General features: G+C 51.8%; 40 protein-coding genes. 32 read left to right on the forward strand and 8 right to left on the reverse strand.

The window, feature by feature from the left end:
- The first annotated feature begins 128 nt into the window (after window positions 1-128).
- From BLX24_RS22435 to rodA, 8 genes are all read left to right on the forward strand, one after another.
- A complete protein-coding gene (locus tag BLX24_RS22435; RefSeq protein ID WP_071505451.1) occupies window positions 129-3,230 on the forward strand; it encodes a SusC/RagA family TonB-linked outer membrane protein in 3,102 nt (1,033 codons plus the stop codon).
- Between the two features lie 8 nt (window positions 3,231-3,238).
- Window positions 3,239-4,837, forward strand: a complete 1,599-nt coding sequence (locus BLX24_RS22440; RefSeq protein WP_071505452.1) for a SusD/RagB family nutrient-binding outer membrane lipoprotein — start codon at window positions 3,239-3,241, stop codon at window positions 4,835-4,837.
- A gap of 91 nt (window positions 4,838-4,928) precedes the next feature.
- Window positions 4,929-8,258 (forward strand): VCBS repeat-containing protein, encoded by a 3,330-nt coding sequence (locus BLX24_RS22445; RefSeq protein ID WP_071505453.1) that lies wholly within the window; start codon window positions 4,929-4,931, stop codon window positions 8,256-8,258.
- Window positions 8,255-9,583 (forward strand): vanadium-dependent haloperoxidase, encoded by a 1,329-nt coding sequence (locus tag BLX24_RS22450; protein WP_071505454.1) that lies wholly within the window; start codon window positions 8,255-8,257, stop codon window positions 9,581-9,583. The genes BLX24_RS22445 and BLX24_RS22450 overlap by 4 nt, the downstream gene beginning before the upstream one ends.
- A gap of 196 nt (window positions 9,584-9,779) precedes the next feature.
- Window positions 9,780-10,994: an ROK family protein gene (locus tag BLX24_RS22455; RefSeq protein WP_229201874.1), complete on the forward strand. Its 1,215-nt coding sequence runs from the start codon at window positions 9,780-9,782 to the stop codon at window positions 10,992-10,994.
- Between the two features lie 151 nt (window positions 10,995-11,145).
- Entirely contained in the window at window positions 11,146-12,168 is a 1,023-nt protein-coding gene (locus BLX24_RS22460; protein WP_083422120.1) for an SMP-30/gluconolactonase/LRE family protein, read from the forward strand.
- A gap of 134 nt (window positions 12,169-12,302) precedes the next feature.
- Window positions 12,303-14,279 carry a peptidoglycan D,D-transpeptidase FtsI family protein gene (locus BLX24_RS22465; RefSeq protein ID WP_071505456.1) on the forward strand — a complete coding sequence of 659 codons (1,977 nt, stop codon included), beginning with the start codon at window positions 12,303-12,305 and terminating at the stop codon, window positions 14,277-14,279.
- A gap of 52 nt (window positions 14,280-14,331) precedes the next feature.
- Window positions 14,332-15,612 carry a rod shape-determining protein RodA gene (gene rodA / locus BLX24_RS22470; RefSeq protein WP_071505494.1) on the forward strand — a complete coding sequence of 427 codons (1,281 nt, stop codon included), beginning with the start codon at window positions 14,332-14,334 and terminating at the stop codon, window positions 15,610-15,612.
- 103 nt (window positions 15,613-15,715) lie between these two features.
- On the opposite strand, the gene BLX24_RS22475 is transcribed toward rodA, so the two are convergent.
- Both BLX24_RS22475 and BLX24_RS22480 read right to left on the reverse strand, forming a co-directional pair.
- A complete protein-coding gene (locus BLX24_RS22475; RefSeq protein ID WP_071505457.1) occupies window positions 15,716-16,093 on the reverse strand; it encodes a DUF423 domain-containing protein in 378 nt (125 codons plus the stop codon).
- A gap of 112 nt (window positions 16,094-16,205) precedes the next feature.
- The gene (locus tag BLX24_RS22480) at window positions 16,206-16,880 is read right to left on the reverse strand and encodes a YggS family pyridoxal phosphate-dependent enzyme (RefSeq protein WP_071505458.1); all 675 of its coding nucleotides are present in this window, start codon (window positions 16,878-16,880) and stop codon (window positions 16,206-16,208) included.
- Between the two features lie 104 nt (window positions 16,881-16,984).
- On the opposite strand from BLX24_RS22480, the gene BLX24_RS22485 reads away from it, so the two are divergent.
- The 8 genes from BLX24_RS22485 (at window position 16,985) to BLX24_RS22520 (ending at window position 23,493) form a co-directional block, all read left to right on the forward strand.
- Window positions 16,985-17,929, forward strand: coding sequence for a DUF8428 domain-containing protein (locus tag BLX24_RS22485; RefSeq protein ID WP_071505459.1), 945 nt, complete (start codon window positions 16,985-16,987; stop codon window positions 17,927-17,929).
- 153 nt (window positions 17,930-18,082) lie between these two features.
- Window positions 18,083-18,457, forward strand: coding sequence for a 30S ribosomal protein S6 (rpsF, locus tag BLX24_RS22490; protein WP_071505460.1), 375 nt, complete (start codon window positions 18,083-18,085; stop codon window positions 18,455-18,457).
- A gap of 2 nt (window positions 18,458-18,459) precedes the next feature.
- On the forward strand, window positions 18,460-18,711 hold the full coding sequence (gene rpsR / locus BLX24_RS22495) for a 30S ribosomal protein S18 (RefSeq protein WP_071505461.1): 252 nt from the start codon (window positions 18,460-18,462) through the stop codon (window positions 18,709-18,711).
- A 60-nt stretch (window positions 18,712-18,771) separates the two neighbouring features.
- Window positions 18,772-19,212: a 50S ribosomal protein L9 gene (gene rplI / locus BLX24_RS22500; protein ID WP_071505462.1), complete on the forward strand. Its 441-nt coding sequence runs from the start codon at window positions 18,772-18,774 to the stop codon at window positions 19,210-19,212.
- A gap of 78 nt (window positions 19,213-19,290) precedes the next feature.
- On the forward strand, window positions 19,291-20,286 hold the full coding sequence (locus BLX24_RS22505; protein WP_071505463.1) for a GSCFA domain-containing protein: 996 nt from the start codon (window positions 19,291-19,293) through the stop codon (window positions 20,284-20,286).
- A complete protein-coding gene (locus BLX24_RS22510) occupies window positions 20,273-21,382 on the forward strand; it encodes an Mrp/NBP35 family ATP-binding protein (RefSeq protein ID WP_071505464.1) in 1,110 nt (369 codons plus the stop codon). The genes BLX24_RS22505 and BLX24_RS22510 overlap by 14 nt, the downstream gene beginning before the upstream one ends.
- 80 nt (window positions 21,383-21,462) lie before the next feature.
- Entirely contained in the window at window positions 21,463-21,726 is a 264-nt protein-coding gene (locus BLX24_RS22515) for a NifU family protein (protein WP_071505465.1), read from the forward strand.
- 135 nt (window positions 21,727-21,861) lie between these two features.
- Window positions 21,862-23,493, forward strand: a complete 1,632-nt coding sequence (locus tag BLX24_RS22520) for a D-alanine--D-alanine ligase family protein (protein ID WP_071505466.1) — start codon at window positions 21,862-21,864, stop codon at window positions 23,491-23,493.
- Between the two features lie 78 nt (window positions 23,494-23,571).
- On the opposite strand, the gene BLX24_RS22525 is transcribed toward BLX24_RS22520, so the two are convergent.
- Genes BLX24_RS22525 through BLX24_RS22540 form a run of 4 tightly spaced genes read right to left on the reverse strand, consistent with a single transcriptional unit; the run spans window position 23,572 to window position 25,939 of the window.
- Entirely contained in the window at window positions 23,572-23,778 is a 207-nt protein-coding gene (locus BLX24_RS22525; protein ID WP_071505467.1) for a helix-turn-helix domain-containing protein, read from the reverse strand.
- Between the two features lie 4 nt (window positions 23,779-23,782).
- Window positions 23,783-24,517, reverse strand: a complete 735-nt coding sequence (locus BLX24_RS22530; RefSeq protein ID WP_071505468.1) for a DUF2975 domain-containing protein — start codon at window positions 24,515-24,517, stop codon at window positions 23,783-23,785.
- 46 nt (window positions 24,518-24,563) lie between these two features.
- Window positions 24,564-25,211, reverse strand: a complete 648-nt coding sequence (locus BLX24_RS22535; protein ID WP_071505469.1) for a DUF2975 domain-containing protein — start codon at window positions 25,209-25,211, stop codon at window positions 24,564-24,566.
- A gap of 11 nt (window positions 25,212-25,222) precedes the next feature.
- Complete coding sequence (locus tag BLX24_RS22540; RefSeq protein ID WP_143092758.1) at window positions 25,223-25,939, reverse strand: DUF2975 domain-containing protein; 717 nt, start codon at window positions 25,937-25,939, stop codon at window positions 25,223-25,225.
- 207 nt (window positions 25,940-26,146) lie between these two features.
- Here BLX24_RS22540 and BLX24_RS22545 point away from each other — a divergent pair, with 207 nt between their 5' ends.
- From BLX24_RS22545 to BLX24_RS22570, 6 genes are all read left to right on the forward strand, one after another.
- Window positions 26,147-27,904 carry a phospho-sugar mutase gene (locus BLX24_RS22545; protein WP_071505471.1) on the forward strand — a complete coding sequence of 586 codons (1,758 nt, stop codon included), beginning with the start codon at window positions 26,147-26,149 and terminating at the stop codon, window positions 27,902-27,904.
- A 212-nt stretch (window positions 27,905-28,116) separates the two neighbouring features.
- The gene (locus tag BLX24_RS22550) at window positions 28,117-31,332 is read left to right on the forward strand and encodes a SusC/RagA family TonB-linked outer membrane protein (protein WP_229201875.1); all 3,216 of its coding nucleotides are present in this window, start codon (window positions 28,117-28,119) and stop codon (window positions 31,330-31,332) included.
- Between the two features lie 14 nt (window positions 31,333-31,346).
- The gene (locus BLX24_RS22555; RefSeq protein ID WP_071505473.1) at window positions 31,347-33,074 is read left to right on the forward strand and encodes a RagB/SusD family nutrient uptake outer membrane protein; all 1,728 of its coding nucleotides are present in this window, start codon (window positions 31,347-31,349) and stop codon (window positions 33,072-33,074) included.
- Between the two features lie 115 nt (window positions 33,075-33,189).
- Window positions 33,190-33,612, forward strand: a complete 423-nt coding sequence (locus BLX24_RS22560) for a hypothetical protein (protein WP_071505474.1) — start codon at window positions 33,190-33,192, stop codon at window positions 33,610-33,612.
- An 88-nt stretch (window positions 33,613-33,700) separates the two neighbouring features.
- Window positions 33,701-36,733, forward strand: a complete 3,033-nt coding sequence (locus tag BLX24_RS22565; RefSeq protein WP_071505475.1) for a sensor histidine kinase — start codon at window positions 33,701-33,703, stop codon at window positions 36,731-36,733.
- Between the two features lie 3 nt (window positions 36,734-36,736).
- Window positions 36,737-37,393: a response regulator gene (locus tag BLX24_RS22570; RefSeq protein WP_071505476.1), complete on the forward strand. Its 657-nt coding sequence runs from the start codon at window positions 36,737-36,739 to the stop codon at window positions 37,391-37,393.
- Between the two features lie 118 nt (window positions 37,394-37,511).
- Here BLX24_RS22570 and BLX24_RS22575 read toward each other — a convergent pair whose 3' ends face one another.
- The gene (locus tag BLX24_RS22575) at window positions 37,512-37,931 is read right to left on the reverse strand and encodes a hypothetical protein (protein WP_071505477.1); all 420 of its coding nucleotides are present in this window, start codon (window positions 37,929-37,931) and stop codon (window positions 37,512-37,514) included.
- A 148-nt stretch (window positions 37,932-38,079) separates the two neighbouring features.
- On the opposite strand from BLX24_RS22575, the gene BLX24_RS22580 reads away from it, so the two are divergent.
- The gene (locus BLX24_RS22580) at window positions 38,080-40,560 is read left to right on the forward strand and encodes a TonB-dependent receptor domain-containing protein (RefSeq protein ID WP_177225895.1); all 2,481 of its coding nucleotides are present in this window, start codon (window positions 38,080-38,082) and stop codon (window positions 40,558-40,560) included.
- A gap of 76 nt (window positions 40,561-40,636) precedes the next feature.
- Here BLX24_RS22580 and BLX24_RS22585 read toward each other — a convergent pair whose 3' ends face one another.
- Window positions 40,637-41,671: an oxidoreductase gene (locus BLX24_RS22585; RefSeq protein ID WP_071505478.1), complete on the reverse strand. Its 1,035-nt coding sequence runs from the start codon at window positions 41,669-41,671 to the stop codon at window positions 40,637-40,639.
- Between the two features lie 176 nt (window positions 41,672-41,847).
- Between BLX24_RS22585 and tsaE the strand changes: the two genes are divergently transcribed.
- From tsaE to BLX24_RS22630, 9 genes are all read left to right on the forward strand, one after another.
- Window positions 41,848-42,270, forward strand: a complete 423-nt coding sequence (gene tsaE / locus BLX24_RS22590; protein WP_071505479.1) for a tRNA (adenosine(37)-N6)-threonylcarbamoyltransferase complex ATPase subunit type 1 TsaE — start codon at window positions 41,848-41,850, stop codon at window positions 42,268-42,270.
- A 46-nt stretch (window positions 42,271-42,316) separates the two neighbouring features.
- Window positions 42,317-43,525 carry an alanine dehydrogenase gene (locus BLX24_RS22595; protein WP_071505480.1) on the forward strand — a complete coding sequence of 403 codons (1,209 nt, stop codon included), beginning with the start codon at window positions 42,317-42,319 and terminating at the stop codon, window positions 43,523-43,525.
- A 4-nt stretch (window positions 43,526-43,529) separates the two neighbouring features.
- On the forward strand, window positions 43,530-43,934 hold the full coding sequence (locus BLX24_RS22600) for a hypothetical protein (RefSeq protein ID WP_071505481.1): 405 nt from the start codon (window positions 43,530-43,532) through the stop codon (window positions 43,932-43,934).
- A 138-nt stretch (window positions 43,935-44,072) separates the two neighbouring features.
- Window positions 44,073-47,357 carry a S41 family peptidase gene (locus tag BLX24_RS22605; RefSeq protein WP_071505482.1) on the forward strand — a complete coding sequence of 1,095 codons (3,285 nt, stop codon included), beginning with the start codon at window positions 44,073-44,075 and terminating at the stop codon, window positions 47,355-47,357.
- 280 nt (window positions 47,358-47,637) lie between these two features.
- Window positions 47,638-49,638: a DNA topoisomerase (ATP-hydrolyzing) subunit B gene (gene gyrB / locus BLX24_RS22610; RefSeq protein ID WP_071505483.1), complete on the forward strand. Its 2,001-nt coding sequence runs from the start codon at window positions 47,638-47,640 to the stop codon at window positions 49,636-49,638.
- A gap of 438 nt (window positions 49,639-50,076) precedes the next feature.
- Window positions 50,077-52,404, forward strand: a complete 2,328-nt coding sequence (gene ppk1 / locus BLX24_RS22615; protein ID WP_071505484.1) for a polyphosphate kinase 1 — start codon at window positions 50,077-50,079, stop codon at window positions 52,402-52,404.
- 209 nt (window positions 52,405-52,613) lie between these two features.
- Window positions 52,614-53,846 carry a NupC/NupG family nucleoside CNT transporter gene (locus BLX24_RS22620; RefSeq protein WP_071505485.1) on the forward strand — a complete coding sequence of 411 codons (1,233 nt, stop codon included), beginning with the start codon at window positions 52,614-52,616 and terminating at the stop codon, window positions 53,844-53,846.
- A gap of 173 nt (window positions 53,847-54,019) precedes the next feature.
- Window positions 54,020-55,699 carry a long-chain fatty acid--CoA ligase gene (locus BLX24_RS22625; protein WP_071505486.1) on the forward strand — a complete coding sequence of 560 codons (1,680 nt, stop codon included), beginning with the start codon at window positions 54,020-54,022 and terminating at the stop codon, window positions 55,697-55,699.
- A 37-nt stretch (window positions 55,700-55,736) separates the two neighbouring features.
- Complete coding sequence (locus tag BLX24_RS22630) at window positions 55,737-56,228, forward strand: metallophosphoesterase family protein (RefSeq protein ID WP_071505487.1); 492 nt, start codon at window positions 55,737-55,739, stop codon at window positions 56,226-56,228.
- Window positions 56,229-56,309 lie beyond the last annotated feature (81 nt).

Here is a 56,309-nt window from a genome sequence, read left to right on the forward strand (position 1 = left end):
AAGTAACAGGTCTTGATCAAAGCAGGTAAATACGTACAGATGCCGGTTAAGAAAAAGTTACTGATTAAGGGAATGCAGTCTGCTCAACGTACCTATAGAAGAAAGTTTATCTAATCTCAAAACAATTCATGAAAACAACTTTACGAAAAGCCTTTTCTAAAGGTATGCTCCTGCTGGGAGCCTGGATTTTCGTCGCCATGTCGTTTTCTTTTGGGGCTGACAAGGACATCACGGGTGTTGTGTCTGACGAGAAAGGAAATAAGTTAGCAGGTGCTTCTGTGTCTGTCAAGGGTACATCGAAAGGTACAACGACAGGAGCCAACGGTGAGTACCGGTTATCGGTTGCGGATGGCAATGCGGTGCTGGTCTTTTCATACATCGGTTATGAAACACAGGAGGTAGCCGTCGGAAACAAGGCCGTGGTGAACATCACGCTGAATCCGGGCAGTGCCATACTGAATGAGGTTGTTGTAACGGCTCTTGGTGTTTCGAAAGATGCCCGTAAAGTAGGTTACGCCGTTACCACGGTTGATGGGAATATGCTGACCAAGGCCCGCGAAACAAACATCGGTAACTCACTGGTTGGCCGGGTAGCCGGTCTGTCGGTCAAAGGTACCAATGGTGGTCCCGGGGGGACATCAAAACTGTTACTGCGTGGTATGCCAAGTATGAACTCAGCCGGTTCGCCGCTGATCGTTATCAACGGGGTACCAATGGACAATACACAGCGTGGCAGCGCCGGTGAGTGGGGCGGTGCCGATGGTGGTGACGGTCTGGGTAACATCAACCCGGATGACGTTGAGAAAATCACGGTCCTGAAAGGCCAGTCAGCTTCGGCACTGTACGGGGCGCGTGCCTCAAACGGCGTTATCCTGATCACCACCAAAGCCGGTAAAAAAGGCGATTTTGCGGTTGATTATAACATGAACTTCTCGGCCGACAAAGCTATTGACTTCACGGATTTCCAGTATGTGTATGGTCAGGGTACATATGGTCAGAAACCAACGACGCAGGCCGCTGCTCAGCAGACTGCCCGTATGAGCTGGGGGGCTAAACTGGACGGCTCTATGCTGACGCAGTTCGACGGTAACCAGTATGCGTATTCGGCGCAGCGTGACAATGTTAAGAACTTCTACAGAACCGGTACAAACTTTACAAATACGGTATCGGTGACGAAAGGCGGCGACAACGGCTCATTCCGTCTGTCAATGTCTAACCTGGATAACAAGGCTATTATCGAGAACAGCGGCCTGACCCGTAAGACCATTAACCTGACGGTCGATCAGAATATCACATCGAAGCTGAGCATCAACGTGCTGGCTAACTACATCGATGAGCGTGTGAAAAACAAGCCAATCCTGAGCGACGGTCCGATGAATGCCAACAACGGTATGTTCCTGGCAACAAACATCGACGAGCGTATTCTGGCACCAGGTTACAATACAACAACCGGCCGTGAGGTTGTTTTCAGCGATGACGAATACGTGACTAACCCGTATTTCGTGGTTAATCAGTTTGTAAACAATGTCGACCGGAAGCGTCTGATCTCAATGGCATCGGCAAAATATCAGTTTGCGGACTGGATTTATGCACAGGGCCGTGTGGGTTACGACAACTCAAACGACCGCATCTTCAAAGTAACGCCGTGGGGTACAGGCTATTCAAACCAGGGCCGTGGTGGTCTGGACGAATTGTCGAACGCACAGCGCACCGAACTGAACATTGACGGTCTGATCGGCATTAACCGCAATATCACCAGCGACATTTCTGTAGACGCCCTTATCGGTGGCAACATCCGTAAGAACTACTACGAGAAAATGGGCGTGAGTGGTAGTCCGTTCGTACTGCCTTACCTGTACAGCTACAACAACGTGGTGAACTTCGGCCGTTCGTATGAAGTGGCTAACACAGAAGTACATTCTGCCTACTACAACGTTGACCTGAGCTACAAAGGCATTCTGAACCTGAGCACAACCGGCCGTTACGATGCGTATTCAACGCTGCCAAGCTCGGCCCGTTCGATCTTTACGCCATCGGTAACCGGTTCCTTGATCTTTACGGATCTGTTCAGCGTACCAAACCTGAGCTTCGGTAAATTCCGTGCGTCGTATGCAACCACCAGCGGTGAACCAACTACACCATATGGTACAAATATCTATTACGGTGTTGGTAACTCAATCAACGGTATTGCGACGGGTAACTTCAGCTCAAGCCTGCCAAACCTGTTCCTGAAGCCGTTCACAAAGAGCGAGCTGGAACTGGGTCTGGAAATGAAATTTTACAACAACCGGTTAGGCTTCGACCTGGCGTACTTCACCCAGAAGACACACAACGAGATCATGCCGGCCAACTACAGCTGGGCAACGGGTTATACAAGCGGTATCGTCGGTACAGGGTCAACGCAGAACCAAGGCATCGAGCTGATGCTGAACGGTACGCCGGTGAAATCGTCAAAACTGCAGTGGAACGTTTCACTGAACCTGACATCCGTACACAACAAGATTCTGCAGACAGACCAGAATAACAATACCATCGGTCTGGGTTCAAACCGGGCAACACTGGGTAATGCCATTACGGCGTTCGTAGTAGGCCAGGCGGGTCCGCAGATCCGTGCGTACGATTACAAGTACTCGTCGAACGGCCAGATCATTGTTGATGCGTCAGGTCTGCCGGTTCGTGGTGACCTGATCAACATGGGTACCGTACTGCCAACGCTGTTCGGCGGTCTGAACAACGACCTGACCTACGGTGCGTTCAACCTGTCGTTCCTGCTCGACTATAACTATGGTAACAAAATCCTGTCAGCGACAGAAAACTACGCGTATCGCCGTGGCTTACACCAGGCAACGCTGGAAGGCCGCGACACCGGTATCAAAACAGGTGTTGTAGAAGGTGGGGCTGCCAACACGGTAACTGCCCGTGCTCAGGATTACTATACTGCCCTTGCCAACAACGTAACCAAACTGAGCGTTGTTGACGGCGACTTTATCAAATTACGTCAGGTCACTCTTGGCTTCAATGTCCCTGCCCGTCTGTTAGCTGGTGTGCCGCTGATCCGCAGTGTAAACGTTTCACTGGTTGGCCGTAACCTGGCTTACCTGATGAAAAAGACGACCAACATCGACCCAGAGGCAACATTTGGTGCTAACCTCCGCTATGCCGGTATCGAAGGAACAAGTTTGCCTTCGTCACGTAACTATGGCATTAACGTAAACATCAAATTCAAATAAGCATTTCCATGAAAAAGAGACTGATCGCATTAACACTTCTTGTTGGGTCGCTGCAGGTTGCTTGTACTGATAAATTTGATCAAATCAACACCGATCCAACCCGGGCATCGTCGGCGACGTTTGACCCGAACCTTCTGTTGCCAAGCATTCAGTATAACCACGTGAGCTCAATTACGGGCTATAACGGGTCGATCCTGTTTCAGAGCATGTGGGTACAACTGTTTGCTTCGACTACATCGGGTGCAGCCAACTACTACTCAAACGGCGACAAATACGTTCAATCAAGCAATACAACTGACTACCAGCAACGTACGTGGAGTGGCAGCTATAACGCAGCCAGCTACGCCTACGAAATGGAGAAACTGGCAACGGATAAACCGGCGCTGGCCAATCTGAAAAACATTGCGGTAATCATGCAGGTGCTGTCGCTGGCAACCATCACGGATGTGTATGGCGACATCCCGTATACACAGGCATTGCAGGGCAAAGCCGGTGTGACACTGCCGGCCTACGATACGCAGGAAAGCATCTATAAATCATTGCTGACGCGTCTGGAAACGGCTACTGCAGCCCTGAACACCGCTGCGGCCGGTCCGACAAACGATGCGTACGTATACAAAGGCGATGTGGCGAAATGGAAGAAATTCGGCTACTCGCTGATGCTGAAACTGGCGATGCGTCTGGTAAAATCCGATGCCGCTACGGCCAAGACATATGCTGAAAAAGCGGCGGCGGCGGGGGTATTCACCAGCCTGTCAGACGATGCTTACTTGCTGGCGGATAACGCAAACGGCTATTCAAACGGAAACGGTTCAGCCCTGATTACACCGGCTGACGTATACCAGGTACGCTGGAGCAAAACGTTTATCGACTTCCTGAAGTCGACAAACGACCCGCGTCTGTCGAAAGTAGCCGAAGTACCGGCTGCCGGCCTGGCGGCTAACCAACTCATGACAGGTGGTGTCTCAGATGCTTCCGTACAGGTTGGTTTGCCAAACGGATACGATCTGAATGGCGGTGCTACCGACATCTCAAAATCACCAGGCTATCCGGGTGCTACCGGGACCGGTGCCGATGTTACGCCAATCGGCAAATACTCGCGTCCGGCGTTTATCTACCGCTCGCAGTCGATGCCGTTCTTTGTGCTGACGTATGCTGAAACAGAATTGTTGCTGGCAGAAGCCGCTACCCGTGGCTTCAGCGTAAGCGGCACGGCAGCAACCCACTACAAAAACGCCGTTTCGGCCGGTATCCAGATGCTGTCACGCTTTGGCGCTGCGGCTACGATTGATGCCGCTACGGCGGATGCCTATGCTACCGCTAACCCGCTGGGTACGGCTAACCCGCTGAAACAAATCAACGAGCAGTACTGGGCTACAGAAGGTACGGTACTGAATTTCGTGGAAGCATGGAACAACTGGAAGCGTTCGGGCTTCCCTGTGCTGACGCCGGTTAACTACACAGGTAACTTCTCAAACGGTGCTATTCCGCGCCGTCAGCCATATCCAACCAGCGAAGCAACGCTGAATACAGACAGCTATAAATCAGCGGTTGGCAAACTGACGGGTGGCGACACCTGGGCATCCCGCATCTGGTGGGATAAATAAGCCTCTTCATCTGAAAAGGACAAGGACCTCCCCGTGAGGGCCTTGTCCTTTTTTTGTATCTTTATCGACTTATCAAGTCAATTCAGGAAGCATGTCTCCGCGTTGCTACTCTACGAACCTGCGTCGGTTGCTGACGCGGACTGTTTTTTTGCTGGTTTTCTCCCCGACATTTGCCCAGCCGCTTTTCAAACGTCTCCCTCCTGAACAAACCCGCGTTCGCTTTGTCAATACCATCGACGAGACGGAAAGCCTGAACGTGCTGGCCTACGAATACTTTTTCAACGGCGGTGGTGTGGCCGCCGGCGACCTGAACAACGATGGCCTTACTGACCTGTTTTTTACCGCCAACATGAAACCCAATCAGCTGTTCCTGAATACCGGAAAGCTGACTTTTAAAGACATTACGAAAGAAGCGGCCCCGCAACTCGGCGGCCGGCCCGGCGGCTGGAAAACGGGCGTTAGCCTGGCCGATGTCAACGGCGATGGCTGGCTGGATATTTACGTGTGTTACTCCGGCAAAACCGATGAAGCCAGACGCCGTAATCAGTTGTTTATCAATCAGGGCGGGGCGCCCGGCAGTACGCCCCGCTTTGTGGAGAAGGCACAGGCATATGGCCTTGATGATCCGGGCTATAGCACACAGGCAGTCTTCTTCGACTATGACCGGGACGGCGACCTGGACATGTTCCTGCTCAATCACAACGTTAAAAAATACGATAACCTTGAGCTGGCTAAACTACATCTTGAAACAGACCCGCTGGCCGGCAACAAACTGTTCCGGAACGATAATAACCGCTTTACCGATGTCTCGAAACAGGCCGGTATTCACCAGTACCCGCTGACGTTTGGCCTGGGCGTTGCGGTGGCCGATGTCAACGGCGACGGCTGGACAGACCTCTACGTCACCAACGACTACAACGAGCCCGATTACCTCTACATCAACCAGCGTAACGGTACGTTCCGCGACGAAACCGCGCAGTGGTTCCGCCACCTGCCCCAGTTTTCGATGGGGGTCGACATTGCCGATTACAACAACGACGGCTTACCGGATATCATGTCGCTCGATATGTTGCCGGAAGATAACCGGCGGCAGAAGCTGCTGCAACTCCAGGAAAATTATGAATCGTTTGAGCTGATGCAGCAACAGGGCCTTCAGCGGCAGTACATGCGTAACATGCTCCAGCTGAATAACGGCAACGGTACGTTCAGTGAGATTGCGCAGGCCGCCGGGGTGTCGAACACCGACTGGAGCTGGGCGCCGTTGCTGGCCGATTTCGACAACGACGGTTATAAAGACCTGTTTATCACCAACGGCTACCTCCGCGATTATACCAACAAGGACTTTCTGCGCTATTGGGGCGATTACAAAATCAAACAGGCCATTAACCGCGAGCCGGTTCAGCTGATGGACCTGGTCAAAGCCATGCCATCGACCAAGGTGCCGAACTACATCTTCCGGAATAACCACGATCTGACGTTTAAAAACAAACAGAAGGAGTGGGGCATTGATATTCCGTCGATTTCGGGCGGGGCAGCCTACGCCGACCTGGATAATGACGGAGACCTTGAACTGATTGTGAATAACATCAACGAGCCCGCCTACATTTACCGGAACATGGCCCGTGAGCAAACGGCTAACGGGTATATCCAGATCCGGCTTAAGGCAACGAATCCCAAAAACCGGGGCATCGGGGCACGGGTAACCGTGTATGCGGGCGGGCAGCAGCAATATCAGGAACTGAGTCCGGTACGGGGGTATCTGTCCACTCAGACGCCGGTGCTGCACTTCGGCCTGGGTACTGCCACACAGGTTGATTCGATCCGGATCGTCTGGCCTGACCAGACTACACAAGTAGTGCGCGCAGTCGGCGTAAACCGGCTGCTGGATGTTGACCAGGCAGCCGATGCCGGCCAATGGACAACACCGTCAGCCGGTACGGTAAAACCCGTTTTTAGTCGGGCGAGACCCATCCTGAACTACATGCACGAAGGCTATGCCGAAAATGATTTCAAGCGGCAGCCGCTGATGTTGTGGATGTATTCGCACACAGGACCGGTACTGGCCAAAGGGGATGTGAACAAAGACGGCCTGCCAGACCTGTTTATCAGCGGCGACCAGAAGAAGCCGGGCATGGTACTGGTCCAGCAGCCCAATGGCACCTTTCTGCCGATTCCGGATCTGGCCATTGGCGACGAGTCTGTCTCAACGGTGGCGGCGGCGGTTTTCTTTGATGCTAACGGCGACGGTTTCGATGATCTGTATGTGGCAAAAGGCGGCTATTCGCTGTTTGAAGCAGGCTCAGCCTCCTTGCAGGATGAACTGTTCCTGAACGATGGCAAGGGGCGTTTGGTGCCGGTGCCGGGTGCGCTGCCGAACCTCACGGGCAGTAGTAAATCCTGTGTCCGGCCGTCGGATTATGACAACGACGGCGATATGGACCTGTTTGTCGGCGGGCGGGTAATTCCCGGACGGTATCCGGAAACACCGCAGTCATATCTGCTGCGGAACAATGGCAAAGGCCAGTTTCAGCTTGTCGACGGGCCATATGCCAACATCGGGATGGTGACCGATGCACGGTGGGCCGACATGAACGGCGATGGCCGGCATGACCTGATCGTTTGCGGAGAGTTCATGGCCGTACGGGTGTTGCTGAACACAACCACCGGCTTCGCCGATCAGACCACGCAGTATTTTACATCCGACGATAAAGGGTTCTGGCAGTCAATTGCCATTGCCGATGTGAATAAAGACAATAAGCCCGACATCATTGCCGGCAACCTCGGCATCAATTCGCAGCTGCGGTTTTCGCAGAACGAACCGGCCGAACTGGTTTATGCCGACTTCGATAACAACGGGTCGATTGATCCCTTCTTTTGTTTCTACGTGCAGGGCACCATGTACCCGTTTGTGAGCCGTGACGAGCTGAACGATCAGATTTACGCCATGCGCAAGCGGTTCGGCTTTTACAAGGATTACGCCGATGCGACCATCGACCGCATTCTGACTGCCGAAGAACTGGGCCGGGCAAAAAAACTAAGCGTTTCGGAACCGCAGACGGTTTGCTACCTGAGTAATGCCGGAGCCACGTTCGAAAAGCGGGTGCTGCCGGTACAGGCCCAGTTTTCGCCGGTTACGAACCTGCTGGTTCAGGATATGGATCAGGATGGTAATCCGGATATACTGCTGCTTGGCAACAAATCAGACAACCGCCTGAAAATCGGCAGTATGGATGCCAGTTACGGGTGCCTGCTTCGGGGCAACGGCAACGGTGAATTTACATATACGGCGCAGACAGCCTCCGGTCTGACGGTTGTCGGGGATGTTAAATCGGTGCTGGAACTGGAGGTAAACCGGCAGAAAATGCTGGTGATCGGCGCTGCTTACCTGCCGTTACAGATCTATAAATTAACTCAGCCATGAGGCGTTACCTGATTATTTGTTTGCTGTCCTGGAGTGGGGTAGCCTTCAGTGCTCCCAAACCGGCGATGCAGAAACACCTGCAGCCAACGGTTTTTGCACTGACGATGGTGATGATTCACGATGTTGTCAATCCACCTGCCGCCAGCCGTTTTTACAGCTATTGTTTGTTGGGGAGCCATGCGATTGTAGCGAAAAAAGACCCTGCCGTTGTGGCCCCTGAGCGCTTGATCCGGCAACTGCCCGATCTGGTGGCCCAGGTACCGGCCTCGTGTAATCATCAGATGGCCGCCCTGTACTGTATGCTCGAAACGGGCCGTATGATGCTGCCTTCGGGGAGTATGCTGGAGGCTGATATACAGAAACTGACGGCTAACCTGCGTAAGGAAGGGTATAGCCTTGCCGAAACCGAAGCCGCAAGGCAGGCCGGGCAGCAGGTTGCCAAAGCCGTAGCCGCCTACGCCGCCGACGACAATTATCAGAAGCTGAGTTCCCGCCTGCGCTACCGGCCGACTAAAAAAGACGGCTACTGGTACCCGACTCCCCCCGGCTACATTGAGGCCATCGAGCCGCACTGGCGCATTATCCGCCCGATGCTCATTGATAGTTGCAGTCAGTTTAAACCCGAACCACCGGTGCCGTTTGATGCGGAAACTACCAGTCCGTTTGGTAAACTGGTACAGGAGGTCTATCAGACAGGTCGCAACCTGACCCCCGAACAACGGTTAATTGCCTCGTACTGGGACTGTAATCCGTTTGCGATCAATACGGCAGGGCATATGTCCATCGGGTTTAAAAAAATCAGCCCGGGCGGTCACTGGATCAACATTACCAGTCAGGTAGCAGCGCAGGCAAAAGTACCGTTTGAACAGGCGGTGTACATGCATTCGCTGGTGGCGATGACGCTGCGGGATAGTTTCATCAGCTGCTGGGACGAAAAGTTCCGGAGCAACCGGATCCGGCCCGAAACGGTCATTAACCGCCTGATCGACGTACGCTGGCAACCGTTATTACAGACGCCGCCTTTCCCCGAATATACAAGCGGCCACAGCGTGATTTCGAGCGCTGTCGCCGAAGTGCTGACCTACTGTTTAGGGGATTCATTCCGGTTTACGGACACAACCGAAGAAATTTTTGAGTTACCTGCCCGCTCGTTTACCTCATTCCGGCAGGCAGCAGAGGAAGCGTCGGTTTCACGCCTGTATGGTGGCATTCACTTTCGGGATGCGATCGAAAACGGGCAGAAACAGGGCCGTGCAATAGGCCGGTATATCATTTATAGAGTAAAGAACGCCGGCGGCGGCCCTTTATTAAGTACACGGAAATGAATTCGCTGTATATGAGCACGGTATGATAAGTGTCATAGAGGGATTTATTCTGATGCAGAGATAAAATAGTATTAAATTAGGCTGATGGATCACCAAAATAGTTGGTACTTTTGTTGAGACTGACTATCCTGAACAAATTAAAGGCGGGTTCGCCAAAGCAGAGGATGCCTGAACAAGCCCTGCTTACGAGGTTAACATGATGCAAGACAACGCGGTTTTTTCGGTCATTGATGCGAAAAAGAATAAGCTAAAACGAAATATCATCAACGAGCTATACCGGTCGGGTCCACGGACTTTATCGCAACTGGCTACGATTTTACACACCAGTATTCCTTCCGTAACGGCTCTGGTTGAGGAGCTTAACATCGGACAGTGGACACATGGGGTAGGAACCGGTGCCGCTCAGTTTGGCCGCAAACCGTCGTTATTTGCGCTTGATCCTTCCCGTTATGTTACGGTTGTGGCCGACATTAACCGCCACGACGTTAAGCTGATTATTTTTAACCTGGCCAATCAGGTGATCTATCGCCTTGATGTCGATCTGCATCTCGATGACTCCGAGACGTTTCTGTCTATTCTGCGGGAGCCGCTTGAGCAGATCGTCCGCGAAGCAGAAGTCCGGAACCTGCATGTAATCGGCGTGGGCGTGGCACTCCCTGGTTTAATTGATCCGGCGCGTGGCCTCAACTATACCTATCCGCACCTCAACCGGCCCAACCACTCGCTGACCGATTTGTTGCAGGAGCTGTTCAACGCACCCACTTATCTCCTGAATGATACGAAAGCCACGATTCTCGGCGAACACCGGTTTGGGCTGGCTAAAGGCAAAAACCACGTCCTGTCGATCAACATTGACTGGGGAATCGGGCTGGCGGCTATCCTGAACGGGGAGCTGCTTCAGGGGGCTTCGGGCTTTGCCGGTGAGCTCGGACATATTCAGATTCAGGAGAGCGGTCAGCTATGCTATTGCGGAAAAGTTGGCTGCCTGGATACCATGGCCTCTGCCTATGCCCTGATTCAACGGGTAAAAGCCGGTTTGCTGGAAGGACGCGTCTCCAAACTCGCCGAAGAAGACTTTGAGAAAATTGATGTCGAAATGGTGATTGATCAGGCCAATGCCGGTGATGCTTTTGCGATTGATATGCTCACCGAGATCGGTAGTGAGCTGGGGCGCGGGCTATCGATAGCCGTCCACCTGTTCAACCCCGAACGCATTATCATCAACGGCGTGCTCGCCAAAGCCGATAAACTCATCCGCCGGCCAATTGAACAGGCCATTGACAAATACTGCCTGGCCGACTACCGTAACAATCTGTCTATTGAAATTTCTCAACTGGGCGAAATGGCTAAACTGGCCGGTGCTCATGCGTTTGTGATGCAGAGCCTGCTCGATCAGGAACAGATTCCCTAACCGGCCTTCGTGCGTTTTTTCCGGAAGGGTTTAATAGTGAAATCCACGTCAACCCCGGCAATGTAGTTGGTAAAGGCGGCAGGAATAATCATAAATTCTGATGTCGGCAAACCGGATTCTTTGTAAGTTGGCCTAAAATTTCCTGAACCTCATGATAACCCGTTTTCTGCCCCTGTTTACTGCGCTGAGCCTGGCGTTGCCTGGCGCCTCTGTGTATGCCCAAACGGCTCATTTCCCGACGATTGGTAAAGTAACCCGCTATGACGCACGGCTCGATAAGCTGATTGGTAAGGATGCGTCGGTTGAGGTGCTGGCGTCCGGTTTTGTGTGGTCAGAAGGACCGGTTTGGGTGAAAGACGGCAGTTTTCTGCTCTTTTCAGATGTGCCTCGGAATACCATTTACAAATGGACTGAAAAGGAGGGCCTGACGCCCTTTATGAAGCCGTCGGGTTATACCGGTGTAGCGCCTTACGGTGATGAGCCTGGCTCAAACGGCCTGACGATTGATGCCAAAGGCAGGCTCATCTCCTGTGAACACGGTGACCGGCGCGTGGCGGCTTTACCGCTGACCGGACAGGGCGGTAAGCGGACACTGGCCGATAACTTTCAGGGGAAGCGGTTCAACAGCCCGAACGATGTGGTGGCTCATTCGAACGGCAGCTATTACTTTACCGATCCGCCATACGGCATGCCGCTGAAAGAAAACGACCCGACCCGCGAAACCCCGCTTTTCGGCGTCTACCGCATTGCGCCGTCGGGTGAGGTCTCCTTACTGGTCAATGACCTGACGCGGCCTAACGGCATTGCCCTGTCGCCTGATGAAAAAACGCTGTATGTGGCTCAGTCGGACGTGAACCGGCCGGTAATTATGGCCTATCCGGTTAAGGCAGATGGCAGTATCGGGGCCGGTAACGTGTTCTATGACATGAAGGCGCTGGAGAAGTATGGCCTGAAAGGAGCGCCCGACGGCCTGAAGACGGATAAAGAGGGTAATATCTGGACATCGGGGCCACGGGGCGTATTTATTATTGCTCCGGACGGGACCTTGCTGGGCCACATTGATATCGGCGAAAATACGGCCAACTGCGGCTGGGGCGACGATGGATCAACGCTTTATATCACGGCCGATATGTATTTGTGCCGTATCCGGACCACGGCACGAGGTGTATTTTAAGGAAAAAATACGCTGATTCCGATGTCGGCACTTCCATTAAAAAGATTTATAATTTTTCTAAAGACAGATAACAAAGGGCTACATCCGAATTACTAACTTTGTAAGGGTTGAATATGTGTTGACCGGACTTGTCCATGTTTGAGAATAGAAGATATATCGTCATTGGCGCTTTCTGCCTGGTCGGATTGATATATATAGCGCGCCTGTTTTACATACAGGTGTTAGATGACAGTTACTCGCTGGGGTCGTCGAAAAACTCGGTAAAACGGGTGATCGAGATTCCGTACCGGGGCCAGATTTATGATCGGAACGGGAAGCTTATTGTATACAATACACCCGTTTATGATCTCTACGTGACTCCCAAGCAGATGAAGGTGCCGGATACGCTGGCCTTCTGCCGGATGATGAACATTACACGGCAGGAGTTCGACAGTCTGATTAATCTGGCGGTTACCTATTCGCCGTTTAAGCCTTCCCTGTTTTTACGCCAGCTTTCCAAAGAAGATTTTGCCCGTATTCAGGATGCCCTGGTAGACTACCGTGGCTTTGAGCCGCGCATGAGTTCGATGCGTACCTATCCTGCCCATACGCTGGCGAATGCACTCGGATATGTGAGTGAAATCAGCAAAAAGCAACTCGAAGAACAGGCAACATTCTACTACCGGCAGGGTGATTATGTTGGCCATAACGGCCTGGAAGAGCAGTATGAAGAGGTGCTTCGTGGTAAACGCGGGGTCCGGTTTGTGATGCAGAACGTGCGGGGGGTCGTAAAGGGCTCTTACAAGAACGGTGAATTCGATACCATTGCGGTAGCCGGACAGAACCTGTATACCGGCATTGACCTGGATGTGCAGCAGTATGCTGATAGCCTGATGGCCAATAAAGTGGGCAGCGTAATCGCCATAGAGCCGGCAACGGGCGAGATTCTCGTCTCCGTATCGGCCCCGACCTATGACCCGAACCTGTTGTCGAGCCGTTTCTTCTCAAAGAACTATGTTAAGCTGCTGAAAAACCCCTACAAGCCGCTCATTAACCGGCCGATTATGGCCAGTTACCGGCCAGGTTCAACCTTTAAGCTGATTCAGGCGCTTATTGGTCAGCAACAGGGATCACTGTTTCCCAATACGGCTTACTCGCATGCCGGTTCGCCAATGCGCTGCCACTGTCACGGGGTAAGAAGTTTGAGTGGGGCTGTACAGTATTCGTGTAACCCGTATTTTTATTACGTTTTCCGGAAGATGATTTACTTCAACGGGAATTCGAATACGTTTAAAGCGTCGGCCATCGGCTTGCAGCAGTGGTATGATGCCGTGAAGCTATTTGGTATCGGGCAAAAATTAGGTATCGATTTGCCTACTGAGTTAAAAGGCAATCTGCCCAGTGTCGATTATTATGATAAAATATACAATGGTCAATACCGCTGGAAGTTCTCAAACATTTACTCCCTCAGCATTGGCGAAGGCGAGTTGCTGATCAGTCCGATTAAGCTGGCCAATGTAGCGGCTATCATTGCCAACAGGGGGTATTACATCCCGCCACACTACGCGAAAGGGATTGGGAAAGTAGGCTCAGGCATAGATGCAACGTATTACGAAAAGCGTCAGGTAAATATTGACCCGAAATATTTCGGACCCGTAATTGAAGGTATGCGGGGCGCAGTCGTACACGGAACCGTAACACCCCTGGCCAATATTGCCGACGTGGAGCTTTGCGGAAAAACCGGTACATCGCAGAACGCGAAAATGGGCCACAAATATGACCACTCCATTTTCATTGGCTTTGCGCCGGTTAACAACCCTAAAATTGCCATTGCCGTTTTCGTAGAGAACGCCGGTTGGGGGGGTAAGGCGGCCGCTTCGGTGGCGGCGCTGGTAGTTGAACGGTACCTGAAACGCAAGACGGAAGCCCTCAAACTGGATGAGTCGGTGAAGGCTCAGAACTACATGCTGAATGTAGGGGTGATTGGCGGTAAGCCCGGCCTGAAGAAAAAAGTAGATAGCCTGCGCAAAGATACAACGCGTAAATCAGCGGTGAAAAAGCCGCTGATGACCAACGCAGCACCTGCAAAACCGGTAAGCCGGACAGCAACCGCTGGTGTAAACGGAAATTAATAAAATACGGCAGACAGGTTTGGCCTGTCTGCCACCTACCTGGTATATTCTCATGGCTCGTAATGATCCTTTTGCCCGTAATATAGACTGGCTGACGCTGGCATTATACATCGCCTGCGTATTAATGGGCTGGTTCAACGTATATGCTGCCGTATATAGCCCGGAAATGAAAACCAGCATATTTGACATGTCAACAGATGCCGGTAAGCAGCTGATGTGGATCGGCACCAGCGTGATCCTAATTATTTGCGTTCTGGTTATTGACCACCGGTTTTATGATCAGTTTGCCTACATATTCTACGGCTTCATGATCTTCATGCTGCTATTGGTTATGGTGGCTGGCTCAAACATCAACGGCTCTCATTCGTGGTTCAAAATAGGCTCCTTTTCCTTACAGCCTGCCGAATTTGCCAAGCTGGCTACCAGTCTGGCACTGGCCCGCTATCTCGATGTTCCCGGGGTGAATCTCACCAAGCAGAAAGATCAGCTGTATGTAGCGGGGATCATTGGCTTACCGGCAGTCTTAATCCTGCTGTCGAATGAAACCGGCTCGACGCTGGTGTTTGCGGCCTTTATTATTATGCTGTATCGGGAAGGCTTGCCGGCCATTTACCCGATTGCCGGCATTACCCTGACGACCTTATTTGTATTAGCACTGATTTTCCCGTTATTCTATATCTTCATCGGTATTCTGGTATTAGCGGTTGTGGCCATATTCTTACTGCCACGGTATAACCGGAACGTACGGAGTATTGCCGGAATCGGGCTGATCGGACTGGCTATGGTGGGTATCGTGGCCGGGGTCGATTTTTTCGTAAATGACGTTTTGCAGACCCACCAGCAAAATCGCATTAAAGTACTTGTTAACCCGAATATTGATCCGTTGGGTGTAGGCTGGAACGTAACGCAGGCCAAAATCGCCATTGGCTCCGGTCGTTTTGAGGGTAAAGGTTTTCTGGAAGGAACCCAGACAAAATTCGACTTTGTACCGGCACAGAGTACAGACTTTATTTTCTGTACCATTGGCGAAGAACACGGCTTTATGGGGAGTGCAATTGTTGTACTCCTGTTTGTCGGCCTGTTGAGCCGGTTGATCATTTTAGCGGAGAAACAGCGTAGCCGGTTTGCCCGGATATATGGCTATTGCGTGGCCGGAATTTTCTTCTTTCACTTTATGGTCAATATCGGGATGACCATCGGACTGATGCCGGTAATCGGGATTCCGTTACCGTTTTTCAGCTATGGTGGTTCATCGCTCTGGTCATTTACCCTGCTGCTCTTCATCTTCCTCAAACTCGACTCCCGCCGGACCAGCATGCTGTCGAGGAATTAAAGAGCGAAAGAGATAAAGAGCGGCCGCCGCGCGGTGAAAGAGCGGGATAATGGGTAAACGGCTATTTCGCACCGTGCTGTTCACTCTTTATCTCTTTCACTCTTTATAAAAACGCCCACAGCATCAGTGCCCAGCCGATGATCATAAACACACCGCCAATGGGCGTGATGGCACCCAGCCACGTGATGCCGGTAAAACACAGGATATACAGTGATCCGGAAAAAATCAGGACACCGGCCAGAAATGAATAGCCCGACCAGCCAAGCAGCCGGACAATGGTAGCGTTGCCGCCAAATTGCTGCATCAGGATCCCGATCCCGATCAGCGCCAGCGCATGATAAAACTGGTATTTAACGGCGGTTTCGAAGGTCGCCGTGCGGTTAGTGGCTTCGAGCATACCCCGCAGCGCGTGCGCTCCGAAAGCGCCAATCGCTACACCCAGTAAACCCAATGCGGCCCCCGCCTGAATAAATAGCTTCATAAACAATGAATAATGTATAATTAGAAATGTACGATGTGTAATGGGAAATGAATAATGTACGATGAACCGTTCCGGCAGGCATAAGCCCATTGTTCATAGTAACCATTATCCGTTAAGTATAGCTTCTGTTGCCGAAAATGGCGCTGCCAACCCGTACGAGCGTGCTGCCTTCTTCGGCGGCAATCAGGTAATCGCCGCTCATGCCCATAGAAAGCTCAGCGAACGCCACGTTATCGCTCCGGAACTGACCAAGCTGATCAAATAACTGTTTCAGGCCACGGAACTCTTTCCGGATCTGAATTTCGTCGTCTGTGTTGGTTGCCATACCCATCAGGCCGACAAGCCGGATGTTCGTTAGTGGCTGCACATCGGCCGAATGCAGAAGATCCCGGGCCTCTTCGGCCGAGAGACCAAACTTGGTTTCTTCTTCTGCAATATGAATCTGGAGCAGACAGTCGATCACACGGTTATGTTTAGCCGCCTGCTTATTGATTTCCTGAAGCAGCTTCAGGCTATCAACCGAGTGAATAAGCGACACAAAGGGTGCAATGTACTTGACCTTGTTTGACTGAAGATGGCCGATCAGGTGCCATTGAATATCCTGAGGCAGCTGCGGGTACTTATCGGTCATCTCCTGTACTTTGTTTTCACCGAAAATGCGGCTCCCCGCATCATAGGCTTCCTGCAGCATAGCGACCGGTTTTGTCTTAGTTACTGCTACTAACCGAACGGTTTGCGGAAACCGTTCCAGCGCTGCCTCTATCTGGTGTATATTATCTGCAATCATCCGGATTCTTGACCATTTTCTAAAAATTACACAAAGATAGGTTTGAGAAGTGATTCCAAATTGGTAGTTTTTCACCCTGATTACACAAACTAACCCATTTTTCTATGGAATCACGGCAACCCCGACGCGACAACAGCCGTAATTATCTGATTGCTGCGTTGCTTATTTTAGCCGCCCTAAATGTGCTGGTACTGTATTTTTACTATCAGGAACGCGAAACCAATAAGACTAAAGATGCGACCATTAACGCCAAAACAGAGGAGTTACTGGCCACACGTGCTAAATTAGATTCGATCTCCACCCAGTTAGATGCTAAAATCAGTGAAATTCAGCGGTTAGGCGGTAACATCGACTCCCTGCTGCAAATTAAGGCTGAACTGGAGAAGGATAAACGTAGCCTGCGTAATGTCAATAATTTTGATACACGTAAGTACGATCAGAAAATCAAGTCGTACGAGGCGCTGCTGGTGCAGAAAGATCAGGAAATAGCCCGCCTGAAAGAAGAAAACGGCATCCTGACTCAGCAAAATCAGACGCTTACCGAAGAAAATACCGGTCTGAAAAACGAAAAACAGGTGTTAAGCGATTCGATTACGACCTATTCGGTTAAGAATAAAGAGCTTGAGGAAAAGGTAACGGTGGCTTCCGCGCTCAGGGCAGAGAACATTGTGGTCAATGCCCTCAACTCACGGGGTAAGGAACGCGACGGCGGCAGCTACAAGGCCAAACGGATCGATAAGGTGAAAGTGTCTTTTCAGCTTGCACCAAACGGTTTGGCTAAGCACAACGACAAGGAAATTTACATGCGTATTCTTGACCCGGCCGGGGCGGTCATTGCTGATATGGCCACGGGATCAGGCGAGTTTATGTACGGAGGCAAAGGCATGATTTATACATCGGCACAAACTGTTCAGTTTGACAATACCCGTCAGACCGTAAACTTTATTTATGGCCGGGGCGGACAGCAACGCTTCAACGAAGGCCGGCATGTAATTGAAATTTACAGCGAAGGCTTCAAAATCGGCGAAGGCGAGTTCACCGTCAAGTAGAGACGCAATATGTTGCGTCTCATTAGGCGTAAGCCGGTACCGTATTATCGGGTATAGCATTTATGAAATTCTGACAGAGATAGAGACGCAACATCTTGCGTCTCTACTTTTTTTGTGCTAATTTTGCACCCTCATTTTAAGCGATTTAAGGAAATGTTTAAAAAGAATTACGAAACGGTGTTCATCCTGACTCCCGTTTTATCTGAATCACAGATAAAGGACACCGTTGATAAGTTCCGCAAAGTGCTGACCGATAACGGGGCGGAGCTGGTTCACGAAGAGAACATGGGCCTGCGGAAACTGGCCTATCCAATCCAGCACAAAAATTCCGGTTATTACCAACTGTTTGAGTTCAAAGCTCCTGGTACGATCGTTGAAAGCCTGAACACAGAATATCTGCGCGATGAGCGTATTCTGCGTCACCTGGTTATTGCACTTGACAAGCACGCTGTTGATTACAACGAGCGTAAGCGGAATGGCTTAGTGGGTAAGAAGAAATCAGTTGAAACCACAGAGGAGGGCAAATAATCATGAGCTTGCAGAACGAATCAGTTGCAAAAAACGAAAACCGGAAAAAATACTGCCGTTTTAAAAAATCCGGTATCAAGTATATCGACTACAAAGACGCTAACTTCCTGCTGAAGTTGCTGAACGAGCAAGGTAAAATCCTGCCTCGGCGTATTACAGGCACAAGCCTGAAATACCAGCGGAAAGTGGCTCAGGCCGTAAAACGTGCCCGCCATATTGCTATCCTGCCTTATGTTGGGGACTCTTTAAAATAAGTGATAGTGTGGCAGACACACTGCTGCTCTGACCACATACCACTAACAGTTTAAGACACAATGGAAATCATTCTCAAAACTGATATCGCCGGCCTGGGTTATAAAAACGACGTTGTAGACGTAAAACCAGGTTACGGCCGTAACTATCTCATCCCGCAAGGGTATGCGATCATGGCGACTCCTTCTAACAAGAAGATGATCGCTGAAAACATCCGTCAGGCTGCGCACAAAGCCGAGAAAATCAAGAACGATGCCCTGGCAATCGCTCAGAACATCGGTGACCTGATCCTGACAATCCCTGCCAAAGCAGGTGAAAGCGGTAAAATCTTCGGTCGTGTAACCAACACACAGATCGCTGATGCCCTTCGTGAAAAAGGCTTCGACATCGACCGTAAGAAAATCGCTATCGAAGACGTGAAAAATATCGGTACGTACGAAGCGACGATCGATCTTCACAAAGAAGTTAAGCACAAAGTAAAGGTTGATGTTATAAGCGAATAAGCTGAAACGCAGCTCGTTACCGAGTGAAAGTTTGTAGCAGAAACGGACCTATTCGGTCCGTTTTTTTGTTTTATACGTATGCAATTCCATACTGAACTGACACCCGAAAAACTGCCCGAATCACTCCGGCTCACCGACCGGATTGTGACCATGGGCTCCTGTTTCGCCGATGTAATGGGCCGGCAGCTGGCTGATCATAAACTGACGGTGCTGGCTAACCCCTTCGGGACTGTATTTAATGCCGTCTCGATCGGTAAACTCCTGACAATGGCTATTGACGGCGGTATGCCCGACGAAGCGTTGTATGCGGAACGGGACGGCAGCTGGTTTCATTATGACTTTCACTCGTCATGTTGGGGAAGTAGCCGGGAGGAGTTGCGCACCAAACTGACCGGCCTGCTGGACACGACCCGGCAGGCACTGCTCCGGGCCGACTGGCTAATGATTACCCTCGGGACTGCCATGGTTTACCGGCATACCGGGACGGAGACGGTCGTTGCCAACTGTCATAAAATGCCGGCATCCCTGTTCGAAAAGTACCTCTACGCACAGGATCATCTCCGCGACGAACTACAGCAGGTAGTCCGGAAATTGCGCCGAACGAATCCGAACCTCCGGGTGTTGTTAACCGTAAGTCCGGTCCGGCACACGCGGGATACCTTGCCGGTTAATCAGGTAAGTAAGTCGATGCTCCGGCTGATTTGTCATGAGCTGACTGTTTGGGAAAAAGCCGTGTATTACTTCCCGGCGTATGAAATTATGGTCGATGATCTCCGCGATTACCGGTTCTACGAGGCTGATCTGATTCATCCGAACGGGCAGGCACAGGAATACATCTTTGAAAAATTTGTTCAGAGCGCGTTTGATACCGAACTTCGCACTTTCGTAACGGAGTGGGATAGTATCCGCAAATCGTTGGCACACCGGCCACTACATGGGCCAACGAAAGCACATCAGGCGTTTCTTCAGCAATTACTGACAAAACTCGAACGCTTACAGGATCGCATTGATGTAACGGATGAACTGGCCCTGGTACGCAGTGGTCTAACTGATTATAAGCATGTCTACGTATAAATTAACCAAAGAGTCGGTATTGGCGGCTCTGAGTCATGTAGAGGAGCCGGATCTGAAAAAAGATCTGGTGTCGCTCGGCATGATTAAAGATATTGAACTGGGGATCGATCAGGTCTTCTTCACGGTAGTGCTGACAACGCCTGCCTGCCCGCTTAAGGAACTGATCCGTAAACGGTGTGAAGATGCCATTCACACACATATCGGTCCTGCCATTCAGGTGAAGGTAAATCTGACGGCCGATGTAACGTCGACACGCTATAATGCACCGGTTTTGCCGGGCGTGAAAAACATCATTGCCATTGCATCGGGTAAAGGCGGGGTCGGCAAATCAACGGTAACGGCAAACCTCGCGGTGGCCCTGCATAAGTCAGGGGCGAAGGTAGGGATTATCGATGCCGATATTTCAGGCCCTTCGATGCCGGTGATGTTCGGGGCGGAAGATATTCAGCCCGGCGTGAGTCAGGTTGATGGCAAGAATATGCTGCATCCGGTACAGCAGTTCGGCGTCAAGATTATGTCAATCGGTTTTCTGACCCCGCCCGACAGCGCAATTGTATGGCGCGGGCCGATGGCGAGTCAGGCATTACGCCAGTTTTTTGCTGATACCAACTGGGGCGAACTGGATTACCTGCTGATTGACCTGCCGCCGGGTACAAGTGATATTCACCTGACGCTGGTACAGACTGTGCCGGTAACGGGTGCTGTGATTGTAACGACGCCGCAGAAAGTAGCCCTGGCGGATGCTGTAAAAGGGCTGGCCATGTTCCGGCAACCGCAAATTAATGTGCCGGTGCTGGGTGTGATCGAAAATATGGCCTGGTTTACACCGGCCGAACTCCCTGACCACAAATACCCGATTTTCGGCAAAGGCGGAGGCCAGGCCCTGGCCGATAAGTTTTCGGTGCCGCTGCTGGCGCAGGTGCCGCTGGTGCAGAGCGTACGTGAAGCCGGTGACGAAGGAAAACCGGCGGTAATCGGTAACGACAATCCGGCAACCGAAGCGTTTAAGGCTGCGGCCGAAGCCCTGGCACAGCAGGTGGCAATTCGTAATGCCACCCAGGATCAGACCAAACGGGTAGAAATCGTTCGCGGGTAGTAGCCGGCGGCGTATATTCGTTGCTTAACTTGCGCTTTCTGACGAATTAATAGTAAATTTACCGACAAATAAGACAATTCATGCAAACGGCGGTAGGACACGATTTAAAAGATAGAGTAGAACGTGCATTAGACAGTATCCGGCCTTACCTGAAGGCAGATGGCGGTAATGTACGGGTTGTGGATATTTCGGAAACCAACGTTGTGCGGCTGGAGCTGGAAGGCTCTTGCGGAAGCTGTCCGATGTCGGCCATGACCTTTAAGGGCGGTCTCGAAGAAGCCGTGCTGAAAGCTGTACCTGAAATCACGAAAGTAGAAGCCATCAATATTACGCCGGTTGCGTAGGGCTATGCGATTAATATTTTACCGGAACGTATGTTTCCGGAAGGCCGTCTGTCTTAAAACAGGCGGCTTTTTCGTTTCTTTGCATGACGACACGTCACTAATACGCTCAATCACCCAATCACTCAGCAACTAATTGTGAGAGTAGGAATTTTCTTCGGAGGGCCGTCGCGTGAGCGCGAGGTATCATTTATGGGAGGCCGTACGGCTTACCACTATTTAGACAAATCGTTGTTCGAACCCGTTCTGATTTTTGTGAGCGGTTGGGGCCGGTTCTATCACGTTTCGCCTGAGTTTCTGGAACATGGTGCTATCCGTGACGCCCTGCCGAAAGACGGTGGTTTCTCGGTTTATGATGAATCACTGGAAGAAGACGAATTTGACGAAGGGGAGTCAATCGAACCGGACTGGTTTGAAGACTACTTTGATATTGCGTTTCTGGCCATGCATGGTCCTGACTGCGAGGATGGTGCTATCCAGGGGCTGTTCGAATGGTTCAAGATACCGTATACCGGTCCCGGCCTGATCGGCTCGGCCATCGGGATCAATAAAATCCTGCAAAATCACCTGATTGCACTGGTAAACGGACAGGAGAAAAAGACCGCCGTAGTAAACCGGACGGATTGGGAGCAGGCCGATAAAGCCGCTTATTTCGATTCGCTGGTAGAGCACCTGGGCTTGCCGGTGGTGGTAAAGGCCCCGCACCAGGGCTCGTCGATCGGGGTAGCCATTGTGCGGGAAAAGAATCTGGATAAGTTTATCAAATCGGTGGATCAATGCTTTTTCAAACAAGTCGTTGAACCGGCCGACTGGACGGCGTTGAGCGGAGATGAAAAGGCGGCCTTTGCGCAGCAGGTGGCACAACTGGACCAGGGTATCGGCTATCCGGTGGTCCTGGAAAAAACGGGCGAATACCTGATGGGGCCTGTGCAGCTCATTGCCTGCCTGGATCAGCTGACGGCGGAGTCGGCGGACAGCATCGTGCTGAGCTCGCTGAACGCCGAAGATGAGGTTCTGTTCGAGGAGTTTATCAGCGGCCAGGAGTTTTCATGCGGGGTGATTCAGGACGATACCGGAACCGCCATTGCCTTGCCGCCAACGGAAGTATACAACGTCGAAAGCTTCGATTTTGCGTCGAAATACCTGTCGAACGTGACAAAAAAGCGGATTCCGGTCGATACTACGCTCGAAAACAACCGCAAAATCCAGCAGGCAGTCAGCACGGTGTTCTCAAAACTGGGTATTAACGTGTATTCACGCATCGACGGCTTTCTGACGGCCGACGGGCGCGTGCTGCTGCACGATCCGAATACCATTCCGGGTATGTCGCCGGCCTCGCTGATTTTCAAACAGATGGCTGAGGTGGGCATGAACCTGACCAACTCGTTGACGTACCTGATCCGGCAGTCGTTGCGGGAGCGCATCCGGACCGGTAAAGACACGTTCCGCCTGAAAACGATGCTGGCCGAACTGGACAGACAACTAGCTGCCCGCAAAGCCAGTCCGTTACCGGTACAGGAGGTGAGCTTCGGGGGCAGTGACGAAGCCTATGCCGACGCTAAAGCCACTTATAACCGGTTGGCCGCCGAAGGGCAGGTGCGGCCGGAGCTGGTATACGAAGCCGCCGATGGCAGCAAAACAACGCTGGCTGTCTGGGCGCTGTTTAAAGACACGGTCGCCGATCTGGAGCAGGCACTGGCGCAGCCGCGGCATCCGTTGCTGACAGAAACCGCCGACCGGCTCCGGCATATTACGGAGCAATACGTTTAATTCTTGTAGTACAGCATTCTATTTGCGCAGAAGCGACAAGGCCATGCCTTGTCGCTTCTGTTTTGGCGTTCAAATAACTTATTCCCGCTGGTATTCCAGCAGGTCGCCGGGCTGGCAGTCGAGGGCTTCGCAGAGGGCTTCGAGGGTTTCGAAGCGGATGGCCCGTGCCTTGCCGGTTTTCAGAATGGATAAGTTTGCCATCGTAATGCCGACTTTCTCCGACAGCTCGGTCAGGGACATTTTCCGACGGGCCATCATCACATCTACGTTCACAACAATCGGCATATTCCTAAATCGTTAAGTCTTTTTCCTGTTGCAGCTGCGTTCCGAACCGGAAGGCCTGCGCAAAGACGAGCAAAGTTAACCCTGCCCACAGCCACATCCAGTTATCCGGCCACAAAAAAGGTTGTTGCCAGTCCTCGTGGAAGCCTTTAGCCGCCAGATAACGCCAGGCGGCCGCATGACTCAGATTCATAATGAGATTGTACGCAAAAAAATAACCCGTGATGATCCAGCCCACCGTTTGACATCGTTTCCAGATCGGGTGGCTAAAGTAGATTTCATAGGTAAGTGCCCGGAACATGTTTCGCAGCAGATAGTTTGCCCAAAGCAGACTGCCGATATAGAGCAACAATCGCAGGTATCCAAGGATGATAAGGGCAGCCGGAATGGTTCGGAAATCCTGCCAGGAGCCAATCGTAAACGTTAACAGATAGGGCGCAACGTTATTCTCTGCCAGCTTAATGTCTACGGGCGGGTTGACGGATAGGGTATCTTTCCGCGGATGATCCGGTAATGTATGAGGGCGGGAAAGGTGCCCTGCAACCGGGAACGTAAGGGCCGTACGGAGCCCCCCGCTCCTGGTTGTTTTATGTCCGGCATTGCCGCCGGTTCGGGCTTCATACCAATGCGCCACGCCGACTATCAGCGGAAGACAGAGTGCCAGGCAGTAGATGGTAATTTGTCCGAAAAAGAGGGTGTCAAATATGCGGTAAATCCAGCGGATCAGTGGTGTTGATTTCATAGGGGGGGGCTTTTTAAAACTTCCGGGAAGTTGAAGGAGGGAGTCATCAAATCGTTAGTTCATTTTCCTGTTTCAGCTCCACACCCTGCCGGAATACTTCGGCAAGGGCAATAATCAGCAGGCCTGTCAGCCAGTTGCCGACTACATTATAACTAGCAGGGCTACTGTAACCGATGTTGTTTTGTCGTAGCAAGCCAACAATAAATGGCTTTATGAACCACCAGGGCAACTTACTAATGACCTCGCTTAAAATCAGGCACACGCCAATCCAGCGGATACGCCGAACATTGGCGTGTTGAAAAACTGAGTCAGTTCCTATCGTATCTATCACCTTTTTTAAACACCAGAGTAGGTAAAGAAAGATAAGGCCCTGAAAGGCATAAGGAATATAAATAGCTGCATAGACCCAGCTGTCTTTTCTAAATGCATTAGCATCGTCATACGCAAACGAAAGAGATAAACTTGCTGGATTTATATGAATAAGCCGCCCTCCTTCACGAAGTGTAGTGCGGTCATTTGGGTTGGCAACTGCCAATGCCGGGTTAATCGAAAAAAAGTGGTACTTCCCAATCAGGCAATCTTTAGCTTCCTGAATCAGAACAGCGCAGAACAGCAGCAGGCTTGCCCAGAAGAGAAGGGTAACGCCGGTTTTCAGGATGCGGAGTGATACAATATAGGAATAATTGGTTGACATAGTTTTCAAGGTTAAATAGTTAATTCATGCTCTTGCTGTAACTGTTTGCCATAGGTAAAAACCCGTTCGAGGGCAAGTATGCTGATTCCGCAAATCACAGGTAATAGCCCATCTGGTAGTTGGGTACTTATTGCAAAGACTGATTTGACAAGAAAACCATGCTGTTCCAGATAACGGATTGCTAATTGGTTCTGTATGGCTACTATACCCATTTCTAAGAGACCGTACCACACAAGGCCTTTTCCCACATGACGAATGTATCTTGTTTGATGCTCCCCGAATAGTTTGTCATAATGTAAATCACGGAACAGACGTCTCAAAAAATACACAATCCACAGCAAAAGAAGCATTGATAGGGTATGTAGGGCAATCGTTAACCACATAGGACCAGGTAAAGCTATCAGACCCTCGACAGACGTTACCTGGAACGTTAACAAGTACCCGGATTGCCCTGACCCTTGCGTTAAAAATGTATGTGGAGTGGCTTGTAGAGTGTATTGCCACTTAGTTGGTGTATCCCAGTCAGCACGTTGTTTGGCTGGTGTAATCTCGGTATGCAGATGTGTTCCCAATGTCACTGATAAATGGTTGGGGTGTTCTGTCGTAGCTGAGTAAACCCAGGCATACCAGATCGCTACAGGAAAAATCGCGATAAGCAAAAGCTGAATGTAAAATAAGGCGTTGAAGGTCCTGAACGCCCAGTGTACGAAAGACGGTGATTTCATCATGGCGGTTAAGTCATCGTTAATTCCCTGCAAATCTGAATTCTTTTTTTATAAGAGTCAATATATTTTTATTGATAAACAATAAATATTTTATGATAATCAATCAGGTGATCCGGCTGTTTACTGACAGGACTTGCCAACATGAAGGAGAATTGTAATTTTGGCAGCACCATTTTATCTGAACTCTCGCAATTCAATATAAAAACCCAAATGACAACATCGTTTGACGCAACAACCCAACAGGAAATAGACCGCTGGCTCAACGGTAATTATGACGCTGACACCAAAGCTGCCATTCAGAAAATGCTGGATGAAGGCCAGAACACCGAACTGACCGACTCGTTCTACCGCACTCTGGAGTTCGGTACGGGCGGGCTACGGGGTATCATCGGCGTCGGCTCGAACCGGATCAACAAATACACCGTTGGCGCGGCTACCCAGGGCCTGGCTAACTACCTGAACCAGACCTTCCCGAACGAAGAAATTAAAGTGGCCATTGCCCACGACAGCCGCCGGATGTCGCCGGAATTTGCCCGCATCACCGCCGATGTCTTCTCGGCAAACGGCATTACCGTATACCTGTTCAAAGCCCTGCGCCCGACACCGGAGCTTTCGTTTGCGATCCGTCATCTGGGTTGCCACAGTGGTGTTGTGATCACAGCCTCGCACAATCCGCCGGAATACAACGGTTATAAGGCGTATTGGGTGGATGGTTCACAGGTGGTGGCCCCGCACGACAAAAACATCGTGGCGGAGGTGAATAACATTCAGTCGGTCGACGACATTAAGTTTGATGGCGTTGAGGAGCGTATCCACCTGATTGCCGAAGAGGTTGATGGTGAGTACGTGGCCCGGATCAAAACCAATGCGGTGAATCCGGATGTGATTGCGCGTCAGAAAGACCTGAGTATTGTCTTTACACCGATTCACGGGACGGGCATCACACAGGTGCCGCCGGTGCTGAATGCATTGGGTTTCAATAACGTACACATCCTCGAAGCCCAGGCAACGCCGGACGGCAACTTCCCGACGGTAGCATCGCCCAACCCGGAAGAAAAGGCCGCTATGCAGCTGGCACTTGACAAGGCACAGGAGCTGAACGCCGATCTGGTGATGGCTACTGACCCGGACGCCGACCGCGTAGGAGCAGGAGCGCGTAACCACCACGGCGAATTTGAACTGCTGAACGGTAACCAGATGGCTAGCCTGATCATTTTCTACCTGTTGCGGGCCTGGAAAGATGCCGGTAAACTACAGGGGAAAGAGTTTGTGGCGAAGACCATCGTAACCACCGACCTCATCGACAAAATCTGCGAGCGCTACGGCGTAAAATGCTACAACACCCTGACTGGCTTTAAATACATTGCCCAGGTAATCCGCGAGCTTGAAGGCAAAGAGCAGTTTATTGGTGGCGGCGAAGAAAGCTACGGCTATCTGATCGGTGATTTCGTGCGCGATAAGGACGCTATTGCGTCCTGCGCGATGATTGCCGAGCTGACGGCCTACGCCAAAGACAACGGCCTGAGCCTGTTTGACCTGTTGATGGAAATGTATCAGGAAAACGGCTTTTACTACGAAGGACTCGTTTCGCTGACCAAAAAAGGCAAAACCGGGGCCGAAGAAATTCAGCAGATGATGGCTGATTTCCGGGCCAACCCGCCGAAGTCAATCGCCGGTTCGGACGTTATCCGGATGGACGATTACAAGGCACTCACCCGCACCAATGTGCAGACCGGCGATGTGGAAGCAATCGAATCGGGTAAACTCGGCATTGAGTCGTCTAACGTATTGCAGTTCTTCACGGCCGATGGCAGCAAAATTTCTGCCCGCCCCTCGGGTACAGAGCCGAAGATTAAGTTCTACGTCAGCGTGGTGGAACCGCTGAACCGGAAAGAAGATTTTGACTCGGTATATGCACAACTGAAAGCAAAAGTACAGGGGATTGTGGAGGATATGAATCTGAAATAAGCTTCTTTGACCGGTATTTGTAGTGGTGGCACGACTCAAAGTCGTGCCACCACTTTTTTACGCCTGACCGGTTAAAAAAAATATAGTTTTCTGACAGTAAATTGATCATATATGACTGCTTTTTGTCATGGTTAATAGTAAATAACCAATAAAAAATAGTCTTATTTATGAAGCGTGTTTACTTGTTAAGAACTGCCAGGCTCTCGCTGCTGATGGTTCTGAGCCTGTTTGCCCTTATAGCAGTGGCACAGGACAAAAAAATTACGGGACGTGTTGTCGATGGCAACGACAATAATCCGCTGCCCGGGGCTAATGTCGTTGTAAAAGGCACATCCATCGGAGTTGCCACGGGCAGCGACGGCCGTTTCACCCTGAACGTACCAGCCGGAAAAGACGTCCTGACGATTTCGGGCATTGGTTTTTTAGCCCAGGAGGTAACGATCGGTAACCGCACCACTATTGACGTTGTGTTATCGCCGGATGTAAAAACACTGACCGAGGTCGTGGTGACGGGCTACGGGGCACAGGCCAAAAAAGACATCACCGGTGCGGTGGCGACGGTCGATACCAAACAGCTGCTATCGGTACCGGCAACGAACGTCGGGCAGGCATTACAGGGCCGTGTGGCGGGTGTAACGGTCGGTAACGAGAACTCGCCGGGTGGCGGGGTCATGGTCCGTATCCGGGGGTTTGGTACGATCAACGATAACTCGCCGCTGTATATCATCGACGGCACACCGACAAAAGGTAACCTGAACACCCTGAACCTGAACGATATTGAATCGATGCAGGTGCTGAAAGATGCATCGGCGGCGTCCATCTACGGGTCACGGGCCGGTAATGGTGTCGTTATCATCACCACCAAAAAGGGGAAAGCCGGTAAACCGAAGTTTACGTACGATACCTACTATGGCACACAGCGTCCGGGCAAATTACTGAGCATGCTGAATACGCAGGAGTATGCACAGCTCGTCTGGGAATCGCGGACCAACTCAAAAGCGGTGGGGACCAACGGCTATCCGGTTCATTCACAGTTTGGTAACGGCGCAACCCCGGTCATTCCGGACTACATTTTCCCGAGTGGTGCTTCGGCCAGCGATCCGCGCGTGGCGCAGGATGCCAATGGCAATTACATCAACTACTCGACAAACATTGACGCGGCCGATTTCAACAAAACCAAATGGCTCATTACCAAGGCGAACAAAACGGGTACCAACTGGCTGGACGAAATCTTTGATCCGGCTCCGATTCAGAACCATCAGCTGGGTGTATCAGGCGGTAATGAAGGCGGTCGGTATGCCATGTCGCTGAACTACTTCGATCAGCAAGGGATCATGAAATACACCAACTACAAGCGGTACTCGCTCCGGGCGAATACGGAGTTCAACGTAACGAAGCGGGTACGGATCGGCGAAAATTTCCAGGCGGCTTTCGGGCAGCGGGTAAACCAGCCAAACGGCAACGGGAACGAAAGTAACCCGGTTTCGTTTGCATACCGGATTCAGCCCATTATCCCTGTTTATGACGTAGCGGGTAATTTTGCCGGTACACGTGGCGGAGACCTTGATAACGCCTTCAACCCAATGGCGGACCTGTACCGCAATAAAGACAACGTACAGAAAGAAATGCGCTTCTTCGGCAATGCCTATGCCGAGGTCGATCTGCTGAAAAACCTGGTCGCCCGCACCAGTTTCGGGATCGACTATAACCTGTTTAACTTCCGGAACTACTCCATCCGGAACATCGAAGCTGCCGAAGCCAGAGGATCAAACAGCCTGACAACCAACAATAACTATGAGTGGACATGGACGTGGTATAATACGCTGACGTACAATTTCAACCTGGGTGAAAATCACCGCTTCAACATTATCGCGGGGACCGAGGCCATCAAAAACTATTTTGAGTTCTTCGATGCCAGCCGGACCAACTTCGCCGTTGACGATATCGAAAACCGCTACCTGAGTGCCGGTACGGGTGTGCAGACCAACAATGGCGGGGCTTCTAACTGGCGTCTGGCGTCTGAGTTTGCGAAACTGAACTACGCGCTCGGTGATAAGTACCTGCTCGACGTTACAGTGCGCCGTGACCGGTCGTCGCGCTTCGCGAAAGAATACCGCTCGGCGTTCTTCCCGGCCGTGAGTGCGGGCTGGCGTCTGTCAAAAGAAGCGTTCCTGCAACCAATGACCTGGATCAATGACCTGAAACTTCGGGTTGGTTACGGGCAAACAGGTAACCAGGAAATCGGTAACTATAACCCGTATACCCAGTTCAGTACCAACCCGATTACGTCATTCTACGACATTAACGGGTCACGGACATCAGCAACCCCGGGTTATGAGCTGACGCAGTTTGGTAACGCAAAGGCAAAATGGGAGACCACTACCAGTACTAACATTGGTCTCGACGGCTCATTCCTGAACAACAAGCTCAATGTGACATTAGACTGGTATACCCGGAAAACAAGCGATATGTTATTCCCGGTACAGGCTCCCCTGACGCAGGGCGTGGCCACGACTCCTTTCCAGAATATCGGGGCCATGACCAACAAAGGGGTCGACCTGATGCTGGGCTACAGCGGCAAAACAGGGGTAAAAGACCTGACCTACGATGTTAATTTTAACTTCGGCACGTACCGTAATGAGGTTACCAAAACTACCGGAGATCCTAAAACGCAGTACTTCGGTATCAACGACGAACGGATTCAGAACTTTGTCGTGACGCAGCAGGGTTATCCGATTTCATCGTTCTTTGGATATACCATCGACGGGATTTTCCAGAGTGATGAAGAAGCCAAACAACACCCTGTGCAGTTTGGCAATGCCGCCAGCGAAAATAAAGCCGGCCGTTTCAAATTCCGCGACGTCAACGGCGATGGGGTGATCAACACCGGTGACTTGTCAATTATCGGCAACCCGCACCCTGATTTTACGTATGGTCTGAACCTGAGTGTGAACTATAAAAACTTTGGGTTTACGTTCTTCGGGCAAGGCATACAGGGTAACCAGATTTTTAACTATACGAAATACTGGACAGATTTTCCGACGTTCGGCGGCAACCGCAGTACCCGGATGCTGTATCAGTCGTGGCGCCCGGGTAAAACCGACGCTGTTCTGCCACAGTTGGTGTCATCGGATCAGGTGAGTATTCAGCCATCGACCTACTATCTGGAGGATGGATCGTATTTCCGCTTCAAAAACATCCAGCTGACCTACCGCATTCCGGTTGCCTTGTTGTCGAAACTGGGGCTGAGCCAGGCATCAGTCTATGTGCAGGGCCAAAACCTGGCGACGTTTACCAAGTATTCCGGTATGGATCCTGAGGTGAACCTGCGTAGCTATTCAGCCGGAAACGACCGTCAGATCGGTGTCGACGGCGGTATGTACCCGGTTGCCAAAACGTACCTGGTTGGTTTAAACCTAAGCTTCTAATCTGACATCAATCCATGAAAAAGATAACCGTATCTCTTCTTCTGCTCAGCGGGGTTTTCGCTACGTCCTGCTCCGATAAATTTCTTGACGTACAACCCAAAGCCGCTTTGTCGTCGACGGCGCTGCAAAATAAGGCGGGGGTAAATGCCTTGCTGATCGGTGCGTATGCCCTGCTGGATGGCTGGGCCACGCCCGAAGGAGCATACCGTTCCTATCAGGTGGGAGCCGATAACTGGGTATATGGCAGTGTGGCATCTGATGATGCCTACAAGGGCACCATTGCCGGTGACCAGCCACCAATTTCGCTCATCGAACAGGGCAATATCCAGTCGGACAACATTTATTTCCGTGGCAAATGGCGGGGGATGTACGATGGAATTGCCCGGACAAACGACGTATTGCAGGTACTCGCTCTGGCCAAAGACCTGACCGATGCCGAGGCGAAACAGGTCATTGCCGAGGCCCGTTTCCTGCGCGGCCACTACCACTTTGAGCTCAAAAAGATGTATAACAATGTGGTGTACATCGACGAGAAAACGTACGATCCGAATAACCTCGAAAGCACAAAGCTGCCCAATACCACGGATATATGGCCAAAAATTGTGGATGATCTGAAGGCAGCCTATGATGTGCTGCCGGCGAAACAAACGCAGGTTGGCCGGCCGACAAAGTGGGCGGCCGCAGCTGATCTGGCCAAGGCGTATCTGTACCAGAAAAAATATGCCGAAGCCAAAACGCTTCTGGAAGCCATTGTGGCCAGTAACCAGTACAAGCTGATGGATCGTTACCACGATAACTTCAAAGCCACGACAAACAACAATACCGAATCAATTTTTGAGATTCAGTATTCGGTAAACGACGGGGCGTCGGGTGGCGAAAACGGAAATGCCGGATCAACCCTCAACTACCCATATGGTGGAGGTGGCGTAACGACCTGCTGCGGTTTCTTCCAGCCATCACAGAACCTCGTAAATGCCTTCAAAACCGATGCCAATGGGCTGCCGCTACCGGATACGTTCAACGCCGATGACGTGAAGAACGATCAGGGTATTGAGTCGACGGCCGCCTTTACGCCGGAAACCCGCACTCTCGACCCGCGCCTCGACTGGACGGTTGGCCGTCGTGGTATCCCGTATCTGGACTGGGGCGTACACCCGGGCAAGGCCTATGTGCGTGATCAGGCGTATGGCGGACCCTATTCGCCGAAGAAGCACGTCATGTATCGTTCAGATGTGGGTACCAACACCTTTGCCGGTAACCCGCGGCTGAACGCCAATAACTATCGCCTGATCCGTTACTCACACGTACTGCTGTGGCTGGCCGAAATTGAGGTAGAAATCGGGGACCTGGAAAAAGCCAGAGGGTATGTAAACCAGATTCGCCGTCGTGCTGCCAATCCGGATGGCTGGGTGAAAAACGCAGACGGGACACCGGCCGCCAACTACCTCATTAAGGAGTATACGGCCGCCTGGACCGATAAGGCGGCAGCCCGCAAGGCCGTTCAGTTTGAGCAGCGTCTGGAGTTTGCGATGGAAGGGCACCGCCGGTTCGACCTGGTTCGCTGGGGCATTGCCGATCAGGTATTAAACACCTACTATTCGGCCGAAGCCAAAAAACGGTCATATCTGAACGGTGTGCAGTTTGTAAAAGGCAAACACGAATACTTCCCGATTCCGTTGCAGGAAATTCTGAACAGCCAGAAAGACGGTAAACCGACACTGACGCAGAATCCGGGGTATTAATCGCTGATGTCTTATGCAGTAGTGGTGGCACGACTCAAAGTCGTGCCACCACTTTTTTTGCCCAAATCCAACGATTCGCCCCTGATTCGGGTCATACAGGAAATAGGAAATACCAATGAACAACAAACTATACCTGTTATTGGCTGTATGCATTTTTTCGGGAGCCTGTTCTGATAAAGCGCTGGAATCAATGGCAACGCCCGCCGGTTTAACAGGGACCTGGATCGAAAAAACAAACCGGAAAGATACACTCGTCTTCAATCAGGCTATTGCTGCGGGGCTAACCGAAGGCAATCTGCTGGTAAAACGGGGAAAAGAACTGACGGCAGAAGGATACCTGCTGCCGAAAATCGGTAGCGGATTGTATACCTACTACATTAAGGACGACGAAATTTACCTGCTCAACATGCTTTCGTCTTCGTCGGTTTACACCAGTTATCCCATCGGTCAGTCACAGGGTGAGCTGAAGGTGGGTAACTTTTTTGAGCTGGGGTTTAACAAGCCTCACACGGCCATCCGGACGTTTGTGCGTCTGTAAAGACCGGTTTCACATCTTTATGCGAGGCCGTTGGGTTGTCTTCCTCTGAAAGGATTGCCACCTTTGCTTTTATGATTGCAGAAACGTCATGAAAGACATGCGGATTGGTTTGGTCGGGGTATTCATCGGCTGGCTGCTGATATGGCCGGGGCGGCTCCACGCCCAATGGACCGATGTATCGTTTGAACACTATACCACCGACGAGGGCCTGTCAAGCAATTACATCACGGCGCTGCTGAAAGACCGGCGCGGATTTCTCTGGATCGGTACCAGTAATGGCCTCAACCGGTTCGACGGACTACATTTTAAGGCGTATAAACGAACGCATAGCTATTACCGGAAAGATAAAGACGGATTGCTGGGTAATTATGTGGTAAACCACGGGCTAACCGAAGCGCCGGATGGCTTCCTGTGGGTATCAACCAACCGCGGACTCTACCGGTTTGATCCGGTTCGGGAGCGGTTTCAGGTTATTCCGATGCCGTCGCTCAGCGATCAGCTGGCGGATAATGACTTCGTATCGCCGCTTGCCATTGATCGGCAAGGAGATGGCTGGTTCTCGACGAAAGAACAGCTATACCGCATCGATCTGAAAACCCTGGCACTGACCGCCTTTCCCGTGCCGTTTGTGGAGCCGAACAGTTATGCCGATCCGTTTTTTGACCAGTCGGGTCACTTCTGGGTGCAACACGAAGGGGCACTCTACCGCTTCAATCCCCATACCCGGCAATACACCCATATCATCGGAAATGACAGGAACCATCCCGATCAGCAGGTATGGGTATCGACCCTGTACCAGACACCTCAGCAAACGCTTTTTGTACTGTTCTACAACCGTGGGCCGATGGCTTACGATCCGGTGACAGACCGGTTATTGCCCTTGCCCGGAACCGATGCCGGTGCGCTGAGTATGACCGCTGATCAGCAGCCGGGCGGTGAACCGTTTTTCTGGCTGGGGGATACACGTCGCGGGCTGGTCGTTTACGTACCGTCGCAGCAAAAAACGCTGCCGGTGCGGTCGCAGACACAGGACCCGATGAGCCATAACGGCGGCGTGGTAGGCTGCTTATACCGTGATCCGAAGTCGGGTATTGTCTGGATCGGGACCAACAAAGGGCTGGAAAAGGTCGATCCGTTTGCCATTAAATTCAGGCGGGAACTGCTCCGTAGCCGGACACCCGTTAACACAACCGGTGATTTTATTCCTGTCGTACAGCAAGACAACCGGCAAGATGACCGATACTGGCTCCTCGTCCGCGAAAAAGGACTGTATGTCTGGCAGCGGGGCAAAGACGAACCGCACCTGGTACCGTTTCCGGAAGAACCGGCTGAACGGGATGTCCGCGGACTGACGCAGGACCACGATGGCAACGTCTGGATCGGGACGAACAATGGCGTGTTTATCTACAATCCGTCCCGGAAAAGCTGGCGTTCAGCCCTGAAAGGGCATTTTATTCAGACGCTCTGCCTCGACGACAAAGGCCGTGTCTGGATTGGTGCCGGTAAGGGAAGGCTCTTTTATGCCGATCCGTTGACAGACCGGATTGAGCCCCGGGCACTGTTGTGGCCCAACGAGGAGCCTATTAATTTCGGCAGTATGCTGGCCGACCGGCAGCACCGTATCTGGATACACACGTTTGAGGGGCTTTTTCTGTTCGATCCCGACCGCAACATGCTGCGGAAGCTCAGGCTGAAAACCGCCCGTCCGGTTATTCAGACGTCGGATCGCTTACAGAGCAGCTTTCATGTTGACCGTCAGGGACGTATCTGGCAGTCGGGCATTGGCTTTGTTGTCTGTGCGGATAGCAACGGCCATGTGCTTTCGACGTACTTACTCGAAAATGGGCTGTTGGCTGACCACGTGTTCGGCATCCAGGACGATAACCGGGGACATATCTGGATGATGACGGACAACATGCTGCATGAACTGGACCCCGCCACCGGCCGTTTCCGGTATTACGACAAGGGAAACGGCTTGATTGAAAAAGCTGTATTTATGCCGTCAGCGATTACAGTTAACCGGCAGGGTGAGTTATTTTTTGGCTTCCAGGGGGCTTTTAACTATGTGCACCCCGACCGGTTACGCCGGAATAGCCTGCCGCCTCCGGTGGTCGTTACCGGGGTCAGGGTGAACAACCAGCGCCGGATCTGGCATCCCGGCGAAACGCTGGCCCTGCATCCCGGCGAAACAACCCTGACCGTTGAATTCGCAGCCCTGAACTTCAGCCGGGCCCAGCACAATCGCTATACCTATCAGCTCACAGGCTTCGACCGGAAACCCGTTGATACCGACAATCAGCAGGCGACGTACACCAATCTGGCTCCCGGTCATTATGCGCTGGTGATCAAGGCCGCTAACAACGACGGCGTCTGGAACACAACCGGTCTTACGATACCGGTTGAGGTTATCCCGGCTTATTACCAGACGTGGTGGTTTACCCTGTTGATTATCGCGCTGCTGGCGGGAGCAGGCTATCTGGCGTACCGGTACCGCTCGCAGCAGAAAGCCCGTATCGAAGCCATCCGGAACCGGATAGCCAAGGATTTACACGATGATATGGGGTCAACGTTAAGCAGTATCCGGATCTTCAGTGATGTGTTGCAGTTACAACTGACCGGGTCTGCCCCTGAGGCTATACCGGTTTTACAACGTATCAGCCAGAGTGCTACCAGTTTGTCGGAGTCGATGCAGGACATTATCTGGACGATACGGACCCATCAGGATACGCTGGATGACGTGGTGATCCGGATGCGGGAGTTTGGGTTGAAAATGGCCGAAGCCAGAGACATTGCCTTCCGGATGGACGTTATGGAAAGCTTTCAGCCGCTGAAACCCGACATGGCACAGCGTCGTAACCTGTACCTGATTTTTAAGGAAAGTATCAACAATGCCATTAAATATGCCCAATGCACGGCCATCAACGTTGATCTGCGGGTCATCCACGGGCAGCTGCAACTGACGATTCAGGACAACGGACAGGGCTTTGACCCGGCAACCGTCCGTGAAGGAAACGGGTTGCAGAACCTCCGGCAACGAGCCCTCGAAATCAACGGTACGCTATCGATTGAGTCAGTGCGGGGGCAGGGAACAACCATTCGGCTAATGGCAAAAACCGGATAGTGTATGACACCACCGATCACCATTGTGTATTACGAAGATAACCGCGAACTCCGCGAAGGGATCTCGTTTCTGATTCAGGCGACCCCCGGGCTGATGTTGCTCGGGGCATTCCCGAATTGTCAGCACGTGCAGGACGACCTGTGCGATCTACAGCCTGATGTGGCCTTGATGGACATTGATCTGCCGGGGCTGAGTGGAATTGATGCCGTTCCGCTCGTTAAGGCAACCTCACCCAAGACGCAGATCCTGATGTTGACGGTCTTCGACGATGAGGATAAGATTTTCCGCGCCATCCGGAACGGCGCGAGCGGGTACCTTCTGAAACACACTGCACCGGCCGACATTATTGCTGCCATCTTCGACCTGCATCGGGGCGGCTCACCCATGACCGCCAGTATTGCCCGCAAAGTGCTGCTGCATTTTCAGCAACCACCATCGCTGCCCATGACGGCTGCACAGCCGGATGATTACCGCTTGTCGGCCCGGGAGCTGGACATTATCAAGGGGTTGGTGGCAGGGTACAGCTACAAACTCATTGCCGGCGAGCTGCATATCAGCATTGATACCGTCCGGTCGCATATCCGGAGTGTATACGATAAGCTACAGGTCAACTCCAAAACCGAAGCCATCCTGAAAGCCATGCGGGAGGGGTTGGTGTGAGGGGAGGGGAATGGATAATGTAAAATGGTTAATGAGGGATGGATAATGGTTAACGGACAGTAAGTTGCCGGATGGGCATTATACATTGTTCATTAACCATTATCCATTACTTTCTCTGTTACAGTTTTACAACCTTAAAAACGGCTTCGGCTTTAGGGTTGGGATCGGTTGTGGCCGGGTAAGGGGTCACGTCTACAAGCGTGACCTGATACCGGTCTGAGCCTAAGGTCAGGGTATCGACACTACCTTTGGTGGTGCGGCAGTCACCCACACACAGCGTATCTTTTTTGCTGACGGTGCTGCTGCTCAGGGTAAAGCCTACCCGGGCATTGCCGGCCCAGACACACTGCACATTCTTCGGACAACGGCTGTCTGAAATGCTGTCGGCTTTGATCGTAATATCCTGACCGATACGGGCTGCTCCCTTGTTGCCAATCGAGACGGTTCCCGCCGGTAAGGCATTCTCTTCGTTTTTCTGGCACCCTGCCGCCAGCGCGCCGCCAATCAACAGGGCGGCAATAAGTTTACTGTTCAACATTGAGGTAATAAATTGTTGTTCGTCAGTATGACCCGCTGTCGTTGTTCACGGTTGGAATGTTGACCAAAAAAACGGCAGATTCACATTTTCATGCGATTGATGGATGTTGCCGGATCCCCCAACTTTGTGGCAGCAAACAACAACTACCATGAACGCATACGGTAAACAACAAATACGCTTTTCACCGGTTCTGAGCCTGTGGATTAGCCTGGCGCTGACCCTGTTATTATCCCACATGCTTTATGCCCGGCAACCGGCTAAAACGGTCACCGGACAGGTGCAGGATGCAACCGGCAAGCCCCTCGAATTGGCTACGGTACGTTTACAACGGGCGGCCGACTCAACACTGGTAAAAGGCGCGATAACGGATGCTGCCGGTAAGTACCTTATCGAACAGGTTGCCGACGGCACTTACCGTGTGGTGGTTACGCAGGTCGGGTACAGGCGGGCCGTTTCGGCCGTCTTTACGTTGACGGCCGGTGAGGGGGGGGCTGTGCCGGTGCTGGTAATGGCCGAAGATACCCGGATGCTGACCGAGGTGAAAGTGGCCGCCAAAAAGCCGTTTATTGAGCAACTGCCCGATAAAACGGTTATCAACGTAGAAAACAGCATTACCTCGGCGGGGGGCACGGCGCTCGAAGTACTGGAGAAATCGCCGGGGGTGGTGTATGATTCTCAGAACGATCAGCTCAAGCTGAAAGGCCGCGACGGTGTGCTGGTGATGATCGACGGCAAACCCACCTACCTGTCGGCCGCCGATGTGATGAACCTGCTGCGCAACACCCCCGCCAACAGTGTGCAGAGTATTGAACTGATTACGAAGCCGTCTGCCAAATACGATGCCGCCGGTAACTCAGGCATCATCAACATCCGTCTGAAACGCAACAATACCACCAACGGAACCAACGGAAGCCTTCTGCTGGGGGCAGGCTATGGCCGCTTCGGCAAAGGGTCGGCCGGCTTAACCCTCAACCACCGGAATGGTCCATGGAGCCTGTTCGGGAATTATAACTACGACTACCGGAAAACGTACAGCTCGGTGGATGCGCTGCGCGAGTTCGGGACGGGAGACCACCGGCAGACAGTCCGCAACCTCGGCTACCGGCCCGGCCAATCGAATAACCAGACCGTAAAAGCCGGTATTGATTTTTCCCCTTCGAAACAAACGACTCTCGGGCTGATGCTGAACGGTCAGTTTAACGCCAACCGGGCACAGATCGATAACCAGAATCTGGTTTATAATAATGCCATGGTGCAGCAAAGTCTGGTGACGCTTGTTAACGCTTCTACCCGGAAAATGGGCCGGATGGCGGTGAACGCCAACGTCCGGCATAGCTTCGATCAGCCAGACCGCGAAGGGGGACCCAGAGAGTTGACGTTCGATGCCGATTACTCGCAGGTTGCGATCAGCCCGACCGACAACATGACGACCCGGCGTTTCCGGACCAACGGGGATGAAACCGGTACGGCGCTGCTGCAGCGTAATATCCCGCCTTCGGAGGTTGTGATTCGGGCGGCTAAGCTGGATTATGTCCATCCGTTCGGCAAAACGGGTAAACTGGAGGCGGGCTGGAAAAGCAGCTATGTAACGTCGGATAACGACGTCCTGTTTGAAACCCTGACCGACGGCAAATGGGTGCCGGATGCGGCCCGGACCAATCATTTCGTATACGACGAGACCATCCATGCCGCCTACATCAACGGCAGCCGCGACTGGAAAAAGTGGGGCCTGCAGGCCGGTTTACGTATGGAGCATACGCAGTCGAAGGGGAATTCCATTACGATGAATAAGGTGGTGGAGCGGACGTATACCAACCTGTTTCCGAGCCTGTTCCTCACCCGCTCGCTGAACGAAAACAACCAGCTGCGTTTTGCGTACAGCCGGCGAATCGACCGGCCGAATTACCTTACCCTGAACCCGTTCGTGTATGTCATGGACCCCTATACCTACAACGAAGGAAACCCGTTTCTGCGGCCCCAGTACACCAACGCTTTTGACGTGGGCTATACCTACAAACAGGAAGCCAGCATAACGCTGAGCTACAACCGCACCAGCGATGTAATCAGTCAGGTAAACGAACAGGTGGGCGAAGTACTCAAACAAACCACCATCAACCTGAGTGTTCTGAACAATTATAACCTGAGTATCAGCTTTCCGCTGACCATTACAAAGTGGTGGAACATGCGTCAGTCGGCCGACGTGTTTGTCAATCAGTATAACGCGGTGTATCTCGGTAAACCGCTAAACAACAAAGGCATCGCGGCCAACCTGAATATGAGTCACAACCTGATGTTGCCGCACGGCATCACGGCTGAAGTTGTTGCGTTTTACCGGTCACCGTTCATCGACGGCATGTTTCAGGGGAAAGGCACCGGTCAGCTCTCGGTTGGGTTGCAGAAAAGCTTTTGGGAAAAGAAAGCCAGCCTGAAGCTTAACGTCAGCGATGTACTGAAAACGGGGCAGTTCGGGGGCTATGTCAACAATCCGGACGTGTACATCCGCTTTACGAGCCGCTGGGAGACGCGGGTGGCGCGGCTGACATTTACCTATAACCTCGGCAAACGTGATCTGAAAGGTATCCGTCAGCGCCGGACCAGCCTGGAAGACGAGCAGCGCCGGGTGAATTAGCAAGAGCAGGGCGGAGGTGACACCGCCCTGCTCTTTTCTATGAGACTATGTAGGTAAAAGTCTGATGAACAGTGTGTTAATCAAATGCTAGTACCCGCCCTTCCTGACTGCTTTGGCGCGCCAGCTCCATAATCCGGATGACGGCGTAAATCTGCTCCGGACGAACTTCGGCCGGTTGCTCCCCGCGGATCGCGGCCGCCAGGTTGTTGTAGAATGTGTGGTAGTTGCCCGCTACACTCTCAATCGTTTCCCTACCCGCTTCTGTCGTCAGTGTGCCGTATTGGCTGGCCGGTTCGTGGCCCCAGTCCGGCGTATCGGGCAGAATATCCTTTCGCTGTGTTTCTTCCTGAATATCCAGCCCCGACTTCACAAACGACCCTGCCGAGCCGTGGATAATGTAGCGCAGGTGGTTTTCGGGCGCCATCATGTTTGACTTCACGATTACCCGTTTGTCGGGATAGAACAGCCGGATTTCAAAATAATCGTCGTTGGTGCTGCCCTGACGGATCATACGGATGTCGCCGGAAACCGCTTCGGGAAGGCCGAACAGCACAATGGCCTGGTCGAGCAGGTGCGGACCGAGGTTGTAGAGGTTGCCGCCGCCATCCGGTTCATGTTCTTTCCATGAATCCAGGACTACCGGCCGGTACCGGTCAAAATGTCCTTCATATTCGTTAATTTCACCCAGCTTTCCGCTCGCCAGTACCTGCCGGATCGTCAGGAAATCGGCATCGTAGCGGCGGTTCTGGTACGGAATGGCCACGAGCCCTTTGGCCTGAGCGAGGTCGAGCAGTTCGCGGGCCTGGGCGCTGGTGTTTGTAAACGGCTTTTCGATCAGTACGTGTTTGCCGGCTTCGAGCGCCGCTTTGGCGTATGAAAAGTGCGTATCGTTCGGCGACCCGACAATCACCAGATCAATGTCGGGATCACTGTACAACGCTTCGTGGCTCCGCACCGTAACAATCGACGGGTCAAACAACTGCGCGTCGTTGCGGTGACGTTCAACCACCTTCGTCAGGGTAAAATTAGGGTTTGTATGCAGAAACGGCGCATGGAAATAACGGCCCGAAAGACCAAAACCAATCAGGCCGACAGTAATGGGAGAAGGCATAGCAATCGCGTTCTTGGTAAAAAATCACTTAGTAAAGGCCGAAACTAAGCACTCTTTACCCGTCATCCAACCGGTAGTTTGCATTTCGGGGCCTGCCTGTTTACTTACGGGCCGATGAGGCGATTTCGGCGCAACTTCATTACTTACCTGTCCCGTCTTTTGGTTATCTTTGTCACATGACATTGCACATGGATCAATTGGCGGATCTTGATCAGGTAGCGCGCCATCTACTCGACGAAGGGAGAGACCGGCCGGTCTGGTTGTTTGAAGGCGAAATGGGTGCCGGTAAAACAACGCTGATTAAGGCCCTCTGCCGGGCATTGGGTGTCGTGAGCGTGGTGCAGAGCCCGACTTTCGGGATTGTCAATGAATACACGACGCAACAGGCCGAATCCGTATATCATTTTGACTGCTACCGGCTGCGCAATGAGGCTGAAGCGCTCGATATCGGTATCGAAGAATACTTTTACTCGGGCGATTACTGCTTTGTTGAATGGCCGGAGCGCATCACATCGATCTGGCCAGCGAGTTATTACCAGGTCAGCATTGTCGCCGATGCTACCGGAAAAAGAACAGTAGAAACACAAAAAGTCGGTTAGCCTGCCAACTAAGGTGTTGGCTTCCCCCTTATAAACTTCATTAAAAGTGACCGGATTCGAGGAACTTGCCAAGCAAACGGCGCTGTATCCACAGGAGGCACCCGTCGCCCTGAAAACAAGCAAAAACAGCTTATTGATCGGGCTTCCGAAAGAGGTGGCCATGCAGGAAAACCGGATTGCCCTGACACCCGAGGCGGTGGCAATTCTGGTACGTAACGGCCATGAGGTTATTGTCGAAAAAGGCGCGGGAGAAGGCGCTAAGTTTACCGATACCGAATACAGCGAAGCCGGTGCCCTGATTGCACCGTCGGCGAAGGAGGTCTACGAGGCCAACCTGATTCTGAAGATCGAACCGCTGATCGATGAGGAGTTTTCACTCATTAAATCAGGCAGCACGCTGATTTCGGCCCTGAACCTGCCGGCACACGACCGGCGCTATTTCGAGCGGCTGAACGAGTGTAACATCACGGGCCTGGGCTATGAGTACATCGAAGACCGGGGCGGCGGCCTGCCGATTATCCGGTCAATGTCCGAAATTGCCGGCAGTACGGTGATGCTTATCGCCAGTGAGTACCTCAACAGCGCCAATGGCCGGGGCATTATCCTGGGCGGTATTACGGGTATTCCGCCAACAAAAGTTGTGATTCTGGGCGCCGGAACCGTGGCCGAATATGCCGCCCGTACGGCCATAGGGCTGGGGGCCGAAATTAAGGTATTCGACAAGTACCTGTACAAGTTGCAGCGCTTCAAATATTCGATTGGCCAGCATATTTACACGGCCATTATCGATTCGGATACGCTGACCGAAGCCATTCAGCGGGCCGATGTTGTCATTGGCTCCATGCGGTCGGAAGAGGGCATGAGCCCGGTAGTGGTCACGGAAGAAATGGTGGCACAGATGAAGCCCGATTCGGTCATCATCGACGTAGCGATTGATCAGGGCGGTAACTTCGAAACGTCGCGTATGAGTACCCACAAGCACCCGATTTACCGGCAACACGGTGTGATTCATTACTGCGTACCCAACATTGCCTCACGGGTAGCTCATACCGCCAGCATGGCCCTGAGCAATGTGTTTCTGCCTTTTCTGCTCCAGACCGGCACCATTGGCGGCATCGAAGAAATGATGTATGCGAACCGTTGGTTTATGAAAGGTGTTTACAGTCATAAAGGCACCCTGACGAATGCCTACATTGCTAAGAAATTCAACATGCGGTATAAGGATCTTGAATTGCTGTTAGCCGCTCGTTTTTAACATCATGATTCATCACAGTAACGAAAATACCTTACTCGACGATGCCAACTCGCCTGACCTCAACAAACGGCTGATGGGTGAGGTGTCGGCCGATTTTGTGCTGGTGGCCGATCACCTCAAAGAAGCGTCGTATCAGATACGTAAACGCGGTTTTTCGGACTTTCCGATTTTTACGGCCTCCCGCCGTGACGTCGAACTGGGTCAATTGCTGTTCCGCAGCGGGGATTTAGGCAATGACTGGAATTATAAAGCCACCCTGATCGATGAGTTTGTGCAACGCAAACTCATTGGTGCTGAATCGATTGATCTGTTTAAGGAAAACTACAAAAATCCGGATGAATATGCCTGCCTGTTTGTGGTACAGGGCGAATTTGCCGGGTTTATCTACGTTCCTTATCCGGAAGATTAGCCGTATCGTGGTAAACCTGTAACAGACGCTTTTGCAAGTAGTCTGTTTGCATACAAATAGTTGCGAAAAGTCAGAGAGCCAGACCATTGCGTCTGGCTTTTTTTGTAGCTTTAAGGTGATTCACGATTCAGGTACACTATGAAATTACTGTCTACTTTTCTGGCGGCTGCGCTGTCGGTGGCGGCCTATGCCCAAAAGCCGCTCTGGATGCGATATCCATCTATCTCGCCCGACGGACAAACCATTGTCTTCAGCTATCAGGGCGACATTTACAAAGTTCCGGCCGCAGGCGGACAGGCCGTTCCGCTGACCATTCATGAAAGCTACGATTACATGCCGGTCTGGTCACACGATGGTAAGTCAATTGCCTTTGCCTCAGACCGGTATGGGAACTTTGACGTGTTTGTCATGCCGGCTGCCGGTGGTGAAGCAAAACGGTTGACGTTCCATTCGGCCAATGATCTGCCGTCGGATTTTACACCGGATAACCAGCGGATTATCTTTTCGTCGGCGCGTACAGATGATGCTGCCAACGCGCAGTTTCCGATAGGGTTACTGGGCGAGCTCTACAGCGTTCCTGTCGCTGGTGGCCGGACCAGAATGGAGCTGACTACGCCCGCCGAAATGGCCCGTTACAGCCGCGATGGCCGCACATTGCTCTATCACGACATCAAAGGCTATGAAGATGCTATGCGCAAGCACCACACCTCATCGGTCACCCGTGATGTGTGGGCGTATGACGCCTCGTCGGGAAAACATACCAAACTGACGAATTTTATCGGTGAAGACCGGAATCCGGTGCTGGCTGCCGACGGCCAAACGATTTACTACCTCAGCGAGCAGACCGGCTCGTACAATGTGCACCGTATGCGGCTCGACGATCCTGCTCAGACCAAACCGGTCACTACCTTCACCAAACATCCGGTGCGTTTTCTGTCGCTGGCCGACAACGGTACCCTCTGCTTTGGTTTTGATGGCGAAATTTATACCCTGTCGCCCGGCGGTCAGCCGCAAAAGGTGGCTGTTCAGATCATGAACGACGGCCGGTTGCTGAGCGAAAAGATTGTTCCCGTGAGTAGTGGCGCTACCGAAATGGCACTGTCGCCCAATGGAAAAGAAATTGCGTTCATTGTCAGAGGAGAAGTCTTTGTGACTTCGGTTGAAGGAGGCATCACGAAACGCATCACCAATACGCCGGAGCAGGAGCGGTCGGTGAGCTTTAGTCCCGATGGCCGTACTCTGTTGTATGCTGCGGAGCGGAACAACAACTGGAATATTTATAAAAGCAGTGTTGCCCGGAAAGAAGAGCCGTACTTCTATTCGTCAACGGTGCTGACCGAAGAGCCGGTAGTGGCGACCGATGCCGAAGAGTTTCAGCCCGCCTTTTCGCCCGACGGGAAAGAAGTAGCGTATCTGGAAGAGCGGGTCGTGCTGAAGGTTGTTAATCTGGCTACCAAAGCAACGCGTACGATCCTGACAGCAGACAAAAACTATTCGTATTCTGATGGCGATCAATATTACCAGTGGTCGCCGGACGGGAAGTGGTTTCTGGTCGATTTTGCCGCCTACAACATTTTTACGTCGGATGTCGGCCTGATTGCTGCGGATGGCAAAAGCCCGGTGGCGAATCTGACCCAAAGCGGCTACAACGAAAGCGGGGCCAAATGGTCGCTGGGCGGTAAGGCATTGATCATGAGCTCCGACCGCGACGGCATGAAAAACCACGGCAGCTGGGGCGGCGAAGGCGATGTATATGCCATGTTCTTTACCAGAGAAGCCTTTGACCGGTTCAAGCTCAGCAAGGAAGATTTTGCGCTGCTGAAAGAAAAAGAAGAAAAAGAGAAAAAAGAGGAGGACGCAGCCAAAGCTGCAAAGGCAGAAACGGTGAAGAAAGAAGCCGGTAAGGCCGGGGTTGCTGCTACTGACAAGAAGGACGATACCGCGCTGAAAATCGAGCTCGACGGGATCGAAGACCGGAAGGTGCGCCTGACGATTCACTCGTCAAACCTGGCCGATGCCGTTATGTCGAAAGATGGCGAGAAACTGTTTTACCTCGCCCGCTTCGAGAAAACCTCCGATCTGTGGGTGACCGAGCTACGCACGAAAGAAACAAAGATTCTGGTTAAGGACGCCGGTTCGGAGCTGGAACTCAGCAAAGACGGTAAATCCCTGTTTATCCTGTCGGAACGGGGCATTACCAAAGTCGATGCAGAGTCGGGTAAAAAGGAACCGGTGACGATCAATGGTGAAATGAATCTGAGTTATCTGGGTGAAAAAACGTACATTTTCGATCATGCCTGGCGGCAGGTGCAGAAGAAGTTTTACGTCACCGACCTGCACGGCGTCGACTGGAAATATTATCGCGATGCGTACCGGAAGTTTCTGCCGTCTATTTCAAACAACCGCGATTTTGCCGAGATGCTGAGCGAACTGCTGGGTGAGCTGAACGCGTCGCACACGGGTTGCCGGTATGCGCATCCGCAACAAAACATGGATGCCACGGCATCGCTGGGCTTGTTCTACGATCAGGCTTTTACCGGCGACGGGCTGAAAGTGACAGAAGTGATCCGGAAGGGCCCGCTCGACCTGGCCGCGTCAAAAGTGAAAGCGGGGGTGATTATCGAAAAAATTGACGGGCAGCCGATTACGGCATCCCTGGATCACAACCAGCTGTTAAACCGCAAAGCCGGTAAAAACACCTTGTTGTCGCTGTATGACCCGGCCGTAAATGTGCGCTGGGAAGAAACCCTGAAGCCCATATCACTGGGTGAAGAAAATGAACTGCGTTACCAGCGCTGGGTGCGCACCCGCCGCGAAGAAACAGAACGGTTGTCGGGCGGCAAGGTCGGTTACGTACACATCCGCGGCATGAACGACGCGAGCTACCGGACAGCCTACGAAGAGATTCTGGGTAAGTGCGCCGACAAGGAAAGCATCATTGTCGATACGCGGTTCAACGGCGGCGGCTGGCTGCACGACGATCTGGCAACGCTGCTGAGCGGTCAGAAATACATTGAGATGGTGCCGCGTGGCCAGAAAGGGGGGCATGAGCCGATGCGGAAGTGGATAAAACCGTCGGTTGTGCTGGTTGGCGAAAGCAATTATTCCGATGCCCACATGTTTCCGTATGCCTATCGGGCCAACAAAATCGGCAAGATTGTTGGTATGCCGGTACCCGGAACGGGGACTGCGGTTTGGTGGGAAAGCCAGATCGACCCGAGTCTCGTATTCGGTATTCCGCAGGTTGGTATGGTTACGACCGATGGTAAGTACATGGAAAATACCCAGTTAGAGCCCGATGTACTGGTACGGAATGAGCCGGAGTTACTGTCAAAAGGCCGTGATCAGCAACTGGAAAAGGCCGTTGACGAACTGCGTACCAACCGACCGGTTGCGATCTTGCCGAACAACGGTCAGGAATAATACTTTTTTTGGATTTTAACCCATTCGCCGCTGAATCGGGGCCAAAGGCTGACGGGCGGTTGCAAAATATGGTTAAATCAATCTGAAAATGGAAAAAGGTGTAAAAGTCTGGCTTTTTGTCAGACTTTTTTGTTTTGCGAAAAAACGTGTATATTAAATCGTTCGCCCGGAAATGGGTAGGAAATGATCGGTTTTTTTTGTATTTTTACAATCTTAAAGCAGAGTACACGCACGAATAATCACTACCTGTACACACGGATTATTGATCCTACTGAATGGTATGACAAACGAAATAATTGACACAGACGTCCTGACCGACGCAAACGACCGGAGTAACTATGGTGCCAGCAATATCCAGGTGCTTGAGGGGCTTGAAGCCGTGCGCAAACGCCCGGCGATGTATATTGGTGATGTAGGCATAAAAGGATTACACCATCTGATCTGGGAGGTTGTAGATAATTCCATTGATGAGGCTTTAGCAGGCTACTGTGATACAATCCACGTAACAATCAACGAAGATAACTCGATTACTGTCCGTGATAACGGCCGGGGCATTCCGACCGGATTGCACAAAACCGGTAAATCGGCGCTGGAAGTCGTTATGACTGTTCTGCACGCGGGCGGCAAGTTTGATAAAGATACCTACAAGGTATCGGGTGGTTTGCACGGGGTAGGGGTATCCTGCGTAAACGCATTGTCGACGCATTTACGGGTTGAAGTACACCGCGACGGGAAAGTTTTCGAGCAGGAATACCAGACCGGCCACCCTATGTACGACGTACGGGAGATCGGTACCGCTGACGATACGGGAACGATTGTCCGTTTTAAGCCGGATGGCAGCATTTTTACCGAAACCGTTTACCGCTACGAAACCGTTGCCGGCCGTCTGCGCGAACTGGCATTCCTCAACAAAGGTATCCGCATAACACTGACTGACCTGCGTGAAAAAGACGAAAACGGTGAGCCAATCAACCGGTCAGAATTTCTATCGGAAGGTGGTCTGATCGAATTTGTTAAATACCTCGATCAAAGCCGGCCATCGCTCGAAGGCATGGATCCGGTTTACATGGAAAGTGATAAAGGCAGTACACCGGTTCAGGTGGCACTGGTGTATAACATGGAGGCCGGTGAAAACATCTCCTCGTATGTGAACAACATCAATACCATCGAAGGCGGGACACACGTACAGGGCTTCCGTACGGCGCTGACACGCGTACTGAAAAACTATGCCGATAAAAACGCAGCAAACCTGCCGAAAAATGCCGGAAAGGTTACGTTCGACGGGGGGGACTTCCGGAAGGGCTTGACCGCCGTTATTTCGGTAAAAGTAGCTGAACCTCAGTTTGAAGGGCAGACTAAAACAAAGCTCGGGAACAGCGACGTGGTGAGCGCCGTAAGCCAGGCCATGTCGGATATGCTGGAAACATGGCTGGAAGAAAATCCGAAAATCGCCCAGTCTATTATCCGTAAGGTACTGATTTCGGCACAGGCACGGATTGCTGCCGAACTGGCCTATAAGCGCATCATGACAGACCGGAAGGACTTCATGAGTGGTATGGGCCTGCCGGGTAAACTGGCCGACTGCTCGGATACCGATCCGCGTCATTGCGAATTGTATCTTGTGGAAGGTGACTCGGCCGGCGGTTCGGCCAAACAAGGCCGTAACCGGGCGTTCCAGGCTATTCTGCCGCTTCGGGGTAAAATCCTGAACGTAGAAAAAGCCATGGAGCACAAAATCTACGAAAACGAAGAAATTAAGAACATCATCACGGCGCTCGGTATCCGTCTGGAACGCGTTGGCGACGAAACGGTGATGAATCTCGATAAGCTGCGCTACCATAAGATCATTATCATGACCGATGCCGACGTGGACGGCAGCCACATCCGGACGCTGATTCTGACCTTGTTCTTCCGTCACCTGCGGTTACTGATCGAGCATGGCTATGTCTATATTGCCCAGCCACCTCTTTATCTGGTGAAGAAAGGGAAGGAAGAGCGTTATTGCTGGACCGAGGCGCAGCGTGAAGTGGCCGTCCGCGAGATTGCGGGTGCCGGTCGCGAAGAAAACGTTCACGTACAGCGCTACAAAGGTCTTGGCGAGATGAACCCTGAGCAGCTTTGGAGTACTACCATGGATCCGGATAAACGGAGCCTGAAGCAGGTAACGATTGAGTCGGCCGCTGACGCCGATCACGTATTCTCCATGCTGATGGGTGATGACGTAGCTCCCCGCCGTGACTTCATCGAGCGCAACGCGAAGTACGCCCGCATCGATATTTAATGCCGTGGGATCGTCCCCGCGCGGTCGCCCAAAACATAATACACCACAACCGTAGGGGCGACCCCATGTGGTCGCCCCCGCGTGGTCACCCGAAACAGCAAACGGAGTATACAGCGAAATAGTGGTGGCACGACTTTAAGTCGTGCCACCACTATTGTTTTAATACCATTTCTCCCCACAAAACGCCTTCCTGCAAAAAGCGGAAATCAGTACGCGCTCTGTGTATCCGTTCCTGAATGATTGGTCAACAACAAAACGGAAAATAGAAATTTTACAATTTGTTAGCAGTCAGCCGGAAATATTTGTTATCTATGAGAGTTATATTTGTAAAATGACGGCAAACCTACCCGTCAAAGCTGTGTGATTGTATACAGTCGGCGATATATTTCATAAGCGCTCTGTGCAGGTTGAAATAGTAAAAATCCTAAACGTATTCTCATGAATCCACATAAAATAGTAACTAATCTTATCTCCCGGATCGGTCAGCGTACTGTAGAACCCGTACCTGCGAAAGGGGATAGTAAACTTGCGGCGAAAGCCACCGAAAAAGCAATCAGTGTCATCGACCAGAGTAATTACCTGAGCCGCGACCTGAGTTGGCTGAAGTTTAATGAACGTGTACTCGATCAGGCCCGTAACCCTGACCGGACGGTTATGGAGCGCCTGAAGTTTCTGGCGATCACGGCCTCCAACCTGGATGAGTTTTTTACGATCCGGGTGGGTAGTCTGTATAATTACCTGGACTACGGCAAAGAACGGGTTGATTACTCAGGGCTGCGGGAGTTACCGTTTAAAAAAGCGCTCTTCCGGGCTGTGCATCAGTTTAATAAAGATCAGCACAGCCTGCTGATGAACGATCTGCTGCCTGTTTTTCCGGAAAACGGTCTTCAATTAGTACAATATGGCGATCTGAGCCAGGAGGAGCAGGAAGAGGCAGATCATTACTTCGACCGGACGATTTATCCAACGCTGACACCGATGCTGTATGACTACACGCATACGTTTCCGGTGTTGCTGGCAAAGGTCCTGATTTTCGGGGTGGTGACGCAGAACCCCGAAGCCAGGGTGGTTAAGAAAAAGCAGATTGCGGAAGAAGACGATCACCACCGGCTATCGTTTGTGCAGATTCCCGCCAACCTGCCCCGCTTCCTGACCATCGAACGCGAGGAGGAGGGCAAAGACCCGATTATGTTGTTCCTGCCGATCGAAGAAATTGTGCGGCATAACATCAAAAAGCTATACCGGAATGTTGAAATTCTCTCGGTAAACCTGTTCCGGATTACCCGCAACGGCGATTTTACCCTGGAAGAAAGCGATGACGTTGAGGCTGACTTTATCGACGAGATCCGGCAAAAAATTAAAAACCGGCGGCTTGGCCGCGTGGTACGGGTTGAAATAGAGCCGGGCGCGTCGGAGTGGATGAGTAATCTGCTGAAAAAGAAATGGGAGATCGACGATTATAACCTGTTTGAAGCGGCGTCGCTGATCGACTTTACGAGCCTGTGGCAACTCATTAAACATCCTGATTTTAAGGATAATATGCCGGCGCCACACTCGCCGGTTCCGCCGCTTGGGTTAGGCCGCGAAAAAATCAAGGATATTTTCGAGACCATCAAGGAGCGGGATATACTGCTGCATCATCCGTACAATAATTTCGAAGCCGTACTGCAACTCCTGGAGCAGGCTGCCGAAGATCCGAACGTACTGGCGATTAAACTGACTATTTACCGGCTGGCGAAAAACTCCCGTGTGACGGATGCGCTTCTGAAAGCCGCCGAAAACGGGAAACACGTGTCGGCACTGTTTGAGGTAAAAGCCCGGTTCGACGAAGAAAATAACATCCACGAGGCCCAGCGGCTTCAAAAAGCAGGCTGCTTCGTGATCTACGGCATCAGTAGTTTTAAAACCCATACGAAACTGCTGCTTGTGGTCCGGAATGAAGGAAGCCGCGTGGTGCGGTATGCGCACCTGTCGAGCGGGAACTACAATGAAGAGACCGCTAAACTGTATACCGACATTGGCTTACTGACCGCCGATGATGTCTATACACACGACATCTCCGAGTTCTTTAACGTCATTACCGGCCACTCGCTGCCCAATGATTATCAGTACCTGATTACGGCCCCGCGGGATATGCGTAAACAGCTGATCCGGCTGATTCAGGCGGAGGCCGAAAATGCCCAGGCTGGTAAGGACAGCGGAATTTGTATTAAGATTAACTCTTTGGAAGACAAGGAAGTTATCGATGAGTTGTACCGCGCGTCGCAGGCCGGTGTACCGGTCCGGCTGATTGTCCGGGGTATCTGCTGTTTGCGGCCCAAACGGGTTGGATTGAGTGAAAACGTCACTGTCCGGTCGATTGTCGGGGATTTTCTGGAACACACCCGGATTTTCTATTTCCACAATAACGGCAATCCGAAGATTTACGGCGGCAGTGCCGATGTGATGGTCCGCAGCTTCGACCGGCGGCTTGAGTCGCTGTTTTTCCTGGCCGATCCGCGGGTTCGCAAGCAGTGTATGCAGATCCTGGAATTTAACCTGCGCGATAATATCAACGCGTATGAACTGAATGAGGATGGCAACTATAAAAAGTGTGAAGTAGAGGAGGGGCAGGAGCCATTCAATGCGCAGAAACGTTTCTTCGACATGACCGAGTCGGATATCAAGGATGTGGTGTGTCTGTTCAGAAAAGACGAAGCTGAAAAAGAGGAAACGCCGGAAGCACAAATTGAAGAATCGGCAGCTCAGGCAATTGCTAACCTGTAGGAAAAAATAATTTGTTTTCAGGCTGAGGCCGTATGCGGGAACCACCCGGGCATACGGCTTTTTTATGTCCGGGTGTCTTTAAAAAGTACTAAAAAAGGGGAGAAGGACCGGCTGTCTGTCAAAGTATTCTCCTAAAGCCCATCGGTAAAGGCATAAACTTTGTATCTTCGCAGGACCTAATTGAAACTTTTATCATCTAACAACGCTAAATGGAGCGCTTCACCGGGCTTATCGGCATTGTCCTGATTCTGGGCATTGCCTTATTGATGTCTAATAATCGCCGTGCAATTAATTTAAGAACCGTAGGAGTTGGACTGGGCCTGCAATTTGGTCTGGCGATTTTTGTATTAAAAACCGATGCCGGCCGGAACCTGTTCAGCGCACTAGGCGACTTTGTCAAAAAACTACTGGATTTTGCCGATAAAGGTGCCGATTTCGTATTCGGTCCGCTGGTAAGCACAACCCTGCTCAGCAAGACGTTCGGACAGCCAACCATCTTTTTCTTTAAAATTATCCCGACCATCATTTTCGTAGCCGTACTGGTGAATATTTTCTATCACCTGGGCATCATGCAACGGGTTGTCGCCTTTATGGCCCGGATCATGAAATGGCTGATGGGTGTGAGTGGTGCTGAAGCATTATCAAACGTATCGAGTGCGTTTGTGGGGCAGGTAGAGGCCCAGATCATGGTAAAACCGTACCTGAAAGGCATGACCAACTCCGAACTGCTGGCTTCTATGGCGGGTAGTTTTGCGTGTATTGCCGGTGGCGTAATGGCCATCTACATCTCGTTCGGGATTCCGGCCGAGTACCTGCTGGCCGCCAGTATCATGGCCGCCCCCGGGGCGCTGGTAATCAGTAAAATTGTTTTTCCAGAAACGGAAGTATCTGAAACACAGGGGTCGGCGAAAGTTGATATTAAGAAAAACCACGCGAACCTGCTGGACGCCATTGCCGCAGGAGCCAGCGAAGGGCTTAAAGTAGGGTTCAACGTAATTGCGATGCTGATCGGGTTTATCGCCCTGATCGCCCTGATCGACGGGATTCTGTTTAAACTAGGAGAGGTGGCTGGTTTTCCGGCGCTAAGCCTTAATTTCCTGTTGGGGAACCTGTTCTCGGTATTTGCCTGGGCCATGGGCGTTCCGACCAAAGATATTCAGGCGGCCGGTGCGCTGATGGGTACGAAGATGGTAGTCAACGAGTTTGTTGCCTATCTTGATCTGATTAAGATGAAAGATACGCTTGATCCGAAAACAGTAGCTATCACCAGCTTTGCCCTGTGCGGGTTTGCCAACTTCAGCTCCATTGCCATTCAGGTAGGGGGCATCGGCGAGCTGGCCCCAAGCCGCCGCAGTGATCTGGCGCGTCTGGGCTTCAAAGCACTTATCTGTGGTACTTTAGCCAGCTACATGTCGGCTACGCTGGCAGGGCTCCTGCTCTGATACATAGCAAACAAAACAGCCAGGCCATCCTTTCGGTAAGAAGGGATGGCCTTTTTTCGTTAATTCATACACATTTTATCCCGGATCGCCCTTTTTGCTAAACAATTGCTTGTTTGATGCGCGTTGTTTGTATAGCTTTCATTCAAGAATTTCCTGGTATAGCCTAATTGGTCATGATCACGACAAAACTAATCCCACGTACGGCATCGGCTCATGAGCCGCCCATGCTTATCAAACAATTACTGGCCCAATCACTGAAATACGAGCCACAGCGCGAAATCATATACCGCGATTTATTCCGGATGAACTATGTCACCTTCAACGGCCGGGTCCGGAAACTGGCGAATCTGCTGGGTAGCCTGGGCGTGAAGGGAGGCGATACCGTAGCAGTAATGGACTGGGACAGCCATCGCTACCTCGAATGTTTTTTCGGCGTGCCGTGTGTCGGGGCAATCCTGCATACCATCAACGTACGTTTATCGCCGGCGCAGATTCTCTATACAATGAATCATGCCGAAGATAAGGTTCTGCTCATTCATGAAGATTTTCTGCCACTGCTGCATGCCGTAAAAAGCCAGCTGACAACCGTTGAATCAATCATTATCATCAGCGACAAGGTTTATGCCGAAGGCGGATCGGTGGAGGTGCCCGAAGGGTTTGCCGGGGAGTATGAGGCCCTGCTCAGTGATCAGTCTGAGGCCTGCGATTTCCCGGACTTCGACGAAAATACCTGGGCGACCACCTTTTATACAACCGGGACAACCGGTAATCCGAAGGGTGTATACTTCTCGCACCGGCAGTTGTTTATGCACACCATGGGCCTGATGAGTTATGTGTGTGGCTATCAGGCGGTGCCGTTCAGCGCGCTGGCCGACGTGTATATGCCGATTACACCGATGTTCCACGTCCATGCCTGGGGCTTTCCGTTTCTGGCGACGATGCTGTCAACAAAGCAGATTTATCCGGGACGTTACGAGCCTGAAATGCTGCTGAGGCTGCTTCTGAAAGAAGGGGTAACGCTATCGCATTGCGTGCCAACTATCCTGAATATGCTGGTTAGCAGTCCGGCGGCGCAGCAGTTTAAACCGCAGCTGAGCAAATGGAAGGTGATTATCGGCGGTTCGGCCCTGACGAAGGGGCTGGCCAAAGCCGCACTTGAACTGGGCATTCAGGTGTATGCCGGTTATGGGATGTCTGAAACTGCGCCGATTATGTCGGTGACGTATCTGAACGATCTGGAACGGCCGTTGCCTATCGACGAGCAAGTCGATCTGCGTACGCTGGCCGGCCGGATTTCTCCTTTTATAGATATGCGGCTCATGGACGATAACGGGCAGTTTGTGCCCCACGACGGGCAATCGCTGGGCGAAATTGTGGCGCGCGGACCGTGGCTGACACAAGGTTATTACAAGGAACCGGAGCGGGCCGAAGACCTGTGGCGGAATGGCTGGCTGCATACCGGTGACGTGGCCAGTATTACGCCTGATAACTGGGTTCACATTGCCGACCGGACCAAAGATGTAATCAAGACAGGAGGGGAGTGGGTGTCGTCGCTCGATATTGAAGACTTGCTGTCGCAGCAGGCGGGCGTTGCCGAAGCGGCTGTTATCGGGTTGCCGGACGAGAAATGGGGCGAGCGGCCCTATGCACTGGTCGTATTGAAGCCGGGCGTTGAGGCCGCTGCCGAAGCATTGCGGAGTCAGTTACAGGCGAAAGCAACGGCCGGCGAAATCAATAAATGGTATGTGCCCGACCGGATTGTGTTTGTCCCTGAGATTCCGAAAACGAGTGTTGGCAAAATAGATAAGAAACGAATTCGCAGTGAGATGAAAGATGTGCTGCTGAACGGTTAATTTTGCGGCAGCTACCATTCATAACACAGTACAGACAATGACCCGCATCGGCTTGCTTTCCGACACGCACAGTTATCTTGATCCGCAGATTTTGAGCCATTTTGATGATTGTGATGAGGTTTGGCACGCAGGCGATGTGGGTCAACGTGCTGTATTAGACCAGTTAACAGCCTTTAAGCCGTTGCGGGTCGTGTGCGGCAACATCGACGGTGAGTCAAGCGATCTGCCTTCGCATCAGCGGTTCCGGCTTGAGGGTTTTGATATCTGGATTACGCATATCGGCGGTACGCCGCCAAAATATAACCCCATTGTCCGGCCAAACCTGCAGATTGATACGCCGGATATCTTTATTTGTGGCCATTCACATATTCTTAAAGTAGTCCGTGACCCGAAGATGCGGAACCTGCTTTACATGAATCCGGGAGCGGCCGGAAAAACCGGTTTTCATGTAGTCCGCACCTGCCTCCGTTTTTCGTTACACAACGGGCAAATTTCTGATATGCAAGCCATTGAACTGGGTCGCAGATAAACCATTTCACCCCCCCGATAGTACAAAATCAGCCAAAAGGCGTATACCAATCTGTAGGGGCGACCCCACGTGGTCGCCCGC

Origin of the sequence: Arsenicibacter rosenii (genome assembly GCF_001870735.1) — a bacterium.
Lineage (GTDB): Bacteria > Bacteroidota > Bacteroidia > Cytophagales > Spirosomataceae > Arsenicibacter > Arsenicibacter rosenii.

Excerpts from the sequence above, each read along its gene's own strand:
- BLX24_RS22435 (WP_071505451.1), top strand. The coding sequence starts at position 129 with ATGAAAACAACTTTACGAAAAGCCTTTTCTAAAGGTATGCTCCTGCTG.
- BLX24_RS22440 (WP_071505452.1), top strand. The coding sequence starts at position 3,239 with ATGAAAAAGAGACTGATCGCATTAACACTTCTTGTTGGGTCGCTGCAG.
- BLX24_RS22445 (WP_071505453.1), top strand. The coding sequence starts at position 4,929 with ATGTCTCCGCGTTGCTACTCTACGAACCTGCGTCGGTTGCTGACGCGG.
- BLX24_RS22450 (WP_071505454.1), top strand. The coding sequence starts at position 8,255 with ATGAGGCGTTACCTGATTATTTGTTTGCTGTCCTGGAGTGGGGTAGCC.
- BLX24_RS22455 (WP_229201874.1), top strand. The coding sequence starts at position 9,780 with ATGATGCAAGACAACGCGGTTTTTTCGGTCATTGATGCGAAAAAGAAT.
- BLX24_RS22460 (WP_083422120.1), top strand. The coding sequence starts at position 11,146 with ATGATAACCCGTTTTCTGCCCCTGTTTACTGCGCTGAGCCTGGCGTTG.
- BLX24_RS22465 (WP_071505456.1), top strand. The coding sequence starts at position 12,303 with ATGTTTGAGAATAGAAGATATATCGTCATTGGCGCTTTCTGCCTGGTC.
- rodA (WP_071505494.1), top strand. The coding sequence starts at position 14,332 with ATGGCTCGTAATGATCCTTTTGCCCGTAATATAGACTGGCTGACGCTG.
- BLX24_RS22475 (WP_071505457.1), bottom strand. The coding sequence starts at position 16,093 with ATGAAGCTATTTATTCAGGCGGGGGCCGCATTGGGTTTACTGGGTGTA.
- BLX24_RS22480 (WP_071505458.1), bottom strand. The coding sequence starts at position 16,880 with ATGATTGCAGATAATATACACCAGATAGAGGCAGCGCTGGAACGGTTT.
- BLX24_RS22485 (WP_071505459.1), top strand. The coding sequence starts at position 16,985 with ATGGAATCACGGCAACCCCGACGCGACAACAGCCGTAATTATCTGATT.
- rpsF (WP_071505460.1), top strand. The coding sequence starts at position 18,083 with ATGTTTAAAAAGAATTACGAAACGGTGTTCATCCTGACTCCCGTTTTA.
- rpsR (WP_071505461.1), top strand. The coding sequence starts at position 18,460 with ATGAGCTTGCAGAACGAATCAGTTGCAAAAAACGAAAACCGGAAAAAA.
- rplI (WP_071505462.1), top strand. The coding sequence starts at position 18,772 with ATGGAAATCATTCTCAAAACTGATATCGCCGGCCTGGGTTATAAAAAC.
- BLX24_RS22505 (WP_071505463.1), top strand. The coding sequence starts at position 19,291 with ATGCAATTCCATACTGAACTGACACCCGAAAAACTGCCCGAATCACTC.
- BLX24_RS22510 (WP_071505464.1), top strand. The coding sequence starts at position 20,273 with ATGTCTACGTATAAATTAACCAAAGAGTCGGTATTGGCGGCTCTGAGT.
- BLX24_RS22515 (WP_071505465.1), top strand. The coding sequence starts at position 21,463 with ATGCAAACGGCGGTAGGACACGATTTAAAAGATAGAGTAGAACGTGCA.
- BLX24_RS22525 (WP_071505467.1), bottom strand. The coding sequence starts at position 23,778 with ATGCCGATTGTTGTGAACGTAGATGTGATGATGGCCCGTCGGAAAATG.
- BLX24_RS22530 (WP_071505468.1), bottom strand. The coding sequence starts at position 24,517 with ATGAAATCAACACCACTGATCCGCTGGATTTACCGCATATTTGACACC.
- BLX24_RS22535 (WP_071505469.1), bottom strand. The coding sequence starts at position 25,211 with ATGTCAACCAATTATTCCTATATTGTATCACTCCGCATCCTGAAAACC.
- BLX24_RS22540 (WP_143092758.1), bottom strand. The coding sequence starts at position 25,939 with ATGATGAAATCACCGTCTTTCGTACACTGGGCGTTCAGGACCTTCAAC.
- BLX24_RS22545 (WP_071505471.1), top strand. The coding sequence starts at position 26,147 with ATGACAACATCGTTTGACGCAACAACCCAACAGGAAATAGACCGCTGG.
- BLX24_RS22550 (WP_229201875.1), top strand. The coding sequence starts at position 28,117 with ATGGTTCTGAGCCTGTTTGCCCTTATAGCAGTGGCACAGGACAAAAAA.
- BLX24_RS22555 (WP_071505473.1), top strand. The coding sequence starts at position 31,347 with ATGAAAAAGATAACCGTATCTCTTCTTCTGCTCAGCGGGGTTTTCGCT.
- BLX24_RS22560 (WP_071505474.1), top strand. The coding sequence starts at position 33,190 with ATGAACAACAAACTATACCTGTTATTGGCTGTATGCATTTTTTCGGGA.
- BLX24_RS22565 (WP_071505475.1), top strand. The coding sequence starts at position 33,701 with ATGAAAGACATGCGGATTGGTTTGGTCGGGGTATTCATCGGCTGGCTG.
- BLX24_RS22570 (WP_071505476.1), top strand. The coding sequence starts at position 36,737 with ATGACACCACCGATCACCATTGTGTATTACGAAGATAACCGCGAACTC.
- BLX24_RS22575 (WP_071505477.1), bottom strand. The coding sequence starts at position 37,931 with ATGTTGAACAGTAAACTTATTGCCGCCCTGTTGATTGGCGGCGCGCTG.
- BLX24_RS22580 (WP_177225895.1), top strand. The coding sequence starts at position 38,080 with ATGAACGCATACGGTAAACAACAAATACGCTTTTCACCGGTTCTGAGC.
- BLX24_RS22585 (WP_071505478.1), bottom strand. The coding sequence starts at position 41,671 with ATGCCTTCTCCCATTACTGTCGGCCTGATTGGTTTTGGTCTTTCGGGC.
- tsaE (WP_071505479.1), top strand. The coding sequence starts at position 41,848 with ATGACATTGCACATGGATCAATTGGCGGATCTTGATCAGGTAGCGCGC.
- BLX24_RS22600 (WP_071505481.1), top strand. The coding sequence starts at position 43,530 with ATGATTCATCACAGTAACGAAAATACCTTACTCGACGATGCCAACTCG.
- BLX24_RS22605 (WP_071505482.1), top strand. The coding sequence starts at position 44,073 with ATGAAATTACTGTCTACTTTTCTGGCGGCTGCGCTGTCGGTGGCGGCC.
- gyrB (WP_071505483.1), top strand. The coding sequence starts at position 47,638 with ATGACAAACGAAATAATTGACACAGACGTCCTGACCGACGCAAACGAC.
- ppk1 (WP_071505484.1), top strand. The coding sequence starts at position 50,077 with ATGAATCCACATAAAATAGTAACTAATCTTATCTCCCGGATCGGTCAG.
- BLX24_RS22620 (WP_071505485.1), top strand. The coding sequence starts at position 52,614 with ATGGAGCGCTTCACCGGGCTTATCGGCATTGTCCTGATTCTGGGCATT.
- BLX24_RS22625 (WP_071505486.1), top strand. The coding sequence starts at position 54,020 with ATGATCACGACAAAACTAATCCCACGTACGGCATCGGCTCATGAGCCG.
- BLX24_RS22630 (WP_071505487.1), top strand. The coding sequence starts at position 55,737 with ATGACCCGCATCGGCTTGCTTTCCGACACGCACAGTTATCTTGATCCG.